The sequence below is a fragment of the Streptomyces sp. NPDC006529 genome (genome assembly GCF_040611795.1).
In the GTDB taxonomy this organism is placed as follows: domain Bacteria; phylum Actinomycetota; class Actinomycetes; order Streptomycetales; family Streptomycetaceae; genus Streptomyces.
Genome location: NZ_JBEXPB010000004.1, coordinates 112322 through 169786 on the forward strand (window position 1 = coordinate 112322; position 57465 = coordinate 169786).

Consider the following 57465-nt stretch of genomic DNA (forward strand, 5'->3'; position numbering starts at 1 on the left):
GTCGGAGTCGACGCCGACCCCGTCGAGGGGCTCCCAGGAGCGGGCGGGGCTCGGCCCCACGCCCGGCAGCCCGAACTGGTTCTCCGCGGGCAGGACGTCGGCGCCCGCGTCCGCCAGCAGGTCCACCACCCACAGACCGGCGGCCGGCAGCGCGACCAGCAGTCCGATGGTGGCGACGATCTGTGCGCTCTCACCGATCCGGGCCAGGCGCCGGAACATCAGCCGGTCGAGGCCCCAGCCGAGGCCGGGGGCGAGCACGAGCACGACGAGCAGGGCCGCGGGGACGGCCGGCCAGCCCAGGCCCGAGTGCAGCTCGTAGAAGGTGAGCGCGCACAGGTAGGCGGTGGCCCCGTGCGCGAAGTTGAAGAGTCCGGAGGCCGAGTACGACAGCACCAGCCCGGTGGCCAGCAGCGCGTAGAGGGCGCCGGAGACCAGACCGCTCAGTACGAAGACGAGCAGATCGACCATGCCGTCGCCCCTAGGTGAAGGGGACGGGCTCGAGGCAGGTGAACGGGACGGCGACCTCGTACGCCCCGTTCCGCAGCCGTACGAGCGCCCCGCAGCCGAAGCTGTTCTTCTGCCCCAGCGGCTCCGCCCGGTCACCGACCAGCGTCCCGGTGTCGGAGAAGCCCTGCGCGGCCGCCTGGAAGGACTCCGCGGTCAGCTCGCGGCCCGCCTTGCGGGCGATCGAGAGGAAGAGGTCCGCCGACATGTAGCCGGTCAACATGTGCATGTTGAGCGGGACTTCGCGACCGTCCGAGGCGGCCTTGATGTCCGCCTTGAACTGCGCCATCTTCGCGTCCGCCGACTCGAAGGGCTGGAACTGCAGCAGGACGTACACCCCGTCCAGGGCCTGCCTGGTCGCGTCCTTGGCGAGCAGCCCCGGGTCGTAGTCGGTCGGATCGGACAGCAGCCCCCGGTAACCGGCGCGCTTGAGGGCGGTGAACAGGCCGATGTTGTTGGGGGTCTGCATGACCGAGACGACGGCGTCGGGCGCTGCGCCGCCGTTCGAGGAGAGCAGGTCCTTCACGTACGCCGACCAGTCGCTCGGCACGGCGGTGGCGGGCACGCTCGCCTTGGCGTAGGAGACGGTGAACCCGGCGCTCGCGAAGCCCTGGGAGAAGGTCCGCACGCCGAACTTTCCCGCGTCGCTGTCGTTGGCGATGACGGCGACGGACTTGCCCTTCGCCCCGCCCAGCACCTGCCCGATGCCCTCGGGCCAGGTCTGGTTGAGGGTGCCGCCGGGGGTGGGGACCAGGCAGCCGTTGAAGCCGTAGATGTAGGTGGGTCCGCAGAAGGCGGGCGTGGTGCCCCAGCCGAAGGTGGGCACCCGCTGCTGCTGGAGGAAGTCGGCGCCGGAGAAGGTCACCGAACTCATCGGGGACACCGCGAAGACCTTGTCCTGCTGGACCAGCTTGCGGGCGGCCGCCAGGTTCTTGGCGGGGTCCTGGCCGTCGTCCTGCGCACCGGTGTAGTCGATCTTCCGGCCGTTGACCCCGCCTTCGGCGTTGGCGCGCAGGTAGCGGGCCTTCGCCCCGAGGTCGGTGTCCTTCTTGCTGTAGCCGCCGGCGCTGGTCATCGAGACGATGCCGCCGACCTTGATGGAGGTGCCGCTCACCCCGCGGACGCTCCCGCCGGTCGCGCCCGCGCCCGTACCGGAGGACGAACCGTTGGCGCCGGCCGCGGAGTTGCAGGCGGAGGCGAGGGCGAGGGCCGCCGCGGCGAGGGCGAGGGTGCGGATCGGACGCAGCATGAATGGAGTCCCCTCCGGTCGGAATCTCCGCATTCTGTGCGTGAGCTGACGAGGCGTCAATATCAATGACGAGTAAAGTGACGAACCGTCAGTTTGATGGACGGGTCGCGTCGCGGCCGGTCGTCAGCCCTGGTAGAGCGCGGAGACCTCCCGCTCGTACGCCGCCTCGATCGCCCGCCGCTTCAGCTTGAGCGAGGGCGTCAGCAGCCCCCGCTCCTCGGTGAACTGGTCGGGCAGCACCCGGAAGGCACGGATCGACTCGGCCTGCGACACACGGGTGTTGGCGGTCACCACCGCGCGCCGGACCTCCGCGGCGAGGTCCTCGTCCCGCGTCAGGTCCGCCGCGGGCAGCTGCGGGCGGCCGCGCATCGCCAGCCAGTGCGCCACCCCCTCCATGTCCAGGGTCAGCAACGCGGCGATGAACGGGCGGTCATTGCCCACCAGCACGCACTGCGACACCAGCGGGTGCGAGCGCACCCGCTCCTCCAGCGCGGTCGGCGACACCGACTTCCCGTTGGAGGTCACCAGGATCTCCTTCTTGCGCCCGGTGATCGTCAGGTAGCCGTCCGCGTCGAGCCGCCCCAGGTCCCCGGTCGCCAGCCAACCCCCGCGCAGCACCGCGCCGCTCGCCGGCGGGTCGTTGAGGTAGCCCGAGAAGACGTGCGCCCCGCTCAGCCACACCTCGCCGTCGTCCGCGATGTGCACCGAGGTCCCCGGGATCGGACGGCCCACCGTCCCGTACTTCGTCGCCCCCGGCGGATTCGCGGTCGCCGCCGCGCAGGACTCGGTCAGCCCGTACCCCTCGTACACCGTGACCCCGGCGCCGTCGAAGAACAGCCCGAGGCGCCGCGACATCGCCGAACCACCCGACATCGCGTACCGGATCCGGCCCCCGAGCGCCTCGCGCACCTTGCCGTAGACCAGCCTGTCGAAGAACTGGTGCTCCATCCGCAGCGCCGCCGACGGGCCGGGACCGGTGCCGAAGGCCTGCTGCTCGCGCGCCTCGGCGTACCGCACCGCCGTCTCCACCGCCCGGTCGAAGGGGCCCGTACGCCCCTCGGCCTCCGCCTTGCGCCGGGCCGCCGCGAACACCTTCTCGAAGACGTGCGGCACGCCCAGCACGAACGTCGGCCGGAACGCCGCCAGATCGGGCATCAGCTCCGCCGCCGCCAGCACCGGCTGGTGCCCGAGCTTGACCCGGGAGCGGATCGCCGCCACCTCGACCATCCGCCCGAAGACGTGCGCGAGCGGGAGGAAGAGGAGCGTGGAGGCCGACTCGCCCGACCCCGCCCGGAACACCGACTCCCACCGGGTCGCCAGCGTGTCCGCCTCGTACATGAAGTTGGCGTGGGTCAGTACGCAGCCCTTGGGGCGGCCGGTGGTGCCCGAGGTGTAGATGACCGTGGCCACCGCGTCGGGGGTCACCGCGCTCCGGTGGCGGTGCACGACGTCGTCCGACACGCTCCGGCCGTCCGCGACGAGCTGCTCCAAGGCGCCCGCGTCCAGCTGCCACAGCCGGCCCAGTTGCGGTAGCCCCTCGATCACCGAGCCGACGGTCATCGCCTGGTTCTCGTCCTCGACCACCACGGCCGTGCAGCCGGAGTCGAAGAGGATCCAGTACGCCTGGTCGGCGGCGGCCGTCGGGTAGACGGGCACCGGCTGCGCGCCGACCGCCCACAGCGCGAAGTCGAACAGCGTCCACTCGTACCGGGTCCGCGCCATGATGCCGACCCGGTCACCGAACCGGATCCCCTGCGCCAGCAGCCCCTTCGCCAGGGCGAGCACCTCGGCGCACAGCTGGGCCGAGGTGACGTCGTGCCAGACCCCGCGGATCTTGCGGCCGAGCACCATCCGGTCCGGGTCCTGGAGGGCGTACTGGAAGACGGTGTCGGCCAGGCCCCCGACGGGCGCTTCCGTCACGACGGGTGGGACGGTCATCTCGCGCACAGCCGGCTCCTCTCGGCACGACTCCGCTCCGTACAGCGCCGGTGACGGTACCCCACCCGGGGGTCCCGGCGGGAGGGGACCGGAAGATCAGTTCCGCCGCCATCATCACTGGTCAGCGCGGAGCACCGGGCCGCGAACGGTCCCGCGGGGGAGACCTCCGGCGAATCTCCACGAGACCTGCGCCGCCCGCGCACGCGAAGGGGGCGCGGCCCGGTGCGGGTGGCGCGGCCCGCGGAGCCGCGGCGCGGGCGGGGCGGGGGGCGGGGCGGTCGCGGATCCGGCGGCCCGGGCCGCGCGGATTTCGCGCTGCGGGACGCGCTGCGGGCCGCCCGCGGCAGCGCCCCGGGTCGGCCGCGGCCGCGCCTCCGCGGGCGGCCCGAGGCAGCGAGCCGCCTGTCCGGCCCGCCCGCGGCAGCGAGCCCGCCTGTCCGGCCCGCCCGCGGCAGCGAGCCCGCCTGTCCGGCCCGCGCGCCCGTGCAGTTGCTGGTGTGCGCGGTGCTCGCCCGCCGCCGCGCGGCCGACCCGGACCCCGAACTCCCCGCCGGGCGTGTGGTGGAGGTCTCGCACTCGGCCCAACACCCCGCGCCCGGCGCCCGGTAACGTGCGTCGGTGACCTGGATACGCCCCCACTCCGCCCATGCCGAACGCCCCTGCACCCTGGTGGTGTGCCGGGGCTGCTGCTGCGGCGACCCGCGCAAGAACCCCGGGACCGACCACGCCGGCCAACTGGCCCGGCTGCGCGCGGCCGCCGAGGAGTCGGGGGGCCGCCTGGCCGTCCGTACCGTCGACTGCCTCGGCCCCTGCGCCCAGGCCAACGTGATCGTCGTCCAGCCCGCGACCGCGGCCCGCCGCAAGGGGGCCCGCGCCGCCTGGTTCGGCTGGGTCATGGACGACACGGCCACCGACGACATCGTCGACTGGGCCCTGGCGGGCGGCCCCGGCGTGGCCCTCCCGCCGGACGCCCTCGACCTGCACCGCATCGAGCCCCCGGCCCCGAAGAAGACCCGCCGCGGCCGCAGGCTCTAAACGGTGTCCCGCGCGGGCAGCAGGATCCGCTCCTCGCCCGCGTAGACGTTCATGTTCGGGCCGCGCAGGAAGCCGACGAGGGTGAGCCCCGACTCGACCGCCAGGTCCACGGCCAGCGAGGACGGCGCGGAGACCGCGGCCAGCACCGGGATCCCCGCCATCACCGCCTTCTGCGCCAGCTCGAAGGACGCCCGCCCCGACACCAGCAGGACCGCCCCGGCCAGGGGCAGCCGCCCCGCGCGCAGGGCCCGCCCGACGATCTTGTCCACCGCGTTGTGGCGGCCCACGTCCTCCCGTACGTCCACCAGCTCGCCCTCCGCCGTGAACAGCCCGGCCGCGTGCAGCCCGCCGGTGCGGTCGAACACCTTCTGTGCGGCGCGCAGCCGGTCCGGCAGCTCCCCGAGCAGGCCGGCCGGTATGCGTACGGGGTCGGCGGCGATCCCGGGGAAGCGGCTCGCCGTGCGGACCGCGTCCAGGCTGGCCTTGCCGCAGAGGCCGCACGAGGACGTCGTGTAGACGTTCCGCTCCAGCGTGATGTCCGGGACCGGAACTCCGGCCGCGAGCTGCACGTTGACGATGTTGTAGGTGTTGCTGCCGTCCTCGGTCTGACCGTCACAGTAAGTGACCGCGCGGATGTCCTCGGCGTGGGCGAGTACCCCCTCGCTCACGAGGAATCCGGCCGCCAGCGCGAAGTCGTCGCCCGGGGTGCGCATGGTGATGGCCAGCGGCTTTCCGTTCAGCCGGATCTCCAGCGGCTCCTCGGCGACCAGCGTGTCCGGGCGCGTCCCGGCCACACCGTCCCGGATCCGGACGACGCGGCGACGCTCGGTGACCCGTCCCATGGCGATCAGCCCACCCGTTCTCTCGTCGTGCCGGTCCGCCGGCCCGTACGGACCCGCTCCGGGCCTGTCAGGTTCATTCTCGCGTATCGCTCCATACCGGTGCTCCGCAGGAAGATCCTCTGGAATCTCCAAATTCCACCGCAGGAATCCTGTCGGGTCACGCGCACCCGTACCGGTCAGTAGCAGGCAAAGCTGGGTCATCCTGACTGCCGTACGAGGGGGATCCTGCCCATGACCGGTTCACGCGTGGTGGCTCTGGGGCACTACCAGCCCGCGAAAGTGATCACCAACGAGGACCTCGCGGTCATGGTCGACACGAACGACGAGTGGATCCGCTCCCGGGTGGGGATCAAGACCCGCCGGATGGCGGGCCCCGACGAGCCCGTGGACGAGCTGGCCTTCCAGGCCGCGGGCAAGGCACTGGCGAGCGCGGGGCTGACCCCCGACGACATCGACCTCGTCCTCGTGGCCACCTCGACCGCGATCGACCGCTCGCCCAACATGGCGGCCCGCGTCGCCGCCAAGCTCGGCATGGGCGCCCATCCGGCCCTCATGGACATCAACGTCGTCTGCTCGGGCTTCACGCACGCCCTGGCCACCGCCGACCACGCGATCCGCGCAGGCTCCGCGACCCGCGCGCTCGTCATCGGCGCCGACAAGATGACCGAGATCACCGACTGGACCGACCGCACCACCTGCGTGCTGACCGGCGACGGCGCGGGCGCCGCGGTCGTCGAGGCCTGCGAGGAGCCCGGCATCGGGCCCGTCCTGTGGGGCTCGGTCCCGGAGATGGGCCACGCCGTCCGCATCGAGGGCACCCCGCCGGTCTTCGCCCAGGAGGGCCAGTCCGTCTACCGCTGGGCCACCACCCAGCTGCCGCCGCTCGCCCGCAAGGCGTGCGAGCGTGCCGGGATCACCCCCGAGGACCTCGCCGGGGTCGTCCTGCACCAGGCCAACCTGCGGATCATCGAACCCCTCGCCGCCAAGATCGGCGCCGTCAACGCGGTCGTCGCGCGCGATGTCGTCGACTCCGGCAACACCTCGGCCGGCAGCATCCCGATGGCCCTCTCCAAGCTGGTCGAGCGCGGCGAGATCCCCTCGGGCGCCCCCGTCCTGCTCTTCGGCTTCGGCGGCAACCTCTCGTACGCGGGCCAGGTCATCCGCTGCCCGTGAGCCGCGCCGCGGCCCCGCGCCCCGCCCTCACCACCCGCAGGCGCACGCCGACCGGCGGCGCGCCCGCCCGCACCCCGGGACCGCGCGCCGCCCCGGCAGGCTGCTGACCACCGTTTATGCGGGTGAGGAGCACTCCGAACCTTTGCTATTGTTGTCCATGTCGCCGCGGGAAACCGGGGCCGACCACCTGGTCCGGGTGGCGGAATGGCAGACGCGCTAGCTTGAGGTGCTAGTGCCCTTTATCGGGCGTGGGGGTTCAAGTCCCCCCTCGGACACCAGCTGAGACCCCACTTCACGTGGGGTTCTTTGCTTTTCTAGGCTGCGGTGTGACCAACCACGTGACCAACAGCCCAGAGAACCGCCAGGTCAGACCAGGGATGACAGGCCGTTGTCGTCACCATCCTTCGTGAGCCTGCGTACTGGTAGGCATTGCCCGGCTGCTGCAATCCACCACGATGATGTCAGGGCCGGGCCACCGACCAGCATTTCTTCCGCTGAGGCACTCCGTATGCAGACAGCGGCTGGGAAGATGAGATCTGCACGGGCCGGTCAGGCGCTGACCTCCGAGTGCACCGGGACCGGTGGCCGAACGCCCGTGAGTGATTTCGCGCGAGCGAGTAGGCGCGGGGCCAGGTCCGGGTACCAGCCACGGGCCACGGCTTGCAGCATCTCCGCCAGGGCCGCCAGCTCCCCGACTCGGCCGGCTGGGGAGTCCAGGACCGAAGCGAACTCCAGACGGATACGGTCCGCCACGTCGGGAACGAGCAGGCTGTTGGCATGGAGGAGGCCCGCGTCGTATCCGTAAGGCACCAGGCCCCATCGCTCCCAGTCCAGCAGGGTCAACGGCGTGGTCGTGACGTTGCCCCAGTGCAGGTCACCGTGACCGGTCACCCGCTCGACCCTGGCAGGGGCCGGGATGCCGAGGAACTGGGGGAAGGCGCGTTCGATCCATCCGTCCCGCACAGTGACCTTCACTCCCTCCACCCCAGCGAGCAGGGCCAGGGCTCGGCGCAGGTCTGCCCACCACTCGGCAGGCAAGCCAGGGTCGTGGTCCAGGTCGGCCCGATCCGGGGACACGACGGGGTGCGTCACGTAGTCGAGGACTTCGGCCTCGAAGGCCCACTCGCCGTCAGTCCAGTCGTGCACCTCGTACAGGTGTGGGCGCGGGACCGCGTCGGGCACCAGCAGGGAGGCCCCCACGATGCCCTCCCCCTGCTTCCTGCCCGCGTTTCTCTTGGCGGTCCGGCCTACCCGTAGCCACCGGTCCCCTGCCTGCCGTCCGAGGGTGGCACCTTGGAACCCGCAGGCCAGTGGACCAGTGCACGCGAGACCCAGCGCCTTCGCCGCCCTGTCGTGGGCAGCCTCCATCAGGGTCTGTACGTCCTCACTCGGCGGCGAGTTCATCGGTCACCCTCCTCAGTTCCTGGGCCGTCAGGGGCGCGGCCAGAGCCTTCGCCGCATCGTCCCAGTGTTCGCGGGTGCTCGCGGACGTCAGGACGACATCGAGGCCCGGGCACGATCCGGCAGCCAGCAGGGCAGCGGCTGCAGCCGATAGGCCGGGGCGGATGAAGTCCACCAATTCGGGTGTCATGGCATCCAGCAGTTCGCCGCCGTGCAGAGGGGCGGAGCCGAACGCGATCAGCCCCGCGTCCTTCGCCTGCACCAGCGATCCGCCGCCGTCGAGTGCCTGCCTGATCAGGTCGTCCATGATCAGACTGACGGGCATCTGCAACGCCGTGAAGTGGTGCTCAGCGGAACCCGCCGCCTGTCCGGCGAGCGCAAGCAACTCGGGCACCGTGAACGCTTCAGAGGTCAGGCCCGTCCAGGTGGCGACGCCGTACCCGCCGATCCTGCCCGCATGGGCGAACTCTTCCAACGCCGTGAAGGCTTCTCGTATACGCCAGTGCAGAGCGGCACGGTCAAGGCCGTTCCCGTGGTGCTCGGGGTTGTGCACGAACACCAGGTCCACGCGGCCGAGTGAGCCCAACGAACGCTCCGTCTGCCAGCGAACGAAGCCCGGTTCGAGGCTGTGTCGGCCGGCCGTCTCTTCCCGGGTGAGCGCGCTCTCAGCCAGGGCGGTGCGGCCTTGCTCTTCCGTGAAGAACCCCGTCTTCGTAGCTACCCGCGCGCTCGGGTACTCCCCGAGAACCGGGCGCAGCTCCTCATGCGCCCGACCGTGGGCGTAGTTGGGTGCTGTGTCTACCCAGGGGCTACCGGCAGCCAGGGCGGTGCGTGCCGCCTGACTGACGGCACGCACACGGTATGTCCCCAAGGAGAGAGCGGCGGTCACAGTGCGGTCCCCACGACCGCGACGGCATGGCCCTCGATGAGGGCGGAGACCAGGTCGGCCACGTCCTTGATCTCCAGTCCGGAGGAGTGGGCCATCTCGCCAAGCGTGGTCGGCTGACCGGCCAGCAGCGTGCCGAGGACGGTCGCGGCCGACTCGGCGAAGTCCCAGGCGGTACCGGCCGCCGAGAACGTGACCGTGCTGTGGGCGGGGTTCGCCGTCAGACGGCCCCGAGGGGCGGTCAGCCTGACCGTGATTTCCGGCCGTGCGGGCAGCCCGTCCACGTAGGGCAGCGAGGGAATCGCGTGCCCCAAATCGGTCGTGTCGATGGACTCCGCCCACCGCTTCACCAACCGGGGATCGGCCAGCTCGTTCAGCACCTCACCGCGTAGCGCGGCGATGAAGTCGGAGTGCTCACTCAGTGAGGCGAACCGCGGGATGTCCCTGCGCAGCGCGAGGGGCGACCGGAGCTGATCCACGACCCAGAGCATGAGGTCCGCGCCCGTGTGCGGGACCATGCCGAACGTCAGGTGCAGCGACTCCGTCCCCTGGTCGGCCGTGACTGCGTGCCACCAACCGCGCGGCAGGTAGAGCACATCACCAGGGGCGAGAACGATGTCCGCCACGGGGTCGCCCTCGGGCGTCTCTGGCGACTCCACGTCCCGGAAGGTCGGAGCCTCGCGTGTGGAGCCGAACAAGCGCCACCGCTTCGAGCCGTGAACCTGCACCACCACGACATCGTGGTCGTCCCAGTGCAGGCCGAAGCCCTCCCGATCGGTCCAGGACGCGTACGCGTTGGCCTGCACGGACGTACCGAGGAACCGTTCGAGACCTTCGGCAGCCGCACCCACCGCCGGGTGGATCTTCTCGACCGCATCGAGGACCAGCGACGCACCGTCCTTGAGCTGGGCATGGAAGTCGGCCGGCTGGATGCGGGACCAGGTGACCGCGCGGCGGTTCGTGGTCGGGATCGCGTAGCGGTGAAGGGGGACCATCTCGCCGTCGGCCGACAGGCGCAGCCGGGGCGGCTCCAGTCGCTGTGTGGCGATGATCCGGTTGAGGTCGTCCCAGGAGAACAGGCCCGCCGTGGCGGCGGTGCCGGGGAAGTGCGCGTAGGAGCGGTGGTACGTCTGGGCGAGGAACGTGTCCCCGCCCAGACGCCCCGCCCACGAGGCTGCATCAAGCATCGTGGGCAGCCCCGCTAGTCGTTGCCATCGGAACGGCCGCTACTGACGTCGGACTCCTGCTCGGCGCGGGTGCGCGCGGCGACGATCTTCCGCTTCGCGACGAGCAGGCCGCCCCCCTCGGGGGCCGCCGAACCGGTGTTCTCTTCCACCATCGGACTTACCTCTCTACTCGGGAACACCCGCCGGGAATCCGGCGGGAGGAATGGGAGGGCAGCAGCCTTCGAGGCAGCTACCGCGTCGCAAGGGCTCCGGCGAGGAACACGGCCGAGCCGCCGAGGACCACGGCCAGGTAGAGCGGGCCTGCGTACCGGCCGAAGCGGCGCAGCACCCAGTTCCGTAAGCCAGACCTCACGCCGTCCTCGGCTCGATGTCAGCCGGGCGGAGCGACGTGGCGGACAGTGACTGATGGCCCGTGCAGCGGGCGCACCCGCAGGGCGGGTATCGCCCTGGGTCGGACAGGATGACGAAGGCGTCACCCTCCTGGACGCTGGTGCTCTGCTGCCAGGTGCGACCCGAGTCGCGGGAAACCCGAAGGATCATGAGAACGCGGCGGTCAGCTCCGAGGCCCTGATACTGGGCGGAACCGAAACCATCGCGCGCCATGCCGTTCTCCGTTGCCATGTCCGCACCTTTCCGAAGGTTTGCCCCCGTGCCCGTTTGCGACAACACCAAGGAAAGCGCGGGGAGTCCGAGCCCTCCACGGCATCAATGCGGCACTCTTGATGCACATCCGTGCACGGGAATGCCGTGGGTTCAGGTCACGGGAAGAGGGGCGTCATGGGACTGGCGGAACGGCGCAAGACCCTGGGTTACAGTCAGGAGAAATTGGCCGAGTTACTTGGCGTGGACCGCACAACGGTCGGACGCTGGGAGAGCGGCAGGGTCGCACCGCAGCCGCCTCAGCGGCCAGGCTTGGCAGCCGCCCTCGAAGTGAGCCTTCAAGAGCTGGACGCCCTTCTGACACAGCCACGAGCCGTAAGCCGGACGACCAGATGCCAGCAGCCCAGTGACCACCCGAGTGCGGGAGACCCAGACGAAGTGATCCGCCGCGAATTCCTCCGCATCCTCACCGTCAGCGGGGCGCTGACCGCCTTGCCGCTGGACGAGGCGGAAGCCCTCTCCGACGGGGTCCTCAGGGGCGCACCGGGCGACTTCGCGCGGATGAACGGGCACCTGTGGCAGGTCTACCAACTGGCCCGCTCCAAGGGGTCCGTCTACCCCGTCGTCCGCGACCAACTGACCACCCTCAACGAAGCTCTCGCGGTCGACACCCGGGGCAACTCCCGCCCGCTCCTGAGCGCAGCAGCCGACCTCTTCCAACTGGCCGGGGAAGTTGCCTTCGACGCGAACCGGTACACGGACGCGGCCGCCTCCTACGCCCTTGCAGCATCCGTCAGCAGGGACGCCGGAGCCTACGACCTGTGGGCGTGCGCGCTCGTCCGGCACGCCTACGTGGACATGTCGGAGCAGCGCTACCGGCAGGCGGCACAGGTCCTGGGAGCCGCCGAGCGGCTGGCCGGGCGAGGTGACAGTAACCTCGCCACACGGCACTGGGTCGCCGCCGTCCAGGCAGAGGCGTACGCCGGCCTGGGCGACCTCACCGCATGCGAGCGCGCCTTGGACCAGGCGGAGCACGTCATGGGCCTGAGCGCGGGCAGCACCAACGGCGGGTGGCTGCGGTTCGACGGGACGCGGCTGGCCGAGGAACGGGGAGCCCGCTACGTCCAGCTCGGACGGCTCGACCTGGCGGAGGAAGCGTTGCAGTGGGCACTGGAGCAGACCGCCCTTGCATCCGGGCAGTCCTACCGGCGGCGCGGCGCCGTCCTGACCGATCTCGCCGCCATCGGCGCCAAGCGGCGCGACCCCGAACACGTCGTCGTGTACGGCCGGGAAGCCCTCCTCCTGGCCCAAGCCTCATCCTCCGGATACGTCGCCCGTAGACTCCAGGCCCTGTGCGACGAGTTCGGCCCCCTGAGCAGGGACCACCGCGTAGCGGAGCTGGGGGCGGAGATCGCCGCGCTCAGCACGCCATGACGAGAGGGGTTGGCATGTCGCAGACCGATGGTGCACGAGTGTTCCGGGAAGCCTGGATCGCGGGAGTGCACCAGCACTTCCCCGGGGAGCCGAAAGCCGGGTACGTGACGCCTTGGGACGACACCCCGCAGTGGGAGCGCGAGGCGGCAAGCTCGGTCTACGCCCAGGTCCGGCAGTTCATCGAGATCAGCGGCGGACACGCATCAAGGCTGTCCCGCCAGCAGAAGAGCCGGTTCGTCGCGACGTGCTGGATCGCCCAGATGTTCAAGCACTTCGAGGACCCCAAGCCGGGTTACGTGGCCGACTGGCCCGACCTGCCGAAGTGGCAGCAGGAGACCGACGCCGACATCTTCGAGGCCATTGAGAAGGCCTGATCGAGCGGGCGAGATCGCCCGCCCCTGGCCAGGTTGGGCACATGACCAACGGGTGACCAACAGCGTCCTGAGACGGCCTGAAACAGCAGGAAAAGACAGAAACAGCAGGACTGCCGAACCCCTGCCCCGACAGGTATTCACGCAGGTCAGAGCGCCTATAGGCTGGCGCCCGAGTGGTGAGTTCAAGTCCCCCCTCGGACACCAGCAGGAACCCCACTCCGGTGGGGTTCTTTTGCGTTCCCGGTGCCGCCCGCGCCCCTGCCGGCGGGCCGTCCGTGGCGGTGTCATCGGGATTTCATCGGGGCTCCTTAGCGTGGTCGAGTTCGGACAGGGCTCGCACGGCGGGGGAGGACGGTTCGATGGGGCTCAGGAGCATCAGGGCAATCAGGGCGCGGCTGCCCGTGGCGGTCGTGGTCGCGGTGGCGGTGATGGGCACGATGGCGGCCGTGGGGGCGCCGGCCGGCGGCGGCGGGGCGGCGGGGGCGGACAAGCCGACGATCCGCTACACCGAGTACGGCATCCCGCACATCATCGCCTCCGACTGGGCGGGGCTGGGCACGGGCTACGGGTACGCGGTGGCCAAGGACAACATCTGCACCCTCGCCGACACCTATCTCATGGTCAACGCCCAGCGGTCGCGCTATCTGGGGCCCGACGGCAGGACCAGCCCCGGCGAGCACCAGAACACCACCAACAACCTCAACAGCGACCTGTACTTCCAGCGGATGAACGACGACCGGGTCGTGGAGCGGCTGATCGGCCTGCCCGCCCCCGACGGGCCGGAACCCGAGGTCAAGGACGCCATCCGCGGCTACGTCCGGGGGTACAACAGGTACCTGGCCGAGACGGGCGTGAACAACATCTCCGACCCCGCCTGCCGCGGCGCGGCCTGGGTGCGGCCGATCACCGAGCTGGACGTCTACCGGCACGCGCACGCCGAGATCATCATGGGCACCGCCGACGCGCTGCTGGAGGGCGAGGTGAACGCGGCGCCCCCCGGCGCGTCGGCGGCGCCGGCCCAGGCGGCCCCCTCGCCCGAGGAGACCGCGAAGAGGATCCGCGACGCGATGGCCGCCGGCCGGCAGCAGGGCATGGGGAGCAACGCGCTCGCGGTCGGTTCGCAGGGCGTGTCCGGGGGCACCGGCATGCTCCTCGCCAATCCGCACTTCCCCTGGCAGGGCAAGAACCGGATGTGGCAGAGCCAGTTGACGATCCCCGGGAAGGCCAACGTCTCCGGGGCCAGCCTGCTCGGCTTCCCCGCCGTGAACATCGGGCACAACGACGACGTCGCCTGGACCCACACCGTCGCCACGGTCGCGCCGTTCGGCTTGTTCGACGTGCAGGTGGACCCGCTGAACCCGACCAGGTACCTCGTCGACGGCGCCTGGCAGCAGATGACCTCGCAGCAGGTCGGCGTCGACGTACGGAAGGCGGACGGCACCGTCGGCAGGGTCACCAGAACGCTGTGGGCCACCCGTTACGGCCCGATCACCACCTCCGTCCTCGGCACCCCGCTGCCCTGGGTGGTCAGCGCGCACGCGGTGCGCGACGTCAACATGGACAACCTGCGCGCGCTCAACACCTGGTTCCACCTCGACCAGGCCAAGGACGTCGACGACGTGGTGCACACCCTGGAGAGCACCCAGGGCGTCCCCTTCTTCAACACCATCGCGACCGACCGCAAGGGCAACGCCCTGTACGCGGACATCCAGGCCACCCCGAACATCACCGACGCGCACGCCCGGTCGTGCCTCACGCTGACCGGCCAACTGCTGTTCGACCAGACGCTGCGGCTGCCGAACGTACCGCCGGTCTCCGTCCTCGACGGCAAGCGCAGCGCGTGCGACTGGCCCGCCGACCCGAACGCCGTGGCGCCCGGGCTGCTGGACCCCCACAAACAGCCCCGCCTGATCCGGTCCGACTTCGTCGGGAACGCCAACGACAGTGCCTGGCTTGCCAATCCGGCCCAGCCGCTGTCCTTCCCCCGCGTGATGGGCGACACCACGGCGCCCCGGTCGCTGCGCACCCAGGAGCTGATCCTGACCGCGCAGAACCGGATCAACGGCAACGACGGCCTCCCGGGCAGGGGCTTCACACCGCAGAACATGCGGCAGTTGCTGTTCACCGACAACAGCCGGGCCGCCGACCTGGCCCTCAATGCCACCGTCGCGGCCTGCCAGGGCGCATCCTTCGGGCTCGTCCTGGTGGACGGCAACCTGGTCAACGTGAGCGAGGCCTGTCCGGTGCTGGCCGCCTGGCAGGACCACGACTTCACGGCGAACAGCAGGGGATCGTGGCTGTTCGAGAACTACTGGGTCCGCCTGCTCGGCGGTCAGGCGATCGAGAAACTTCCGTGGCGCGTCCCGTTCGACGCCAACGACCCCGTGCACACCCCGAATTCGCTGGATTCCGGCAACTCGGCGGTCCGCGACGCGCTCGCCCGCGCGGTGCTCTCGCTGCGCACCGCGGGCGTGCCGCTGAACGCCCGGCTGGCGGACGTCCAGAAGGTCACGCGCAACGGCGAGAAGATCCCGGTCCACGGCTCGATGAGCGAGCTGGGGGTTCTGAACGTGGTCACCCCGGGCCTGGTCGACGGCAAGTTCGACATCACCTTCGGGTCGAGCTTCGTCCAGCAGGTGCGGTTCACGGCCGACGGCCCGCCGCAGACCTCCTCGGTACTGGCCTACTCGCAGTCGGCGAACCCCAACTCGGCCCACTACGCCGACCAGACCAGGCTCTTCTCGGCGGGCCAGTGGGTGACCGAGCGCTACACCGAGAACGACATCGCGGCCTCTCCGGTTCTGGAGGTCAAGGTCCTGGACTGAAACCGCCCGGCCGCATGATTCACCGACATGTCCATTGATTGATCGAGACACCGAAGGAGCATGCTGTGACGAGGACTTCGAGCCGATGGCGCGCGGTGGTGGCCCTGATGGCCGCGATCGTGGCCCTGGCCGTGCCGGCGGGTGCGGCGCGGGCCGCCGACGGGACCGCGCCGCCGGTCATGACGGACGGCTTCGGCCTGACCCAGGTCGACGCGCCGGTGGGCGGCGCCACCAACTTCTACATCACCGTGACCACGCCCGAGGTGGCGGGCAAGCACCACATAAAGATCATCCTGCCGAGCGGTTACCACGACGATCCGGGCAGGCGCTACCCGGTGCTGTACTTCCTGCACGGTTCGCCCGACGACCCGATCCAGCAGAACTATCCGGCGCTCACCACCTCGAACCAGATGATCACCGTGATCCCGGACGGCGGGCCCCGGGGTTGGTACGCCAACTGGCTCAACCAGAAGACCGCGGCCGGAGCCCAGAACTGGGAGAACTTCCACCTCAAGCAGGTGATCCCGTTCATCGACGCCAACCTGCGCACCATCGCCGCCAAGAAGGCCAGGGCCGTCGCGGGCATCTCCATGGGCGGGTTCGGGGCGCTGCACTACGCCCAGGTCCGCCCCGACCTGTTCGCCCAGACGGCGTCCCTGTCCGGCGACGTCGACCTGTCGGTCAGGTCCATGGACCTGCGGATGGCCGTGGTCGGGTCCCTGGTCGCCTACCAGCCCAGCGTCGACAGCGACGCCGTGTTCGGCTCGCCCTACCCGGTGTTCAACGCCGACTGGCGGTTCAACGAGGTCGATCCGGCGGCCCACATGAACAAGCTCGCGGGCGTCGGAGTCTCCCTCTACGTCGGCAACGGGCGCGGTGACGTGACCGACCCGGAGTTCTGGGTGGAGAGCGCCTCCCAGCACGTCAAGGACAGCATGGACGCCCTGCACATGCCCTACTACTACGTCGACTACGGTGACGGCTCCGCTTGGGGCAGTCAGTGCAACGGCGGCCACAACGCGGGCTGTTGGGAGCAGGACCTGCGGGACCTGATCCCCCGGCTGGAAACGGCGTTCGCCGCCTGACCGCCGACCGGGCCGGCGCCCTCGCGCGCCGGCCCGGGACGTCGCCTCCGCCGCGTCAGGCGGTCTCCTCCGGCCGGGCGGTCAGGCGCGCCGCCGTGAGCCAGAGGCCGGGGGGCAGGGTCGGTTCCGCCTGGGTGTCCATCAGCATGCGGGCGCAGAACTCGGGCCCGTTCCCCTCCTCCGGGAACTGCTCCAGGTAGCACGCGCCGAGGAGCCGGTAGCGCGGGTTGCCGGTGTGTAGCCGCCGGTGCTGCTCCGCCTCCGACTCCAGGTCACCGCTGCCGCGGACGAAGTCCTCGGCGAGCAGGAAGTCCGCGAAGGGCTCGGCGTGGGCGGCCAGTTCGTGGACCAGGATCTCCACCAGGCAGCCGGGCCAGTCCAGTTCGGCGTCCGCCGTGACCTTGACCTTGATGGCGAAGCGTCCGGTGGGGTGCGTCTCGCGCCAGGCGCGCACCTCGTCGGCCGTGGCGTGGGTCAGGTCCTCTTCGGTGCCGGACGCCGTGAAGCCCGACAGGCAGGTGCCGCCGCCGGGCTTGCTGCCGAAGGATCCGTACACCACCACCTGCGTGTCCGGTACGTTCCCCAGCTTCATGAGAAGGGGCGTGGCGAGGCCGTCCTGGACGGACACCAGGGTGTCCCCGTCCGGTTCCTCCCACAGCTTCCACCGCGCGTCCTCCGGGACCGCCGCCCGGTCCACCGCGGTGAGCTGCGCGTGCGCGAGCATCCAGATCGCGTCGGACAAGAAGGTTCCCCCGAAGCTGATGGTCATGCTGCTGCCCCCTCGGCATCCGTACTGACGTCGCGGGAACACTATCCGCTGGTTTGCACAACAGGCCGGGGGAACAGGGCAATTGACACCGGCACGTGGGGCGCGGGCCGTTCAGGTGTGCAGGACGACCAGGCCGCCGCCGGTCCCGAGCGGGGGCAGCGGGGCGAAGGTGCGGGGGAGGGCGAGGACCGGGCGGCCCCGCTCCTCGGGTCCGGGCGCCGCGTCGAAGAGGTACGCCGCCTCGGCGGCCGGATCGCTGACCAGGTGCGGCCCCCGGGACGCCGCGGCGCCGGCGGCGCGGGTGTGCCGGGTACGGAAGGCGCCGCGCAGGTGGCGCAGGGTCTGTTCGGCGGTCGGCGGGCCGGCCGGAGGGGCCGCGTCGACCGGGGGGAGCGCGCCGGTCAGCAGCAGGGCGAGCAGGACCGGTACGGCTTTGCGGCGCAGGGTGTCGGTGGCGACGCCGAGGCGGTCGGCGTGCGCCACGGGCAGGGACAGCGCCAGGCTGCTCGCCGTACCGCCGGCTCCGAGCGGCACCGCCGAGCAGACCACGCCGGGGGAGTACTCGCGCAGGTCGAACACCGGCTCGCCCGGGGCCAGCGCGTCCAGGGTGTGGAAGAGGACCCGGCAGTCGGTGATGGTGCGCGCGGTGAGCCGGGCGGGCCGGTGCCGCGCCACGTGGTCGGCCCGGTCGTCCGGACCGAGCTGGGTGAGCAGGCATTTGCCGACCGCGCTGGCGTGGGCGGCCGCGCGGAAGTCGATCCATTCCTCGACGGGCGGGGTGCCGGGCCCGTCCGCCATCTGGGTGATCCGGACCTCGCCCCCGGCGTACCGGCTGAGGTAGAAGGCGGCGCCCGCGCTGTCCCGGGCCAGCGCCAGGGTGTGCTGGAGCTGGGCGGCGAGCCCGTGGCCGCCGGGGGCGCCGAGACGGTCCAGCGCGGGACCGCGCCCGAAGACCCCCGCCGCCGGGCGGTTCGCGTACTCCTCCTCGCACAGCATGGCCAGCACCGGGCGGAGTTCCGCCTCGGCCAGCCCCGTCTCCCGTCCGATCCGGGCGGCGCCGACCCCCAGGGGGTGCCGCTCGATGGCGCCCACGACGGCCAGCGCGCGCCGCGCCGCGGCCAGTGCCCCGGTGGTGTCGGCATCGGCCGCGCGGGGACGCGTACCCCGGCGCGGGGCGGAAGGGGCGGAGGTGACGGAAGGGGCGGCCCGGGCGGCTTCCGGCCGGCCCTCCGCGCGGCCCGTCCCCGGGGGGACCCGCCCCCCGGCATCCGGCCCCCGGCCCCCCCGGCCGGCCTCCGGGCCCGGGGGGCCGTCCGGCTCGCGGGCCGGGGCGGTGGGCAGGAACGCGGGGAGCACCTCGGCCAGCCCGGGCCGGGGCAGCGGCACCGGACCCAGATCGATGTCCTCCAGCTGGTCCACGTACCGCAGGACCCGGGCCTGTGCGCACAGCCGGATCTCGCGCAGGTCGCGCGGCCCCCCGGGGAGGTAGCCGAGGCGGGCGAGGTCGGCGGCCCAGAACCGCGCGTCCTCGTGTTCGCCGCGCCGGGAGTGGTCGAGGAAGAGGCAGTAGGCGGCGGCTTCGGTGTGCGCGGCGCCGGAACCGGCCGCGAACTGCCACCAGAACCGAGCGCCGTCGCGCAGCCCGGCGAGGTGCAGCAGACAGGCGAAGACCAGAGCGCCGGGCGGATCACCGCACCGGCCGGCGGCGAACGCGCGCAGCCGCGCGGCGGCTTCGGGCCCGCAGACCACGGCCAGGCTGACCGCTTTGAGGTCGCGGCGGGCCTGCTCGGCCTCCACGGGCCGGTCGCGGGCCGGATCGCTCCAGCCGGGCGGTCCCGGACGGGCGCGGGCGGCGGCGGCCCCGGCGGCGGCCGCGCGGGTGCGCAGCAGCAGCCGGGTCTCGGCCGCGCCCAGGTCGTAGTGCGGGTAGCGGTCCGGGACCCGGGCCCGGGCCAGGAAGTGGGCCAGGGTGCGGGCGGGACCGCCGTTCCCGCCGTCCCTCGGGCCCGCGTGCCCGGTGCGGCCCGGATGCTCGGCGCTGTCCGCGTGCTCGCCGTGGTGGGTCATGGCGCGGGCTCCCCGCCGAGGAGCCGGGCGAGCCTGCGGCGCGCCTGGCTGAGGTGGGAGCGCACGGTGGCTTCCTCGACGCCCATCACGTGGGCCGCCTCGCCGGTGGTGCAGTGCAGTCCGTAGCGCAGCAGGACCGCGTCGCGCTGGCGCTCGGCCAGCCGGGAGACCGCCGTGTAGAACCGGATGCTGTCCGTCAGCACCTCGTACGGATCGACGGCGGCGTCCTTGAGGGCGGCCTCGAAGGCGCTGATGTCCATCGGCCGCGGCCGCCGCTCGCGCGTGCGCTGCACGTCGACGATCCGGTGTTTGAGGACGGTCCAGGCGTACGCCTCCAGCCGGTCCATGTGGAGCATCCGGAGCCACTCGTTCATGATCGCGTCGAAGGCGGCGTCGACGGCGTCCTCCGCGTCCGCTTCGGAACCCAGCTGCAGGTACGCGAACCTCATGTACGCGGGCCGCCGGTCGGTGTGGAAGGCCCAGTACGACAGGCGCGCCCGCGTGTCCCACTGGCTCATGGGCGTAGCCGGCCGCTGCCGTCGGCTCGGCAGCCCCACCGCCCCACCGGATTCCTCCGGTCCGCCATCGCTCACCGCTCCACCTCTCCCCCTCGTGGCACTGGAGGTGCTCGCCCCCCACCCTGCCAGCGTTCGGGCGGGCGTGCGGGCGCCGCGGAGAAACGGGTGAACGCCCTGGCCGGTCCTGGTCGTTGGGTGATCGACTCCGATCGCGGGCGGTGCCGAACTGTCGATTCCCCAGCGATTGCGCATATGACGTACGGGCATTCCGACGATCGTCGCCGGTCAGTGGCGCACCGGCGGCGCCGGGGCGCTCCCGGGGGCGCTAGGGGGTGTCTGGTGGGTCTCCGTGGCGTCGCGACGCCCGGCACGCGCTCTCGCCGCACCGGCCGAAAGCCCGAGTACGTCCAGTACGCAGGCTTCCGGCCGGCACACCGAGAGCACGCACCGGACGCCGCTCCTTCCCCACGCAGACCCACCAGACACCCCCTAGGCGGTAGACCGCGGGGGAACGTCGGCCCCGCCGCGCCCCGGCCGGACGCGGCGCGACATGTGACCATCCCAGGATTCACTCGTTTGTCGGACCGTGGGCACATCACAGCGATTCGGCTCCACCGCCGTCGAACAAGCCGAGGCGGTCCTCGTCGAGCAGTACCCCCACCTGGTACGGCTCGCCTACCTGACGCTCCCGGACACCCTCGGGCGGCACGCCCGGGTGCTCCTCGCGCACCGGGCCGTCCAGCGGGCGCTGCCCCGGGCGGGCGGGGGTGGCGAGCCGCAGCGGCCGGGCGTCGCACCGCCCGGCCGGGCGGTGCCCGGAGCTCGGCGAGAATCCGGCGGTCCGGGGGCGCCGGGAGGAGGGTCCGCGACCGCGGCGGGCTCCGCCCCGCCCACCGGCCCCGGCGGTCCGCTCGGCGGGGTGCGGGCCCGGGTGCTGCGCGCCGCGCTGGCCCCCGGGCGCCGGCCCGGGTCGGCCCTCGCGCGGTTCGGGTGGCCGCCCGCGCCCCCCTTCGTCTGGGGGCTGCGGCTCTGGCCCCCGGCGGGCGGGATCGACGAGACCGCCCGGCTGCTCGGAGGGGTGGCCGCCGAGGTCCGTGCCGCCTTCGTACTGCACCGGCTGGACGGGCTGGCCGAGGAGGCGGTGGTCCGGGTGCTGGCCGCGGCCGGAGCCGCCGCCCCCGCCGACAGCGTCCGCGAGGCCCTCGCCCTGCCGGTCGGTGAAACGCTTTTGCGGTCCTCGGAGTTCGACGCCTGCGTCGTCAACACCCGGCCCACCGACCTCCTGCGCCGACGCCGCCGGGTGCGCGCGGGATGGGCCGCCGCGGCCGTACTGGCCCTGGTCGCCGGGGTGGCGGTGGCCGACGGGGCTCCGCCCGGGCCGGCCGCGCGGCCCGCCGCCGGGAGCGTGACCGCCGGAGCGCTGGATCCGGCCCGGCTGGTCCGCGTCCCCGCCGCCGCCTGGTCCGACACCGCCCGGGTCGACTTCACCGCCTGGCCCGCGCGGGGCGCCCGGGCGGGGGACCGGGCCCTGCTCGCGCGGGCGCTGGGGGCCTGGGCCGCCCGGTCCCCGCAGGTGCCGGTGACCGCGGCGCCCGGGACCCCGGTGGACCCGCCGGGGCGCCCGCCGCAGCTGCTGTACGCCGGGGACGTGGACGGGCGTGCGGTGGTGCTGCTGCTCGACGCGGACCGGGTGGTGCGCTACGGCGAAGCCGCCGGGGGACCGCGGGACCGGGAGCTGGAGTTCGCCCGTACCGACGAGGCCGGGGTCACCACCGCGGGCGCCCTCGCCGTGGGCCGGGCGGGCGGCCGGGCCCGCTACCTGCTGGCCCCCTGGATCGCCACGGCCGCCGTCCTGGACCTGGCGCGGCCGGGCGACGCCGGGCAGCCGCTGGCCGTGGCCGCCGACGGACTGACCGCCGCCGCGGCGGTGCCCGCGGCGGCCGGGCCCTGCGCCGGGTGGCCCGTGCTGGCCCTGACCTCGTCCCCCCGGATCGTGGAGAAGCACTCCTTCGTGCTCGCCGACCTCGGCGCGCTGACGCCCGTACACCTGACCTACACGCCCCTGCCGGACGGGCCGGGCGCCGTGCCCGCGCGCCAGCCGAGGGAGGCGACCGGGCCCGCGGCGCGCGCCGCCTGGGCGCCGGTCGCCTGCGGGCTGCGGGACCTGCGCGGGGGCGGGGTGCGGGCCGTCAACATCTGGGACTTCGCCGCCACCGAGCTGCCGGAGGGCGGCGGGCGGGCCGTCTGGTCCTGCACCCGGGCCTCCGGATGGGCGGGACCCGGCGACGTGCGCGTCCGGCTCCGGCCGCCGTCCGGCCCGCTCCAGGAGGTGGCCCGGGCGCGGTCCACCGCGGCTTGCGGCCGGTTCGGCCAGCACCTGCTGGTCGGGACCCGGTGGCGGACGGCCGCCGGACACTGGTTCCAACTGGCCGCCGGGAGTCGGGAGGTCACGTCCGTCACGGCCACCGGAGCCGTCCGCGCCGAGGCGAGCGGCCACAGCCTGAGCGTCCCCGCCGGACCCGAGGGAGCCCCCGTCACCCTGACCGGACGGCTCGCGAGCGGCGCCCGCGTCACGGCGCTCGACGGGGCGGCCGGAGGCCGCGACTGAGCGCCGCGCGAAGCCCCTCCGACGGCCGTTCCGACGGCCCTTCGAAGACTGCTCCGACGGCCGTCCGACGGCTCCGGGCAGCCGTCGGGCAGCCGTCGGCCGGGCCGGACATGATCGGCGCTCCTGTACCATGACCGGGAGCGCGAGGGCAGTGACGCACGAGGTCACAGCCCTCGCTTTCGTGTAAGGCCCACCCCTTGAAATGCGGCACGTGGTGTTTCGGCGGTTCGATACGATGAGCCCCTTCACGATCCTTCACACGCCGCACGTATGAAATGGAGCATCCGAGGATGTCTCGACACCTGATCACCAGCGCGCTTCCCTACATCAACGGGATCAAGCACCTGGGCAACATGGTCGGGTCGATGCTTCCGGCGGACGTGTACTCCCGGTACCTCCGCCAGCGCGGCCACGAGGTCCTCTACATCTGCGCCACCGACGAACACGGCACCCCCGCCGAGCTGGCCGCCAAGGCCGCCGGGCTCTCGGTCGCCGAGTTCTGCGCCCAGGCGCACGACGCGCAGAAGGCGGTCTACGACGGCTTCGAGCTGTCCTTCGACTACTTCGGCCGCAGCTCCTCGCAGCAGAACGCGGAGATCACCCAGCACTTCGCGCGGCGCCTCCAGGAGAACGGCTTCATCGAGGAGCGCGCGATCCGGCAGGTCTACTCGCCGGTCGACGGCCGCTTCCTGCCCGACCGCTACGTCGAGGGCACCTGCCCGCACTGCGGCTACGACAAGGCCCGCGGCGACCAGTGCGAGAACTGCACCCGCGTCCTGGACCCCACGGACCTGATCGAGCCCCGCTCGGCCATCTCCGGCTCCACCGAGCTGGAGGTCCGCGAGACCAAGCACCTCTTCCTGCTCCAGTCCGCGCTCCAGGGCGAGGTCGAGGCCTGGGTCGCCGAGCACGAGGAGGAGTGGCCGCAGCTCGCCTCCTCCATCGCCCGCAAGTGGCTGACCGAGGGCCTGCACGACCGCGCGATCACCCGCGACCTGGACTGGGGCGTGCCGGTGCCGGCCGACACCTGGCCGGAGCTGGCCGCCGACGGCAAGGTCTTCTACGTCTGGTTCGACGCGCCGATCGAGTACATCGCCGCGACGAAGGAGTGGGCGGACGCCGACCCGGCGAACCGCGACTACAAGGCGTGGTGGTACGAGGCCGAGGACGTGCGGTACACGCAGTTCATGGCCAAGGACAACGTCCCCTTCCACACCGTGATGTTCCCCGCCACCGAGCTGGGCACCCGTGAGCCGTGGAAGAAGGTCGACTACGTCAAAGCCTTCAACTGGCTGACGTACTACGGCGGCAAGTTCTCCACCTCGCAGAAGCGCGGCGTCTTCACCGACCACGCGCTGGAGATCCTCCCGGCCGACTTCTGGCGCTACTTCCTCATCGCCAACGCGCCCGAGTCCGACGACTCCTCCTTCACGTGGGAGCACTTCACCACCACGGTCAACAAGGACCTCGGCGGCACCCTCGGCAACTTCGTCAACCGCGTACTGACCTTCTCCCGCAAGAAGTTCGGCGACGAGGTCCCGGCGGGCAGCCCGGCCGGCGAGGCCGAGGCCAAGCTGGGCGAGCAGATCGCCGAACTGCTGGCCGAGTACGAAGGCCACATGGACGCGCTCCAGTACCGCAAGGCCGCGGCCGCGCTGCGCGCCCTGTGGTCGGCCGGGAACGCCTACCTCGACGAGAAGGCCCCCTGGCTGGAGGTCAAGACCGACGCCGAGGGCGCGGCGCTCACGCTGCGCACCGCGATGAACCTCATCCACCTCTACTCGGTGGTCTCCGAGCCGTTCATCCCGGCCTCGGCGCGCGCCATGCGCTCCGCGTTCGACCTGGCCGACGACACCGCGACCTGGGTGACCCCGGAGCGGGCGAAGGCGCTGGACGCGGTCCCCGCGGGCACCCCGTTCACCGTGCCGCCGGTGCTCTTCGCGAAGATCACCGAGGACGACCTGGAGTCCTACCGCGAGCGCTTCGGCTCCGCCGTCGTGGCGGTCTGACGCCGCGCTCCCACCGCACACGCGAAGGGGCGCGGACCACCACCCGGTGGTCCGCGCCCCTTTGACGTGCCCGGGCAGCGCTACATCGTCGCGCCCAGGGCCACGAACCCGCAGATCAGCACGAACAGAACGGCCAGCAGTGGCCACACGAACCGCAGGTACGTGTCGTAGCCGACCTTGGCCAGGGCCACCCCGCCGATCGTCACCGCGGTGGTGGGCACCCACAGGTTCATCCAGCCGCTGGCCGACTGCCAGGCCGTCACCACCACCGCGCGGGGCACCCCGGCGAAGTCCGCGAGCGGCGCCAGGATCGGCATGGCGAGGGTGGCGTGCCCGGAGGTGGACGGGATCAGGAAGGCCAGCGGCAGGTTCACCAGGAAGACGATCACCGCGAAGACACCGGACGAGGTCCCCTTCACCACGCCCTCGATCGAGTGCAGGACGGTGTCGGTGATCTTCGAGTTGTTCATGATGACCGTGACCCCGCGCGCCAGCATGATGACCAGGGCGGGCGAGATGAAGTCGGCCGCGCCCTGGATGATGGTGGAGCTGAGCTTCGCCTCGCCCATCCGCGCCACCAGGCCGACCAGCACGGCGGCGCACAGGAACAGCGCCGAGAGCTGCGGGAAGGACCAGTCCAGCTCCCAGCCGTACGGCATCGCGTCCGCCTTCCCGGTGAGCGCGCTCGACCACGGCACCACCGAGAAGATCATGAACGCGAAGACCAGGACCAGCAGCGCCAGCACCGTCTTGTGCAGCCGGGTCAGTTCCGGCTCGGCCACCTCGTCGCCGGTCGCCTTCTGTTCGCGGTCCCCGGGCAGGAACCCGCACAGCGACTTCGCCGGGTCCCTCTGGACCCGCTTCGCGTACCGGACGACGTAGAGGACCGTCACCGCCGTCAGCACGATCCACATCAGGAAGCGCAGCACGATCCCGTCGCCCAGCGAGATGTCGGCCGCCGAGGAGGCCACGCCCGTCGCGAACGGATTGACCGTGGAGCACAGGACGCCGACGCCCGCGCCCAGGATCGCGGCGCCCACGGCCACGAGCCGGTCGTAGCCGAGGGCCAGCATCATCGGCACGAGCAGACCGTAGAAGCCGAGGGTCTCCTCCGCGAAGCCCTCCACCGTGCCGAGGACGGAGAAGACCAGCATCACGGCGGCGATCAGCAGCGCGCCGCGCTCGCGCAGCCGGTGGGCGAGGCGGGCGATGCCCCGGTCCAGGGCTCCGGTCGCGAAGACGACCGTGATGAACGCGCCGATCGCCAGGACGAAGAGGAACACGCCCGCGCTGCCGTAGAGGGCGCCGGTCAGTCCGGGGCCGACCTGGCCGGTCGTGGGGTCCTGGAGTCCGTAGAGGCCGTTGACCGGGGCGAGGAACAGGTCGTTCAGGCGGTCGGTGAAGCTCTGGGTGCCCGCGACCCGGTGGTAGGTGCCCGCGACCGGCGTGCCGGTGTCGCCGCGGTCGTACTGCCCGGCGGGGATGAGGAAGGCCAGCAGCCAGATCGCCACCGTGACCAGGGCCAGGACGGTGAGGGCGCTGGGAAAGGCGAACTTCCGCGAGGGCGGCGGGGGCTCGCCGCCCGCTCCGGGTTCCGCCTCCGGTCCGGCCGGGGTGGGGGCCGGGCTCGCGGCGCTCACCGGGCGGCTCCCGGGCGGTGGTCCGCCGCGTACTCGCGGACGAAGGCGGCCATCGCGACGACCGTGTTGCGCAGCTCGGAGAACAGCACCCGTTCGTTGGGGGCGTGCAGGTTGCACATGCTGTCCTGGGCGCCGAAGAGGAGCACCTCGGCCCCGGGCGCCGCCTTGGCCAGGCCGTTGACCAGCGGGATCGAGCCGCCGGTGGCGACGTAGGAGGCCTCCGTGCCCCAGGCCTCCTTCAGCGCGGTCAGCGCCGCCCGGTAGGCGGGGCCCCCGGTCCGGGCCTCGAAGCCGGGGCCGGTGTCGCCGGGGGTGACGGTGAGAGGGATGCCGAAGGGACGCTGCGCGCGCAGGTGGGCGACCAGTGCGGCCCGGGCCTCCCGGGCGCTCTGGTGCGGGTGGAAGCGGAGGTTCAGCTTGGCCCGGGCGTACGGGACCACGGCGGAGGCCGCGTGGTCGACGGTCGGGGCGTCCAGCCCGATGACGGTGATCGCGGGCCCGCTCCAGAGCCGCTCGCCCAGCGAGCCGGTGCCGATCAGGGGCAGATCGCCCCGGACGGAGGCCAGGTCCCGGAACTCCTCATCGGTGTACGTCGTACCGTCCCACGGGTCCCGTCGCAGGCCCGGTACGGCCACGTCCCCCGCGTCGTCGTGCAGGGTGGCCAGCGCCCGGAGCAGGACCAGCAGCGCGTCGGGAGCGGCCCCGCCGAACTCCCCGCTGTGCCGGGGCTCGGCCAGGGTGCGCACCTCGACGGTGACCTCGCAGGCACCGCGCAGCCCGGTGGTCAGGGTGGGCGTGCCCGGGCGCAGGTTGCCGAGGTCCGCGATGACCATCGCGTCGCAGGCGAACCGGGCGGGATCGGTGGGCGGGTAGTCGTCGAAGGCGCTGCCGTACTCCTCCTGCCCCTCGATCACCAGTTTGATCCCGACGGGCGGGCGGCCGCCGTACACCCGCAGCATCCCCAGGTGCGCGATCACGTTCGCCTTGTCGTCGGCGACGCCGCGCGCCCGCAGCCCGCCCGGGACGGGGGTCGGTTCGAAGGGCGGGGACAGCCACAGCCCCGGAGCGCCGGCGGGCTGGACGTCGTAGTGCGCGTAGAGCAGCACGGTGGGGGCGTCCGGTTCCGGGGGCGGGATCTCGGCGTAGACCACCGGGGCGGTGTCCGGGAGGTCGATCCGCTGCACCTGCGTCACGCCCGCCTCGCGCAGCAGCGCGACGATCAGGTCGTGCGCCTCCTCGACCGGCTCCGGCGGGTAGCCGGGGAAGGAGATCGAGGGGATCGAGGTCAGCCGTTCCAGATCGGCCCGCAGACCGTCCATCAGCGCGTCGACCCGCGCTCCGAGATCGCCCTGACTGCTCGCGTCCACCCGGCACCGTCCCTGTGATCCCCGCTGAGCTGCGGCTGCGCTCCCTCGATGATGGGGCGGGCGCGGGGCGGGTGCCGTGGCGGGCTGGGCCGGGCGGGTGAACCGGGCCCGGCCGCGGTGGCCGGAAGTAATCCCCGCCCCGGCGATCTTGACTGATCCACGGCGTATCGAAGCCCCGCCGCAATCGTTTCTTCAGCCGGGAGCACGAACTGGACCGGGAGCGCCGCGAGCCGCGGGGCGCCGGGCGCGCGACAGGGAGGCAGTGCGGTGGCCGCTTGGCAGTACTTCGCCGGAGCCGGGCTGGTGGCCGTCTTCTGCCCGCTGCACGGAGCGGGACACGGAGGGGGGCACGGGCAGGTGGACGTGCGGCCCCCCGGCGCCCGCGTCGACCTGTGCGTGCCGGCCGGGCAGCCGCCCGTGGCGCTGCCTCCGGCCGTCGGCCGGCCGTCCGTGCGGCCCTCCGTCCCGGGCGCCCTGCCGGGGCCCGCGGGTCCGACCGTCCGGCACCCGGCTCGGCCCGTGCCCGCGCCCGCCCCCGCGCCGGCCCGGCCCCCGCTTCCGGCCGCCGGGCCCGCGGCCGCCGCGCAGGACGCGCCTCCCGTTCCGCCCGTTCCGCCGGTCCCGGTGGTTCCCGCGCCGTCACCGCGGCCCGCCGCCGCGCGGGCGGCGGTGCTTCCGGCGGCCGGGTTCCACGTGCGCCCGTACCGTTCCGCGGCCCTCCAACGACGGGGCCCGGCCGGGCTGTCCACCATGATGCTGCTCGTGGTCGTCACGACCCCGGCCGTGCTCGCGGCCGCGGCCCTGCGCCCGCGCGGGCGCAGCGGCCGCAGCCGCACCGCCTGAGCCGGACCGCCCGGAGCGACCGGCACCACACCACCGGCGCGGCCCCCGCGGCCCTGCGCGGCCCGCCCCCCGTTTCACCGACCGATCCACACCCACACCGGGAGATCCCGCATGTCCGAATGGCTGGTCCTGGCCATCGCCATGGCGCTCGTCTGCGCGCTCGTCCTCGCCTGCACCGCGCTGCGTCACCGCCGCGTCGCCGCCGACGAGGACACCAGCGAAACCCCCGACGTCATCGAGTACATGACGATGATGGTCGGGGTGGTCTACGCGATCGTGCTCGGTCTGGCGATCGCGGGCGTCTGGGAGGCGCGCGGCGCCGCCGAGGACACCGTCCGCCGCGAGGCGCAGTCCCTGTACGAGGTCACCCAGCGCGCCGACGTCTATCCGGCGCCGGTGCGCGACCGGATCCGCGGCGAGGTGGACGCGTACGTCACGCACACCGTCACGGTGGACTGGCCGCTGCTGACCTCCGGCGCGAACGCCTCCCCGAAGGGGGCCGCGCTGCTGGGCGCCCTGCGCAGCGACGTCACGCACCAGAGCCCGGCCACCGAACTGCAGGCCCAGGCCTACCAGCCGCTGCTGGACCAGATCGCGACGGCGGACGACGCCCGCCACTCGCGCACCCAGAGTTCGGGGGCGACGCTGCCGGGCGTGATCTGGTTCGGGCTGCTGACCGGCGGTCTGGTCACCATCGGGCTGATCTTCACCCTGCAGATCCGCCGGTCCGGTCGGGAGCTGCTGCTGGCCGGGCTCTTCAGCGGGCTGATCGTCTTCCTGCTGTTCATGGTGTGGAGCTTCGACGCCCCCTACGGGAGGGAAGGGATCGATTCCGCGGCCCCGTTCCAGGACCTGTTCCCATCGCTGGCGCTCGCCCTCGGGACGTAGCGCGTCAGGTGCCGGCGGGCTCCACGGGCCCGACGGGCTCAGCCGGTTCGGCGTGCCCCGCCGCGGTCCGGTCCGTACGCCGGGTGAAGCCCAGCTCCCGTTCCGTCAGCGGCGGCCCGGTGAGCTGGGGCATCCGCGGTCCGCGCAGCGCGTGCAGCAGGACCCGGGGGCGGACCAGCGTGGTGATCGGCGCCGACAGCGTCATCACCTCGGTGAGCGCGGTGGCCACCACGAAGTCCGCCGTGGCGGTGCGTACGAGGCGGCCGACGTAGCGCGAGAGCAGCTTGTCGGCCGCCCCCGGCCGTTTGCCGACGGCGTCCGGGGAGAAGATGTCCTGCCCGGTCGCCAGGTCCCAGGCCACCGACACCGGCGCGGCCACCGCCCGCTGGGTCCGCCGGGCCAGGCCCGCCGCGCGCAGGCCGCCGCCCTCCAGCAGGGAGCGGCGCAGCGCCCGCGCACCCTGGGCGGCCACCGACATGCCGTGCCCGTACACCGGGTTGTAGGAGGCCACGGCGTCGCCGAGCACCACGTAGCCCTCGGGCCAGATCCGCGACTTCTCGTAGTAGCGCCGCCGGTTGGCGGTGTTCGCGAAGGTGGTGACCTCGGACAGGGGCGTGGCGTACTGGAGCAGCTCCGCGACGACCGGATGGCGCGCCGAGCGGGCGAAGGACTCGAAGGCGGCGCTGTCGGCGCTGGGCTGGCCGCCCTTGGTGCCGGACAGGGTGACCAGCCAGCGGCCGCCCTCGACCGGCATGATGACGGCGCTCCTGCCGGGGCGCGGGTCGTGCGTCGCCGCCTGGACGTTGACCACGGGGAATCCGGTCTCGGCCCCGGGCGGTGCCTGGTAGAGGCGGCTCGCGTAGACGAGTCCGCAGTCGACCAGTTCCTCGCGGACCCGGGGCACGCCCAGTTCGCCCAGCCACTCGGGGGTGCGGGTGCCGCGCCCGCTCGCGTCCACGACGAGGGCCGCCGACAGGACCTCCTCGGCCCCGTCCGGCGCGGTGATCCGCAGACCGGTGACCCGACCGGCGTCGCCGGTCAGGCCCAGTACCCGGGTGTCCTCGACGACCCGGACGTTGGCGAGTCCGGCCATCTGCGCGCGCACGGCCCAGTCGATCAGGTCCCGGCCGGCGGTGAGCAGGTAGCGGGTGGGCCGCCAGCGGCGGTACCAGCCGCCGGGGGAGAGGGCCACCATGCCGGAGGTGAGCGGGATCCGGTGCGCGCCCGCCGCGAGCAGCCGTTCGCAGAACCCGGGGAGCAGGCCCTCGATGGCCTCTGCGCCGCCCGACCAGAGCATGTGCGCGTGCCGGGCCTGGGGGAGGAAGGCGCGCGGCTCGGCGGCCCGGGGGAGGGTGTCGCGTTCGATGACGGTGACCCGGTCGGCGTACGGGGCGAGGGCGGCGGCGGCGAGCATGCCGGTAAGTCCGCCGCCGATCACGACGGCCTCGCGCCGCGGGGACGGCGTACCGCTGCCGGCTGCCGCCGCGTCCGGGGCGGGGGCCGTCTCCCCCGCCGCGGGTCGCGGCGCCGGTACGCGTCTCGGCCCGGGCTGGGCGCGGCTCGTGGTCTCGCTCATGGGTGGCTGCTTTCCGTACTGGCCGCGTGCCGGCGGGTCCGTGCTGCTTCGGGGGAGCGGAGGGCGCGCGAGATGCGCACGAGGTCGCGCGGTCCCTGCACGCTCGCCGACGTATAGGCGTCCGCCGAGCCGATGACCTTCTCCTCCGGGTCGGCCGCGCGGGCCCGGACGGCGGCGGCCACCATCGCGGCCTCGGCCGTGGCATCGGCCTGGGCGGTCCCCGCGCCCGCCGCGAGCGCGGCGGCCCGGGTCCGGTCGCGCAGGGCGTGGTCGAAGTACGGGTCGAGGTGGAGGATGCCGTCGTGGATGTCCGCCACCCGCTGCGTGACCCGCAGGTCGGCCGGGGACCACCAGGAGATCCGGACCGCGCGCGAACCGTGCGGGACGACCGTGCGCAGCTCGCGCCACAGCGGTCCGAGCCGGTGGTACGTCGCCCAGGTCTGCCAGAAGGCCGACGCGCGCTGGACGACGAGCGGCAGCACGAAGCCCGTCCCGATCAGGAGGGCGGAGAAGGACGCGACGGGCGGGGCCACCGTGGTGCTCAGCACGTCCAGGTCCTGCCCGGCCCAGCGGGCCCCGACGGCCGCGAACTTGGCCGCGTCGAAGACCAGGTTGAGCATGAACCCGCACACCATGAGGATCAGCCCCGAGCGCAGCGAACCGCGCACGTGCAGGGACCAGCGCCGGCACAATACGGTCATCACGACCGCGGCGACGGTGTGCGCCACGAGGTAGATCAGGATCATCTCGCGGATGTAGGGCGTGTTCGCGTAGTACGTGTCGAAGTCCCGCAGCCGCTCCACCGGGGCGCCGCCCGTCGCGAACAGGGAGAACTGCGAGACGATCACGGCGCTGTACGAGCCCACGCACCAGCGGGACAGGGTGCGCGCGCGGTCGTCGGGGCCGCCCCGCCAGTTGATCAGCAGCAGCAGGCAGGACGCGCTGAAGGCGGTGAGGATGCAGTAGACCAGCGGCGCCGAGAAGTTGGGGACGCCGGTGATCCGGTTGACGGCGGCGATCGTGGGCGGGGCGGCGAAGAAGAACACCGAACTGGCCACGAGCAGCAGCACGCTGACCGCCCGTACCAGCGGATCGCGCCAGTGCCGGGTCAGCCCCGGGAGCTTGCAGGTGAAGGCGATCACCAGGACGCCGGCCGGAATGTAGAAGTCCAGGCCCTTCACTTCTTCAGCACGCCCTCGGGCCGGTGTTCGCCGTGGTCCCCGGCCTTGTGGTCAGCACGTTCTCAGCCTCGTGGTCCTCGGTAGCCGAGGGACGCCTCGATGCGTCCCGCGAGCTTGTCGCGTCGGGTGGGCTCCGGCCCCAGGGAAGCCGACAGCCAGGGGCGGCACTTGCTGCCGAGCAGCAGGCCGAAGGTCTCCGCCTCGGTCTCCTCCCGGACGTCGGCGCGGGTGCGTGCGGCGACCCGGCGGACCGTTTCGCTGAGGTCGGCCTCATCCGACAGCAGCCGGGCGGCCACCGCCGCGCCGTCCACGTGATGGCTGCAATGACCCGCCTTCATGTGCCACAGCTCGTGGCCGAGGATCACCAACTGGTGGTCGGGGGCCGTGCGCTCCTCCACGACGACCAGGTCGCGGTCGGCCATGTCGAGCCACAGGCCGCTTGCCGTCCCCGGGGGGAAAGAGGCCATGCGAAACTCCACCGGGCGCCCGCGGTGTCTGCTCATGCCCTCGCACAGGGTGGTGTAGAGGTCCACGGGTTCCACGGGGGCGGCCTGGCGGATGGCCGCCACCAGCTCTCCGCACAGCCGCCGCTGCTCTCTGCCTATGCTCACCGTTCTCCCCGTCGGCGCGGATCCGGATCAGGACTCAAGGGTCAGACCCAGGCTTTCGACTGGGTCATGATTCTGTCGGTTTGACGCTTTCGAGGAGCATGTCCAGCCATTCCGTCACTTTGTCCCGGTGTTTGTCACTGGGCAGTTGGGCGGCGCGCCAGGCGATGCCCCGGACGCCGTGGTTCTGGAGGAGTCTTGCCAGCGGATCGCCCGTTGAAGCCTGCGCGGCCGCGTTCTGCCGCTCGCGCCCCGCGAAATCCTGGAGCAGCTGCTGCTCGGTGCGCAGCAGGGCATCGGTGAGGGCGTCGGCGTCGTGGGCGGCGAGGAAGCCCGCGTGCACCCCGAAGAAGCGCTGGATGGCGTCACAGTGCTCCATGGTGGGCCGCCGGTCGCCGTTGATCAGGGCCCCGGCCTGCTGGCGCGACATGCCGGCGCCGTCCGCGATCTCCTGCTGCGTGTAGCGGCGGCCGTTGGGCTTGACGCGGGTGCGCCGGAGCAGGTCCAGGCGCTGCAGGAAGCGGGTCTGCAGATCGGGCTCGCCGGTGGGGCGGCCCTCCAGCAGGCTCTTGACCACGTCGGCCGGCACCCCGGAGGCCTCCGAGAGGCGGCGCAGATCGAAGACCTCGCTCTGGTCGCGGCCCAGCTTGCCCGCGAGTTCGGCGACGCGCGTTACGGTGGCTGCCAAGGGCACGTTGGCCACCGCGACGGGAGCCGGGAAGCCGTCTGTCACCAGTGGTTCTCCTAGATCGCGCGAGGGTCGGTTCGGGCACATGGTCGGCCCCTGGAGGCTAACCCTTCTCCCCTTGAAGGACTAGAACTTGCCACAGCTGTGGCGTGAATGAGCCGTCAAGGGGCTGGAATTGCCACAATAGTTGACACTCGAATGAAGTCGGTAGCAGGATCGCCACACGTAAATGAAGATCCAGACCGTGAGAAGGGGGAGCTCTCGGTGCCACATCTCGCAGCGGTGGGCCCGTCCGATGGCCTCGCCCGAGCCGGTGAGGGGCGCCTGACGGGTGAAGAGCCCGTCCGTGGCGCGGTGCGGTCGGAGCGACGCAAGGAGATTTTGCGCCAACGGCGCGAAGAGCTGAACCTCAGCCAGGAGGACCTGGCCGCACGCCTGCGCATCAGCGTCCGGGCGTACGGGAACTGGGAACGCGGCCTGGTCAAGGAGTGGACGGACCGCAAGCTGCTCGCCCTGGCCGAGGCGCTGGAGATGAGCGAGCGCCAGTGCTTCTGGCTCTTCCGCGTCATGGTGGACCGTGATCCGCCGCCGACCTGGCGCGCGGCCGAGGAGAACCGGCTGCCCGCCGACCCGGCGCAGCGCGACTACCTGCGCGACTACGCCGCGCTCATGGAGGCGGTGCCCTACCCGAGCTTCCTGGTCGACCGCCGGTGGGACGTAGCGCTCACGAATTCGGCCTTCGACCAGCTCTTCCAGACCGTCCGCCCGCACCCCACCGCGCTGCCCGACGACAACTTCCTGCGCTTCGTGCTGTTCCACCCGGACGCCGCGGCCGTGCTGGAGGACCACGAGCCGGCCTGGTGCGTGCCCCTGCTCGCGCAGTTCGCGACCACGCTGGCCGCCGATCCCGACGACGAGGGACTGCGCAGCATCCGCCAGGAGGTGGCCCGTGACCCGTTCATGGAAGCCGCCTACCGGTACGGCGTCCCGCACTGGCTCAGCACCCACGGGGCCGCGGCTGCCGAGCGCGACGGAGCGGTGCGCTCCGTGCGCCACCCCGACCCGCGCTGGGGCGCGGCCCGCTGCCGGATGGTGGCGGAATCCGGCCGGATGCTGGACCTGATGGGGCTGACCCGGGTCACCCTGATCCTGTCGGCGCCGCAGGGCGTACCGGTCGGGCCCGCGCCGCGCGGAGCGGCCCGCCCGCCGCAGGCCGCCGCCGCGCGGCTGCGCGCCGTGCCGTCGACGGCGGACTCGCCGGCCGGGTGACACTGGTGCCACGAAAGGTGGCACGGGCGGCCCGCCGGCAACGGCACCCGTCCGTGCCACGGAATGTGGCACGGACGGGTGGCATGTGACCAGCGGGACGGCACCGGTGGCACGGGCGCGCGGCACGTGACACGTGGCCGGAGTGCGGCGGACACCGCCGCGCGGGCGAAGGGCGGTAGGACGTGCGGCTGACGATCCTCGGCGGGGGCGGTTTCCGCGTACCCCTGGTCTACGGGGCCCTGCTCGGCGACCACGCCGACGGCCGGGTCACCCACGTGACGCTCCACGACACGGACCCCGGCCGCCTCACCGCCATGGCCCGGGTGCTCGCGGACCAGGCCGCGGCCGCCGGGGTGCCCGACGCCCCCGAGGTGAGCGCCACCAAGGACCTCGACGAGGCCCTGCGCGGCGCCGACTTCGTCTTCTCCGCGATCCGCGTCGGCGGCCTCGACGGGCGCGCCACGGACGAGCGGGTCGCCCTGGCCGAGGGAGTGCTGGGCCAGGAGACGGTCGGCGCGGGCGGGATCGCGTACGGCCTGCGCACCGTGCCGGTGGCGCGCGAGATCGCGCGCCGGATCGCCCGTACCGCCCCCGGGGCCTGGGTCATCAACTTCACCAACCCGGCCGGACTGGTCACCGAGGCGATGGCCGAGGAACTGGGCGAGCGGGTCATCGGGATCTGCGACTCCCCGGTCGGGCTCGGCCGGCGGATCGCCCGGCTGCTCGGCGCCCGCCCCGAGGAGGCCTGGATCGACTACGTCGGCCTCAACCACCTGGGCTGGATCCGCGGCCTGCGCGTCGGCGGCCGGGACGAACTGCCGCGGCTGCTGGCCGACACCGCCGCCCTGGAGTCCTTCGAGGAGGGCCGGCTCTTCGGCGCCGACTGGCTCCGCTCGCTCGGTGCGATCCCGAACGAGTACCTGCACTACTACTACTTCAACCGCGAGACGGTACGCGCCTACCAGCAGGCCGAGCGCACCCGCGGCGCCTTCCTGCGCGACCAGCAGCGCGCCTTCTACGCGCAGGCCGAAGGCTGGGAAGAGCGACCGGGGGACGCGCTCGCGGCGTGGGACCGCACGCGCGCCGAGCGCGAGGCCACCTACATGGCCGAGAACCGCGAGGCGGCGGGCGCCGGGGACCGCGAGGAGAGCGACCTGGAGTCCGGCGGGTACGAGCAGGTGGCGCTCGCGCTGATGCGGGCCATCGCCCGCGACGAGCGCACCACGCTGATCCTCAACGTCCCGAACCGCACCACCCTCTCGGTGCTCGACCCGCAGGCCGTCATCGAGGTGCCCTGCCTGGTCGACGCCAACGGCGCGCACCCCGTCGCCGTGGACCCGCTGCCCCTGCACGCGGTGGGGCTGGTCACCTCGGTGAAGGCGGTCGAGCGGGCGGTCCTGGCGGCCGCAGCCGGCGGTTCGCGCCGGGACGCGGTCAAGGCCTTCGCACTGCACCCGCTGGTGGACTCTGTGGCGGTGGCCCGGCGGCTGCTGGACGGGTACGTACAGGAGCACCCGGGCCTCGCCTACCTGCGCTGATCCCGCGCGCGGGTGACCCGTACGGCCCAGCGCCGCATGCGGGCGGGCGGCGGCGCTGTGAGAGTGCGAGATGTGACCACAGCCTCCGCGGCCCCCGCGGCCGACCCCGCGATAGCCGCCGCGCCGCCCGTGCTCGACCGGCGGCGGCGCAACATCGTCTTCGGCACGATCATGCTGGGCGTGCTGCTGGCCGCGCTCGACCAGACCATCGTGGGCACCGCCCTGCCCACCATCGTGGCGGACCTGGGGGGAGCTGCCCACATGTCCTGGGTGGTCACCTCGTACCTGCTCGCGGAGACCGTCGCCACGGTGCTGGTGGGCAAGTTCGGCGACCTCTTCGGGCGCAAGGTCGTCTTCCAGATCTCCGCGGTCGTCTTCATCACCGGCTCGTTCCTCTGCGGCCTCGCGGGCAACATGACCCTGCTGATCCTGTGGCGGGGCGTACAGGGCATCGGCGCGGGCGGCCTGATGGTCACCTCCATGGCACTGATCGCCGATGTGGTGCCGTTGCGCGAACGCGGCAAGTACCAGGGCGCGATCGGCGCCGTGTTCGGCGTCGCGACCGTCATCGGACCGCTGCTGGGCGGGCTGTTCACCGACCACCTGAGCTGGCGCTGGGCGTTCTACGTCAACGTGCCGATCGCGGTCCTGGTGGTGGTCGCGGCCGCCCGTACGATCCCCTCGGTACGGTCGGCCGCGCACCCGGCCATCGACTACCTCGGCATCGCGCTGGTCGCCGTCGGCTCCAGCGCGCTGATCCTGGGCACCAGTTGGGGCGGCAACGAGTACGCCTGGACCTCCCCCGTCATCCTCGGGCTCTTCGCGGGCGGGGCGGCCGCGCTCGCGCTGTTCTGCGTGGCCGAGACCCGGGCGGCCGAACCGATGCTGCCCATGCGGCTGTTCCTGAACCCGGTCTTCACGGTGTGCTCCGTGCTGAGCTTCGTCGTCGGTTTCGCGATGCTCGGCGCGATGACCTTTCTGCCGACCTACCTCCAGTACGTGGACGGGGATTCGGCCACGGTCTCGGGCGTCCGGACCCTGCCGCTGGTCATCGGCCTGCTGATCGCCTCGATCTTCAGCGGCAACGTCACCGGCAAGACCGGGCGCTACCGGATCTTCCCCATCGCGGGTTCCCTGGTGATGGGCGTCGGGCTCTACCTGCTGTCCCGGATGGGGCCGGGGACGGGGGCCGTACTCGAATCGCTGTACATGTTCGTGCTCGGCGTCGGGATCGGCCTGTGCATGCAGGTGCTGACCATCGCCGTGCAGAACACCGTCGACTACGCGGACCTCGGCACCGCTACCTCCGGCGTCACCTTCTTCCGGACCCTGGGCAGCGCCTTCGGGGCCGCGGTCTTCGGCACGATCTACGCCAACAGCATGAAGCCCGCCCTGACCTCGGGCGTGGCCGAGGCGGCCCGGATCACCGGCGGGGACCCGGCGGCGATCGGCGCGCGGGCCCAGAGCCCGCAAGGGGTGCACGCCCTGGACCCGGCCGCGGCCGCCCCGGTGATCGCGGCCTACGCGGACGCGCTGCACACGGTCTTCCTGTGGACGGTGCCGGTCGCGGGCGCCGGTTTCGTCGTCGCGCTCTTCCTCAAGCAGGTGAAGCTGCGCGACAGCGCCCGGGCGGCTTCGACCGACATGGGCGACGGCTTCGCCTCCCCGGCCACGGCCTCCGGGGATTCGGCCAAACTGCTCGAACTGGCGGTGGGCAAGCTGGTCCGGAGCATGGGGCCGGAGCAGGCGCGGAGCATCGTCGCCGGATCCGACACCCGGCTCGACATGGCGGGCGCCTGGGCGGTGATGCAGGTCGACCTGCTGACCCGCACGGTCGGGTACGCGAGCCTCGGAATGATCGCCTCCCGCCGCTCGCTGCCCCCCGAGGTGCTGGTGCCCGTCTTCGACCGGATGGTGGAGGAGGGCTACCTGACGCACGAGGGCACCTTCTTCTCGCTCACCCGGGCGGGGGAGCGGGAGGCCGCGGTCATCTCCGGCGCCTGGGCCACCTGGCTCGGCGACCGGCTCGAACGCGACCGGGGCCGCCCGCGCAGCGCGGAGCTGCGGGCGGCGGCCGACGCCATCGCGAAGCGGCTGCTGGCGGAGGACCTGGGCGAGGGGAACTTCGCCCCGCGGGTGGTGGCGCGGGCCTGAGAGGTGCGGTGCGGCGGGGGTCAGCGGGCTCAGGTGGTCGGGGGGCCGAGGACCTCGGCCAGGTCGTAGCCGACGACCTCCTCCAGCTGGGCGTACGTACAGCTCTCCGGCACCCGGTCGGGCCGCCAGCGGCGGAACTGGGCGGTGTGCCGGAAGCGGTCGCCCTCCATGTGGTCGTAGGCCACTTCCACCACGCGTTCGGGGCGCAGCGGCACCCAGGAGAGGTCCTTCTTGCCCGTCCAGCGGCTCTGCGCGCCGGGCAGCCGGGCGCTCTCGTGGGCGGCCTCCTCGGCCCAGGCCGCCCAGGGGTGGCCCGCGGGGTCCGGCATGCGCAGGGGTTCGAGCTCCTCCACCAGTTCGGCGCGGCGCTTCATGGGGAAGGCGGCGCAGACGCCGACGTGCTGGAGCACGCCGTGCTCGTCGTGCAGGCCGAGGAGGAGCGATCCGACGATCGGACCGCTCTTGTGGAAACGGAAACCCGCGACGACGGTGTCCGCCGTACGCTCGTGCTTGATCTTGAACATGAGGCGGGCATCGGGCCGGTAGGGCAGATCGAGCGGTTTGGCGATCACCCCGTCGAGCCCGGCGCCCTCGAACCGCTCGAACCACTCCTGCGCGAGCGCGGGGTCGGTGGTGGCGGGCGCGAGATGGACGGGGGGACGGGCCGTGGACAGGACTGCGGTGAGCGCGGTGCGCCGGTCGGCGAGCGGGGTGTCGAGGAAGGCCTCGTCGCCGAGCGCGAGCAGGTCGAAGACGATGAAGCTGGCCGGGGTCCGATCGGCCAGGAGGGTGACGCGGGACTGGGCGGGATGGATGCGTTCGCTCAGACGGTCGAAGTCCAGCCGCCCGCCATGAACGATCACGATCTCCCCGTCCACCACGCAGCGCGGAGGCAGATTGTCCTTGAGCGCCGTGACCAGCTCGGGAAAGTAGCGGGTCAGCGACTTGCCGGTGCGGCTGCCGATCTCGATCTCGTCGCCGTCCCGGTGGACGATGGCGCGGAAGCCGTCCCACTTCGCCTCGTACTGCATGCCTGCGGGGATGCGGGACACGGACTTCGCCAGCATCGGCTTCACCGGGGGCATCACGGGCAGATCCATGTCAGCTCCACCTCGGTCTGTCGTCCATGTCTCCGATTCTGCGGTGGTACGTCCATGCCCGCCCGGTATGCGAGGTGAGCCGGGCGCGCCTACCGTGGCGCACATGGGTGCTGCGGGCAATGCGATCGAGCTGGAAGCGGGCGGGCGGACGGTACGGCTGTCGAGCCCGGACAAGATCTACTTTCCGGAGCGCGGCCTGACCAAGCTGGACGTCGCGCGCTACTACCTGGCCGTGGCGGAGGGCATCACGCGCGCCCTGCGGGACCGGCCGACCACCCTGGAGCGCTACCCGGACGGGGTGGAAGGGGAGTCCTTCTTCCAGAAGCGCGCGCCGAAGAACCTGCCCGAATGGATTCCGACCGCCCACATCGCCTTCCCCAGCGGGCGGACGGCGGACGAGATCTGCCCGACCGAACCGGCGGCCGTGCTGTGGGCCGCGAACCTCGGCTGCCTCACCTTCCACCCGTGGCCGGTGCGCCGCGGTGACACCGACCGCCCCGACGAGCTGCGCATCGACCTCGACCCGCAGCCGGGGACCGACTACCACCACGCGGTGGCGGCGGCGCACGAGCTGCGCGCGCTGCTGGAGGAACTGGGCCTGCGCGGCTGGCCCAAGACCTCGGGCGGCCGGGGCCTGCACGTCTTCGTGCCCATCGAGCCGCGCTGGACGTTCACCGAGGTCCGCCGCTGCGCGATCGCCCTCGGCCGGGAGCTGGAGCGCCGGATGCCGGGGAAGGTCACCACGGCCTGGTGGAAGGAGGAGCGGGGCGAGCGGATCTTCGTCGACTACAACCAGACCGCGCGCGACCGCACCATCGCCTCGGCCTATTCCGTCCGCCCCCGCCCGCACGCCCCGGTCTCGGCACCGCTGCGCTGGGACGAGGTCGACGCGGCCGAGCCGCGGGACTTCGACATCGTGACGATGCCCAAGCGCTTCGCCGAACTGGGCGACCTCCATGCGGACATGGACGACCACGCCTTCAGCCTCGACGCCGTCCTGGAGCTGGCGGAACACGACGAACACCACCGCGGCATGGGCGACATGCCCTACCCCCCCGACTACCCGAAGATGCCGGGCGAACCGAAGCGCGTCCAGCCGAGCCGGGCCAGACCGGCGGAGTAAGCGCGCCCCGGCGCGTCCCCGCCGGCGCACGACGGCGCGGGCCGATGAACGGTGTTGATCGGTCGTTGATCGGACGTACAGCGGGCGCGGTGAGGATCACCGCATGTCGATGAACACGAGCGAACGCACGACGACGGCGGCGACGGACGTCTCTTGGTACGAACTGGCCCTCTGCGCGCAGACCGGTCCCGGCTTCTTCTTCCCCGAGCCGGGGTCCTCCCTGCGCGACGCGAAGCGGCTGTGCGGTGCGTGCGAGGGGCGGGTGGCCTGCCTGGAGTACGCCCTGGCCAACGACGAGCGCTTCGGTGTCTGGGGCGGCCTCTCGGAAGGCGAACGCCACGCACTGCGCTCCCGGGGCTGACGCGCCGGCCGCCGCGCGCACGGCCGCCCCGGGAGCTTCTGCCCGGGGGTCGGCCGGCACCCGGCCCGGCGTGCCGCGTAGACCCGGCCCCCTGGGCCCGGCCCCCTGGGCCGGTCGCGACGATGCCCCGGCGGCGCGGGGCTCTGCCGGGGCATCGTCGTCGTTCCCGAAGCGGGATCAGGCCGTGCGGGTCATCAGGCCTTGCGGGCCGCGATGCGCGCCGCGCGCGCGGCGAGGCGCTCGTCGAACTTCTTGGCTTCGGCGTCCAGGCCGTCCATGTACATGCCCAGCTCTTCCTGAGCCTTCCGGCCGTCGGCGCCCAGGCCGTCGATCTCCATGACCTTGAGGTAGCGGAGCACCGGGCTCAGCACGTCGTCGTGGTGGATGCGCATGTTGTAAATGCCGCCGATGGCCATCTGCGCGGCGGCCCGCTCGAAGCCCGGCATGCCGTGCCCCGGCATCCGGAAGTCGACGACCACGTCGCGCACGGCCTGCATCGTCAGGTCCGGGGCCAGCTCGAAGGCGGCGCCGAGCAGGTTGCGGTAGAAGATCATGTGCAGGTTCTCGTCGGCCGCGATGCGGGCGAGCATCCGGTCGCAGACCGGGTCGCCGGACTGGTGGCCGGTGTTGCGGTGCGAGATCCGGGTGGCCAGCTCCTGGAAGGCGACGTACGCCACCGAGTGCAGCATCGAGTGCCGGTTGTCGGACTCGAAGCCCTCCGACATGTGCATCATCCGGAACTCTTCGAGCTTGTCCGGGTCCACGGCGCGCGACGCGAGCAGGTAGTCGCGCATCACGATGCCGTGGCGCCCCTCCTCCGCGGTCCAGCGGTGCACCCAGGTGCCCCAGGCGCCGTTGCGGCCGAAGAGGGAAGCGATCTCGTGGTGGTAGCTGGGGAGGTTGTCCTCGGTCAGCAGGTTGACCACCAGGGCCGTGCGGCCGATGTCGGTGACCTTGGACTGGCCGACCCGCCACTCCTCGCCGTCCTCGAAGAAGCCCGGGAAATTGCGGGCGTCGCTCCACGGGACGTACTCGTGGGGCATCCAGTCCCTGGTCACCTTCAGGTGGCGGTTCAGCTCTTTCTCCACCACCTCTTCCAGCGCGAACAGCAGCTTGGCGTCGGTCCACGCCTCCGAGCTGCCGAGGTGGGGAGAGGTGATCGTCACGGGTGCTCCTGGGGACAAAGCGAATACCTACGGTTCCGTAGCCTACGAACCCGTAGGTTAAGCGCGCCGTGAAGAGGAACCAAGCCCCACCCCGGGGGGTGGTTGGTTACGTCCGGTTATGTATGCAGTTGAAGGGGGTGCCAGGGCGTGGAAAGTCCACCGGAAGGTGGTCCCCCGTCGCCGCTCAGTCCTGCCACATCGACGCGCGGACCTCCTCCGCCGTGGTCGGGCGCAGCTCGCCGTCCAGCAGCAGCCACCGGGTGATGCCGATCGACTCCAGGAACGGCACGTCGTGACTGGCGACGACCAGGGCCCCCTCGTACGACTCCAGCGCCTGCGTCAGCTGCGCCACGCTCGCCAGGTCCAGGTTGTTCGTCGGCTCGTCCAGCATCAGCAGCTGCGGCGCCGGCTCCGCCAGCAGCAGCGCCGCGAGCGCCGCCCGGAACCGCTCGCCCCCCGACAGGGTGCCGGCCGCCCGGTCCGCCCGTCCGCCCCGGAAGAGGAAGTGCGCGAGCCGCGCGCGGATCCGGTTGTTCGTGGCCTCCGGAGCGAAGCGCGCCACGTTCTCCACCACCGACCGCGTGTCGTCCAGGACGTCGAGCCGCTGCGGCAGGAAGCGGGCCGGTACGTGCGCCACCGCCTCCCCGGCCACGGGCGGCAGGTGCCCGGCCACCGTGCGCAGCAGGGTGGTCTTGCCCGAGCCGTTGCGCCCGACCAGGGCGATCCGCTCCGGCCCGCGCAGCTCCCATTCGCCCGGAACCGCCACCGCGCTCGCATGCGCGAGGCGCAGTCCGCGCAGGGTCAGCACGCCGCGCCCGGCCGGAACCCGCGTGGCGGGCAGCTCGATCCGGATCTCGTCGTCGTCGCGCACGGCCTCCACCGCCTGGTCGAGCCGCTCGCGCGCCTGCGCGAGCTTCTCGGTGTGCATGATCCGGTGCTTGCCGGCCGACACCTCGGCCGCCCGTTTGCGCTGGCCCATCACGATCTTGGGCTCGCGCTTGGTGTCGTTCATCTTCTGGCCGTACCGCTTGCGCCGGGCCAGTTTGAGGTGCGCCTCGGACAGTTCGCGCTTCTGGCGCTGTACGTCGGCCTCCGCGACCCGGACCAGGCGCTCGGCGGCGTCCTGCTCGGCGGCCACGATCTCCTCGTACGCGCTGAAGTTCCCGCCGTACCAGCGGACTTCGCCCTCGCGCAGTTCGGCGATCTGGTCGACCCGGTCCAGCAGTTCGCGGTCGTGGCTGACCAGGACCAGGACGCCGGTCCACGACTCGACGGCGGCGTAGAGCCGCCGGCGGGCCCGCAGGTCCAGGTTGTTGGTGGGTTCGTCGAGAAGTAGGACGTCCGGCCGGGCGAGGAGAAGGGCGGCCAGCCGCAGCAGGACCGACTCGCCGCCGGACAGTTCGCCGACCGTGCGGTCGAGGCCGATCCGGCCCAGGCCCAGCTGGTCGAGGGTGGCGGTCGCCCGCTCCTCGACGTCCCAGTCGTCGCCGACCGCAGTGAAGTTGGCCTCGGTGGCCTCGCCCGCCTCGATGGCGTGCAGGGCGGCGCGGGCGGTGGCGATCCCGAGGGCCTCGTCCACGCGCAGGGCGGTGTCGAGGGTGACCCCCTGGGGGAGGTGGCCGACCGTACCCGCCGCGGAGATCTGGCCGTCGCCGGCGGCCAGTTCGCCCGCGATCAGTTTCAAGAGGGTGGACTTGCCCGAGCCGTTGAGGCCGATCAGGCCGGTGCGGCCGGGGCCGACGGCGAGCTGGAGCCCGTCGAAGACCGGGGTCCCGTCGGGCCAGTCGAAGGAGAGGTCGGAGCAGGTGACGAACGTAGGGGAATGGCTCATGGAGGCCTCCAGGTTGCGTGAATGGTGCGGTGCAACGCGGGGAGACAGCCGGCGCGAGCGCTCCTGGCGGAGGGCTTGCGGGATCGGTGTCTCGGACCTCAGAAGAGCAACGTCCTACTCCGTTTCGACGGCGATGGGGCGTCTACGAAGCTACGGGGGGCCGTGGCCGCCCGCAAACGATTTTGTCGCCGGGCGTGGAGCCCCCGGGCCTCAGCAGGAGTCGCGCATCAGCTCGGCCAGGCTGTGGTCCACGTCCAGGTACAGGTGCTCCAGGCCGGGCGGAACCACGGCCGCGGCCCGCTCCAGGAAGCGGTGCAGCTCCGAGGACGCCATCAGGACGATCGCCACGCCTTCCGGAGCGTGGAACTCCACCACGGTCCGGCCCGATCCGTACGGCCGCACGCGTACGTCCCCGTGCCCGCAGGGGCGCTCCAGCCCCGCTTCCAGCAGCTCTCGGGCAAAGGTCCACGACACCTCGACGCCCTCCAGGGTCGCCGGGGCGGGGAAGGCCATGCGGACGGCGAAGGGATCCGAGCGGTCGTAGTGGAAGGTGACGGGGACGGTCTCGACCTTCGGGGCTGTGGCGACCAGACGGGCCTGCACGGCCTGCTCGATGATGGTGATCAAGGCTCGCTCCCTTGCGGCGGATCGGTTGCCGGGCTCTGGCTGGGGCCCGGCAACCGGATAGACGCGGGAAAACGCCAATCCGTGCATGCGGGGAAGGCGTGAGCTGTGTCACCGAATGGCCGGAACACGGTGGTGTGATCACACAGCCGGTCCGTGGCGACCGTGGCACGCATAGGGAGCGGTGTGCTGCCGTGACGCGCTGGAGGGGTCAACTAAGGCCGGTTTCCGCTCACTCCACCGGCCCAGGGGATCACCCGTGTGCCCGAACGGGCACCCTGCGTGCTCATCGGTCGAGGCACCCTGGACGGCCGTTGCCGGGTGCGTTAGCTTCCGGCGCCATGAGACTTCTGGCAGTTGGCATGTGCGCGGCAGCCCTGGTCGGGGTACTGGCCGCCCCCGCCGCGGCGGAGCCCGGTGGCCTGGCGGCCTTCGGAGCGGCTCCCGGCTGGGCCCTCAAGGACACCGGTACGGACGCCCGCTTCCGGGGGCTCGCGGCGGTGAACCGCTCGACGGCCTGGGTGTCCGGGTCCCAGGGCAAGGTGCTGCGCACGGTGGACGGCGGCCGCACCTGGGGCGACGTCTCGCCGCCCGGCGCCGCGGGACTGGAGCTGCGCGACATCGAAGCCTTCGACGCGCGCCGGGCCGTGGCCCTGTCCATCGGCGAGGGCGAGGACTCTCGGGTCTGGCGGACCGAGGACGGCGGGGCCGGCTGGACCGAGGCCTTCCGCAACCCCGACCCCAAGGCCTTCTACGACTGCCTGACCTTCTTCGACCCCGCCCACGGACTGGCCGTGAGCGACCCGGTCGACGGCAAGTTCCGGATCCTGTCCACGGCGGACGGCGGCCGCAGCTGGCGGGTGCTGCCCAGCGCCGGGATGCCGGACGCCCTGCCCGGTGAGGCAGGGTTCGCCGCGAGCGGGCAGTGCCTGGTCAGCGCGGGCCCGGCCGACGTCTGGCTGGCCACCGGCGGCGGGGCGAGCGCCCGGGTGCTGCACTCGGCGGACCGCGGGCTGACGTGGAGCGCGGCCGACTCCGCCGTTCCGGCGGGCGATCCGGCGAAGGGGGTGTTCGGGCTCGCCTTCCGCGACCGCGCGCACGGTCTGGCGGTGGGCGGCGACTACCGGACCGGCCAGGCGTCCCCGCGGGCCGGGGCGGTCTCCGCCGACGCGGGCCGCACCTGGCGCCCGTCGGACGCGCCGCCGCCCGGCTACCGCTCCGGGGTGGCCTGGGTCCCGTACACGCGGACGGTCGCCCTGGCGGTCGGGCCGACCGGCACGGACGTCACGCTCGACGCCGGCCGCAGCTGGCGGCCGCTGGCCCCGGGCTCCTTCGACACGGTCGACTGCACCGCCGACCTGGCGTGCTGGGCTGCGGGCGAGAAGGGCCGCGTGGCCCGCCTGGAACCGGGCGGCCGGGGGTAGCGGCCCCGGTCACGGCACAGACAGCCAGGGCAGCGCCCCGCGGCAGCCGCTACGCCCGGGGCGCTTCGCGGACCGCGGCCAGGTCCGCCGAGGTCTTCGTGGCGATGAACTCCGTGATCCGGTAGGCGCAGACGCCCGCCACGGTGAAGGGGTCCTCGGCGGCGATCCGCTCGGCCTCGGCGCGGGAGACGCCGCCCGCCAGGATCACGCCGCCTTCGCGCGGGACCTTGCGGCCCGACGCGAGGAAGACGCCCGAGGCGTAGTAGCCGTCCAGCCACGCGAGGTGCGCGTCCATGACGTCCTCGACGGCTTCGATGGGCGCGGTGTAGGACAACTCCATGACGAACATGATCGCCAGGCTACCCTCGCACCTCATGACGAGTGTGCAGACCCCCGCGGACGAGACCGAGGCCCGGGCGATACAGGACGAACTCCGCCACGGGGTGGTGCTCGACGAGGCCGGCCCCCCGGTCGGCCGCGGGCGGGTGACCGGGGTCGACGTGGCGTACGACGACGCGCGCGACCTGGTCGCCGCGGCGGCCGTCGTCCTCGACGCCCGCACCCTGGAGGTCGTCGAAGAGGCGACCGCCGTGGGGCGCGTGAGCTTCCCGTACGTCCCGGGCCTGCTCGCCTTCCGCGAACTGCCCACCGTGCTGGCCGCCCTGGACGCGCTGGCCGCGGACCCCGGGCTCGTCGTCTGCGACGGCTACGGACTCGCGCACCCCCGCGGCTTCGGCCTCGCCTGCCACCTCGGGGTGGTCACCGGGCTGGCCACCATCGGCGTCGCGAAGAACCCGTTCACCTTCACCTGTGAGGAACCGGGCGCCAGGAGGGGGGACGCCTCCCCCCTGCGCGCAGCCGACGGGACCGAGGTCGGCCGGGCGCTGCGCACCCAGGACGGGATCAAGCCCGTGTACGTGTCCGTGGGGCACCGGGTCTCCCTCGACAACGCCGCGGCGCACACCCTGGCCCTGAGCCCGCGCTTCCGGATCCCCGAGACCACCCGGCACGCGGACGCCCTCTGCCGCCGGGCCCTGCGCGAGGCGGGCTGACCGGCGCGTCAGGGCTCGGAGTGCGCGCCGGGGGCCTGCGGCCTCAGAGCGCGCGCTCGTCCACCACCCGGAAGCGGATCCCCGCCTTCTGGAGCCGTTCCAGCAGCGCGTCGCCCATCGCCACCGCCGTGGTCACCTGGCCGGAGGTGGCCGGGAGCCGGTCGTACGCGAGGCACAGGGCCGACTCCGCGAGCATCTTGGCCGTCTCCCCGTAGCCCGGGTCACCGCCCGCGACCTCGGTGAACACCCGCCGCCCGCCTCCCGCGCCCACGAAGCGGACCGTGAACCAGCTGCGGGCCCTGCGCTCGGCGTCCGGACCCCGCCCCGGCTCCCAGAGCCCCGAGAGCCAGTTCCGCACGGCCGGGATCTGGGCCAGGGCGACCGTCGCGCCGACCACCCCCGCACCCGCCACCGCGACCGGCAGGTGCCGTACGGATGCGTAGTGCCGGTAGCGGAAGTCTGGACCGTAGCGCTCCAGCGCCGCCGCGGAGCGCGCCACCACCCGCGGATCCAGGGTCGGCAGCGGCAGCGCCCACGTCCCGGTCTCCCGGCTGTAGCGGGGCGCGCCGACCGGGCCCCGCGTCCGGCGGGCCGACTGCCGGGGCTCGTGCAGCCCGCGCGCCCGCGCGGCGGCCAGGGTCTGCGGTCCGCGCCCGAAGGCGCCGAGCGCGGAGGCCAGGGTGCCGCCGGAGAAGGCGGCCTGCGTGCGCAGGAACCCGTCCACGGTCAGCGGTACGCCCTCGGGCAGCTGCCGGACGGTGAAGTACGCGCCGAGGTCGGCCGGGACGGAGTCGAAGCCGCAGGCGTGCACGATCCGCGCGCCGCTCTCCCGCGCCCGCGCGTCGTGCTCGACGTACATCCGGTCCACGAACTCCGGTTCGCCGGTGAGGTCGAGGTAGTCGGTGCCGCTCTCGGCGCAGGCGGCGACCAGTTCGGCGCCGTAGCGGATGTACGGCCCCACGGTCGTGGCCAGTACCCGTGTGGAGGCGGCGAGTTCGCGCACCTGCCCGGGATCTGCGGCGTCGGCGCGCAGCAGCGGAAGGTCCGCGCAGCGGGGGTCGAGGGCGGTGAGCCGCTCACGCAGCCGTTCGAGTTTGGCGAGGTCCCGTCCCGCGAGGGCCCACCGGCATCCGGCGGGCGCGTGCGCGGCGAGGTAGGCGGCGGTGAGGGCTCCGACGAAGCCGGTCGCCCCGAAGAGCACGACGTCGTGGTCCCGTTCGGCGCGTCGCCGGGGCTGCTCGGGCTGCTGGTCCGGCTGCTGGTGCGGCTGCGGGTCCGGCTGCTGATCCGGCTGCTGATCCGGCTGGTCCTCCGGCGGTTCTGGCGCGATCTGGCTGCTGTTCCGGCTGTTCATCACCGCTCCTCCCGACTGCTGTCGGTCGCTGAGGCTAGCGTGAGGAACGGCTGTCCGTACGAGCAGGTGCGACCTGCGGTGAGTGGGAGGCGACGATGAAGGCTGCGGTGCGCACGTGGGAGGCGGTCCGGGAGTTCGCCCTCGGGCTGCCCGAGGCGGTCGAGGAGCACCCGTGGGGCCCGGAGGACTCCGTGGTGAAGGTCAACAAGAAGATCTTCGTCTTTCTCGGCAACGCGGACGGCCCCGAGCCGCCCGGTCTTTCGGTCAAGCTCAAGGACGAGGCGCTGCACGGCCACGCGATGACCGCGCCGGGCGCCGCGCCCACCGGGTACGGACTGGGCCGCTCGGGCTGGGTCACCGTACCGCTGGGGGAGAAGGGGTCGCCGGGCGCCGAGGTGGTGTGCGAGTGGGTGGAGGAGAGCTACCGGACCGTGGCCCTCAAGCGGCACGTGAAGGCGCTCGACGAACGCTCCGGAGCCGGGGAGTAGAACCTTCCTAAGCGCTTGCTCGGCAGACCGCCCCCAGGGGCTTGTGTTCGGCGGGGCCCCTTCCTAGCATCACTGGTGTTACATCAGTTGTGTCACACAGGGGTACCACGGATGCTGGGGGCTCGATGGCAGTGACCGCGATGACCGGGACGGCGATGACAGGGACGCCCACCGGCCCGCTGGCCGGCGTGCGCGTCGTCGAGCTGGCGGGCATCGGCCCCGGGCCGTTCGCCGCCATGCTCCTCGCCGACCTCGGCGCGGACGTCGTCCGCGTGGACCGGCCCGGCGGGGGCGGCCTGGCCGTCGACCCGGCCTACGACATCACCAACCGCAACAAGCGCTCCGTGCTCCTGGACCTCAAGTCCGCCCGGGGACCCGCCCGCGTCCTGGACCTGGTCGAGCGGGCCGACGTACTCATCGAGGGGTTCCGCCCCGGGGTGGCCGAGCGGCTCGGCGTCGGCCCGGCCGAGTGCCACGCCCGCAACCCCCGGCTGGTCTACGGCCGGATGACCGGCTGGGGCCAGGAGGGCCCGCTCGCCCACAGCGCCGGGCACGACATCGCCTACATCGCGGTCACCGGCGCCCTCGGCATGATCGGCAACCCGGACGAGCCGCCCGCCGTCCCCGCCAACCTCGTCGGCGACTACGCGGGCGGCTCCCTCTACCTCGTCATCGGGGTCCTCGCCGCCCTCCAGCACGCCCGCGCCACCGGGACCGGCCAGGTCGTCGACGCGGCGATCGTCGACGGCACCGCGCACCTCACCTCGATGATCCACGGCATGATGGCGGCCGGCGGCTGGCAGGACCGGCGCGGGGCCAACCTGCTCGACGGCGGCTGCCCCTTCTACGGGACCTACGAGACCTCCGACGGCGGGTACATGGCGGTCGGAGCGCTGGAGCAGCAGTTCTACGACACCTTCACCGACCTGCTCGGCATCAAGGATCAGGCACCCGCCCGCAAGGACCTGGCCCGCTGGGGCGAACTGCGCGAGGCCGTCGCCGCCCGCTTCAGGACGCGCACCCGCGCGGAGTGGACCGAGGTCTTCGACGGTACGGACGCCTGCGTGGCCCCCGTGCTCTCGCTGCGGGAGGCACCGGCCCACCCGCACCTCGCCGCCCGCGGCACCTTCACCGATGTCGGCGGGATCACCCAGCCCGCCCCCGCCCCCCGCTTCTCCGCGACCCCGGCCGCCGTGCACAGCGGCCCCGCCCTGCCGGGCGCGCACACCGCATCCGTGGCCCGCGACTGGGACGTCCCGGCCCTGACCGAGCAGGAGGACTGAGACCCGTGGAGCGACGGATCTTCGAGCCCGAACACGAGACGTTCCGCGAGAGCGTGCGCACCTTCCTTGCCAAGGAGGTGCTGCCGCACTACGAGCAGTGGGAGAAGGAGGGCGTCGTCAGCCGCGATGCCTGGCGGGCCGCGGGGCGCCAGGGCCTGCTGGGGCTCGCGGTGCCCGAGGAGTACGGCGGCGGCGGGAACCCCGACTTCCGCTACTCCGCCGTCATCGCCGAGGAGTTCACCCGGGCGGGCGCCCCCGGGCTGGCCATCGGCCTGCACAACGACATCATCGGGCCGTACCTCACCTCGCTGACCACCGACGAGCAGAAGCGCCGCTGGCTGCCCGGCTTCTGCTCGGGCGAGACGATCACGGCCATCGCGATGACCGAACCGGGCGCGGGCTCCGACCTCCAGGCCATCCGGACCAGCGCCGAGGACCGCGGCGACCACTGGGTGCTGAACGGCTCCAAGACCTTCATCTCCAACGGGATCCTGGCCGACCTGGTGATCGTCGTCGCGAAGACCACCCCCGAGGGCGGGGCGCACGGCCTGTCCCTGCTGGTGGTGGAGCGGGGCGCCGAGGGCTTCGAGCGCGGCCGCAACCTCGACAAGATCGGCCAGAAGGCGCAGGACACCGCCGAGCTGTTCTTCCACGACGTCCGCGTGCCCAAGGAGAACCTGCTCGGCGAGCTGAACGGCGCCTTCGTCCACCTGATGACCAACCTCGCGCAGGAGCGGATGGGCATCGCGATGGCGGGCATCGCCGCCGCCGAACACCTACTGGAGATCACCACCGCGTACGTCAAGGAGCGCGAGGCCTTCGGGCGGCCGCTCGCCAAGCTCCAGCACGTCCGCTTCGAGATCGCGGAGATGGCCACCGAGTGCGCCGTCACCCGCACCTTCCTCGACCGGTGCATCGTCGACCACGCGAACGGCGAGCTGGACGCCGTCCACGCCTCGATGGCCAAGTGGTGGGCGACCGAACTGCAGAAGCGGGTGGCCGACCGCTGCCTCCAACTGCACGGCGGATACGGCTACATGAGTGAGTACCGGGTGGCGCGGGCGTTCGTCGACGGCCGCATCCAGACCATCTACGGCGGCACGACCGAGATCATGAAGGAGATCATCGGCCGTTCCCTGCTCGGCTGACCGGCACCTCCCCTCCCCGCCCGACCATCGAACCCTCGAAAGGCCTGACCAGTGAGCACCGAAGCGTACGTGTACGACGCGATCCGCACCCCGCGCGGCCGCGGCAAGGCCAGCGGATCCCTGCACGGCACCAAGCCGATCGACCTCGTCGTCGGCCTCATCCACGCCCTGCGCGAGCGCAACCCCGGCCTGGACCCGGCCACCATCGACGACATCGTGCTCGGCGTCGTGGGCCCCGTCGGCGACCAGGGCTCGGACATCGCGCGGATCGCGGCGATCGCCGCCGGACTGCCGGACACCGTGGCCGGCGTACAGGAGAACCGCTTCTGCGCCTCGGGCCTGGAAGCCGTCAACCTGGCCGCCGCCAAGGTCCGTTCCGGCTGGGAGGACCTGGTCCTCGCGGGCGGGGTCGAGTCCATGTCCCGCGTGCCGATGGCCTCGGACGGCGGCGCCTGGTTCAACGACCCGATGACGAACTGGGACGTCAACTTCGTTCCCCAGGGCATCGGCGCCGACCTGATCGCCACCATCGGGGGGTTCTCCCGGCGCGACGTGGACGAGTACGCCGCCCTGTCCCAGGAGCGCGCCGCCGCCGCCATCAAGGACGGCCGCTTCGCCAAGTCCGTCGTCCCGGTCACCGACCGCAACGGCCTGGTCGTCCTGGACCACGACGAGTTCGTCCGCCCGGGCACCACGGCCGACAGCCTGGCCCGGCTCAAGCCCTCCTTCGCGGACATCGGCGACCTCGGCGGCTTCGACGCCGTCGCGCTGCAGAAGTACCACTGGATCGAGAAGATCGACCACGTCCACCACGCGGGCAACTCCTCCGGCATCGTCGACGGCGCCTCGCTCGTCGCGATCGGCTCCCGCGAGGCGGGGGAGCGCAACGGCCTCGCGCCGCGCGCCCGGATCGTGTCGGCCGCCGTCTCAGGCTCCGAGCCCACCATCATGCTCACCGGCCCCGCCCCGGCCACCCGCAAGGCCCTTGCCAAGGCCGGACTGACCATCGACGACATCGACCTCATCGAGATCAACGAGGCCTTCGCGGGCGTCGTCCTGCGCTTCGTCCAGGACATGGGCGTCTCCCTCGACAAGGTCAACGTCAACGGCGGCGCCATCGCGCTCGGCCACCCCCTCGGCGCCACCGGCGCGATGATCCTCGGCACCGTCATCGACGAGCTGGAGCGCCAGGACAAGCGCTACGGCCTCGTCACCCTCTGCGTCGGCGGCGGCATGGGCGTCGCCACCGTCGTCGAGCGCCTCTGACCGTCCCTGTCCCCGGCACACCCCTTTCTCACACGGAAGTAGCGAACATGAGCGAGTCCACCACGATCCGCTGGGAACAGGACGAGACCGGCGTCGTCACCCTGGTCCTCGACGACCCGAACCAGTCCGCCAACACGATGAACCAGGCCTTCAAGGACTCCATCGCGGCGATCGCCGACCGCGCCGAGGCCGAGAAGGACTCCATCCGGGGCATCGTCTTCACCTCCGCCAAGAAGACCTTTTTCGCGGGCGGCGACCTCAAGGAGATGATCCGCCTCCGTCCCGAGGACGCGCAGCTCGCCTTCGACACCGGCACCGCCATCAAGGCCTCCCTGCGCCGGATCGAAACCCTCGGCAAGCCCGTCGTCGCCGCCATCAACGGCGCTGCCCTCGGCGGGGGTTACGAGATCGCGCTCGCCTGCCACCACCGCGTGGCGCTCGACGCCCCCGGCTCCAAGATCGGCCTGCCCGAGGTCACCCTCGGCCTGCTCCCGGCCGGTGGCGGCGTGACCCGCACCGTGCGCCTCATGGGCATCGCCGACGCCCTCCTCAAGGTGCTGCTCCAGGGCACCCAGTACAACCCGAAGCGCGCCCTGGACAACGGCCTCGTCCACGAACTGGCCGCCACCCCCGAGGAGATGCTCGCCAAGGCGCGCGCCTTCATCGACGCCAACCCGGCCTCGCAGCAGCCCTGGGACGTCCCCGGTTACCGGATCCCGGGCGGTACGCCGGCCCACCCCAAGTTCGCCGCCAACCTCCCGGCGTTCCCGGCCAACCTGAAGAAGCAGCTGAACGGCGCCCCGTACCCGGCCCCGCGCAACATCCTGGCCTGCGCCGTCGAGGGTTCCCAGGTCGACTTCGAGACCGCGCTGACCATCGAGGCCCGCTACTTCACCGAGCTGGTCACCGGACAGACCGCGAAGAACATGATCCAAGCGTTCTTCTTCGACCTCCAGGCCGTCAACTCCGGCGCCAGCCGCCCGCAGGGCATCGCCCCCCGAAAGGTCCGCAAGGTCGCCGTCCTCGGCGCGGGCATGATGGGCGCGGGCATCGCGTACTCCTGCGCCCGCGCGGGCATCGAGGTCGTCCTCAAGGACGTCAGTGCCGAGGCGGCCGCCAAGGGCAAGGCCTACTCCGAGAAGCTGCTCGACAAGGCGCTCTCCCGCGGCCGCACCACCGAGGCCGAGCGGGCCGCACTCCTCGCCCGGATCACCCCCACGGCCGACCCCGCCGACCTCGCGGGCTGCGACGCCGTCATCGAGGCCGTCTTCGAGGACACCTCGCTGAAGCACAAGGTGTTCCAGGAGATCCAGGACGTCATCGAACCCGACGCGCTGCTCTGCTCCAACACCTCCACCCTGCCCATCACGGGACTCGCCGAGGGCGTCTCGCGCCCCGTGGACTTCATCGGCCTGCACTTCTTCTCGCCCGTCGACAAGATGCCGCTGGTGGAGATCATCAAGGGCGAGCGCACCGGTGACGAGGCGCTCGCCCGCGCCTTCGACCTGGTCCGCCAGATCAACAAGACCCCGATCGTGGTCAACGACTCGCGCGGGTTCTTCACCTCACGGGTGATCGGCCAGTTCATCAACGAGGGCGTCGCGATGGTCGGCGAGGGCATCGAGCCCGCCTCGGTCGAGCAGGCGGCCGCCCAGGCCGGATACCCGGCGAAGGTGCTCTCCCTGATGGACGAGCTGACCCTGACGCTGCCCCGCAAGATCCGCAACGAGACCCGCAAGGCCTTCGAGGACGCCGGACGCGACTGGGCGGAGCACCCGGCGGACACCGTCATCGACCGGATGGTGGACGAGTTCGGCCGCCCCGGCCGCAGCGGTGGCGCGGGCTTCTACGACTACGACGAGACGGGCAAGCGGGCCGGGATCTGGCCGGGCCTGCGCGAGCACTTCACCAAGCCGGGCACGGAGATCCCGTTCACCGACATGAAGGAGCGGATGCTCTTCTCCGAGGCCCTGGACACCGTCCGCCTCTTCGAGGAGGGCGTGCTGACCTCGGTCGCCGACGCCAACATCGGTTCCATCATGGGCATCGGCTTCCCGGCCTGGACCGGCGGCGTGATCCAGTACATCAACGGCTACGAGGGCGGCCTGCCCGGGTTCGTGGCCCGCGCGCGCGAGCTGGCCGCGGCCTACGGCGAGCGGTTCGCCCCGCCCGCCCTCCTGGTGGAGAAGGCCGGGCGCGGCGAGACCTTCACGGACTGACGCTCAGCGCTCGATGCGGGCGTCGGGCGCCGGGGGGCCGAAGGACAACGAGGCGAAGACCCCCCGGTGCGCGGCGCCGTCCGGCGCGCTCCAGCCCGCGAGGAGCCCTTCGGGGCCCGCGTCGGAGCCCGGAGCGGCGTCGGCCGGCCGCAGCACGCGCGTCACCTCCAGCCGTGCGCCGCCGGGCAGCAGGACCTCCGTCCCGCCCGGCCCGTCGGCCACCAGCGGCAGCTCGTCGGCGGGGAACTCGGCGACCTCCGGACCGGCGTACACCGCGGTCACGGAGGGTTCGGGGGTGTTGCTGACGCTCTGGTGCTGGGCCTGCGCGCGGCCCTGGATCAGGGCGAGCAGCCGGTCCACGCAGACCGGGTCGTGCGCGCCGTCGTACACCCAGCGGCGCCCGAGCACCCCGTGCTCCGAGGTCCCGATCAGCCCCGCGTCGGCGCCCTCCAGCGGCGCCCCGCGATAGGTGACCGGCAGGTGGTAGGTGACCGGCCGCTCGCCCGCGGTGTCGGTGAGCACCATGAACTCGATGCCCACCTCGCCCTGCGGATCATCGAGCCGGAAGCCGCCGGCCCTGGCCGGTTCCGGGGGCCGCCCGGCCGCGAGGTACCAGGGCCGCCCGGGCAGCCACGCGGCGAGAAGCTCCAGCTTCCCGGGGTTCATCGAGGTCTTGTGGATGATCGCCATGGCAAAAAACTACCCCCGTCTTCTACTCCGAGACGAAGGCCGCCCGCAGCTCTTCCTTCAGGGACCGCTGAAACGCCGTCACCAGGGCCTGCACGACCATCGGTTGCATGTGGGCGGACAGCGACTTCATCGCCTCCACCCGCTCCGGATCGCTCTCGCCCTCGGTGAACGGCCCCCACACCTCGTCCCGGAACAGGGCGGTCAGCTCGTGCGCCGCCGTCCGCGCGTGCTCCAGCAGCACGGTGCGCGCCGAGAGGATCGTCTCGTGCGCGATCGGTACGTCGAGCAGCGCGACCCCGAGCCGCAGCAGCCCCACGTCCACCCGGAAGGCGCCCGGGTCCGGCGTCGGCGCCAGCACGTTCATCGCGCTCAGCCGCCGCAGGTCGGAGTCCGACAGGGGCCGCCCGGCGCGCTTCTCCAGCTCCTCCCGCGAGGACTCCAGCGCCGCGTCCGGGGCCCAGGTCGCCACCAGCGCCCGGTGGATCGCCAGATCGTGCGCGCTCAGGTCGTCGGGCAGCGCGTCGAGGTAGCGCTCGATCGCCGACAGGGTCATCCCCTGGTGCTGCAACTCCTCGATCAGGGCCAGCCGGGAGAGGTGCTCCGGCCCGTAGTGGCCGACCCGACGGGGTCCGATCACGGGAGGGGGCAAAAGGCCGCGGGTGCTGTAGAAACGTACGGTGCGGACGGTCACGCCCGCCCGGGACGCCAGCTCGTCGACGGTGAGCGTGGGCTCGGGCGCCTGGGTGGTCATGGTCTCCGCCTCGCTCTCTGCACAGCACGTCAGCACGTCGGCACGTCAGTACCCGGCACCTCAGCACTTCAGCACCTCAGTACGCCGGCACCTCAGCACGTCTCTGATGCGCGCCACCGTTCGTGTTCAACAGTATTGCTGTCGCACCAACGATGTGAAACGGCCAGGAGCTGCCCATGACCACGAACCTGCGACTGCCCGGACCGCCCGACGGGATCACCCTGCCCGCCCTGCTCGCCCGCAACGCCACCGACCACCCGGGCCTCCCCGCCCTCTCCTGGCGCGAGGGGCCCGGCTGGACCACCCTCAGCTGGTCCGAGGCGCGCCGCAAGGTCGGCGTCCTCGCCGCCGGATACGCGGCCCTCGGCGTCGGGCGCGGCGACCACGTCCTGATGATGATGGGCAACCGCCCCGAGCACTGGCTCAGCGACCTCGCCCTCGTCCACCTCGGCGCCGTCCCCGTGACCGTCTACGGGACCTCCGCGCCCGAGCAGGTGGCGCACATCGCCCGGCACAGCCGGGCCCGCGTCGCCGTCATCGAGGGCGCCCGCGAACTCGGCCGCTGGGAGCCCCTGCTGGGCGACCCGGACGTCCCCCTGGAACGCCTGGTGGTGGCCGAGGCCGCCGACGCGGGCGCGCACGGCACGTACGGCTCCCTGTACGCGAGCGGCGCCCGGACCTTCCGCTCCGACGCCTTCGAGAAGGCCTGGCGGGAGGCCCGCCCCGAGGACCCGCTGACCGTCGTCTACACCTCCGGGACCACCGGCGACCCCAAGGGCGTGCGGCTGAGCCACCGCAACCTCATGCTCCAGACCGTCCGCCTCGACCGGCACACCGAACTGCCCGAACACGCCGAGCACCTCTGCTACCTGCCCTTCGCCCACATCGCCGAGCGGGTCCTCGGGATCTACCTGCCGCTGCTGCGGGCCGCCCACGTCCGGCTGTGCGCCGACCCGACGGCCGTCGCGGGCGCGGTCCGCGAACTGCATCCGGTGCAGTTCTTCGGGGTGCCCCGGGTCTGGGAGAAGCTCGCGGCGTCCGTACGGGCCGTGCTGGCCCGGCTGCCCGCGGAGCAGCAGAGCGCCATAGCGGCCGCCAACGACCTGGCCCGGACCCGCGCCGCACACCGCGAGCGCGGCGAGGAGGTGCCGGCCGCCGTCGAGGCGGCCTACGGCCGGGCCAAGGAGCGGGTACTGGATCCGCTGCTGGTCCTGGCCGGGCTGGACCGGCTCGTCTGGACGGCAAGCGCCACTGCGCCGATGCCGCTGGACGTGGTCCGCTTCTGGGCGGGCTGGGGGATCACCATCATGGACGCCTGGGGACTGACCG

48 protein-coding genes, 1 tRNA gene and 1 pseudogene (2 of these 50 only partly in view) are annotated in these 57465 nt (G+C 72.6%); 24 read left to right on the plus strand and 26 right to left on the minus strand.

Annotated elements, in window-relative coordinates:
* From ABZY31_RS05400 to ABZY31_RS05410, 3 genes are all read right to left on the minus strand, one after another.
* Nucleotides 1-468, minus strand: partial view of an ATP-binding cassette domain-containing protein gene (locus tag ABZY31_RS05400; protein ID WP_356405060.1) — the 5' end (the start) only. The gene continues 2244 nt to the left of window position 1, outside the view; the window shows 468 of its 2712 coding nt (coding positions 1-468); its start codon is at nt 466-468; its stop codon lies beyond the left edge, outside the window.
* 10 nt (nt 469-478) lie between these two features.
* Nucleotides 479-1753, minus strand: a complete 1275-nt coding sequence (locus tag ABZY31_RS05405; RefSeq protein ID WP_356405062.1) for an ABC transporter substrate-binding protein — start codon at nt 1751-1753, stop codon at nt 479-481.
* Nucleotides 1754-1876: 123 nt separating this feature from the next.
* Nucleotides 1877-3691 (minus strand): AMP-binding protein, encoded by a 1815-nt coding sequence (locus ABZY31_RS05410; protein ID WP_356405295.1) that lies wholly within the window; start codon nt 3689-3691, stop codon nt 1877-1879.
* 618 nt (nt 3692-4309) lie between these two features.
* Here ABZY31_RS05410 and ABZY31_RS05415 point away from each other — a divergent pair.
* Complete coding sequence (locus ABZY31_RS05415) at nt 4310-4726, plus strand: (2Fe-2S) ferredoxin domain-containing protein (RefSeq protein ID WP_356405064.1); 417 nt, start codon at nt 4310-4312, stop codon at nt 4724-4726.
* On the opposite strand, the gene fdhD is transcribed toward ABZY31_RS05415, so the two are convergent.
* Nucleotides 4723-5568: a formate dehydrogenase accessory sulfurtransferase FdhD gene (gene fdhD / locus ABZY31_RS05420; RefSeq protein ID WP_356405066.1), complete on the minus strand. Its 846-nt coding sequence runs from the start codon at nt 5566-5568 to the stop codon at nt 4723-4725. The two genes, ABZY31_RS05415 and fdhD, sit on opposite strands and share 4 nt — an antisense overlap.
* A gap of 231 nt (nt 5569-5799) precedes the next feature.
* On the opposite strand from fdhD, the gene ABZY31_RS05425 reads away from it, so the two are divergent.
* Entirely contained in the window at nt 5800-6741 is a 942-nt protein-coding gene (locus ABZY31_RS05425) for a beta-ketoacyl-ACP synthase III (RefSeq protein ID WP_356405068.1), read from the plus strand.
* Nucleotides 6742-6931: 190 nt separating this feature from the next.
* Nucleotides 6932-7019: transfer RNA gene (locus tag ABZY31_RS05430), tRNA-Leu, on the plus strand.
* 271 nt (nt 7020-7290) lie between these two features.
* On the opposite strand, the gene ABZY31_RS05435 is transcribed toward ABZY31_RS05430, so the two are convergent.
* From ABZY31_RS05435 to ABZY31_RS05455, 5 genes are all read right to left on the minus strand, one after another.
* Complete coding sequence (locus ABZY31_RS05435; protein ID WP_356405070.1) at nt 7291-7941, minus strand: hypothetical protein; 651 nt, start codon at nt 7939-7941, stop codon at nt 7291-7293.
* Nucleotides 7942-8125: 184 nt separating this feature from the next.
* Nucleotides 8126-9031, minus strand: a complete 906-nt coding sequence (locus tag ABZY31_RS05440; protein ID WP_356405071.1) for an aldo/keto reductase — start codon at nt 9029-9031, stop codon at nt 8126-8128.
* Nucleotides 9028-10215, minus strand: coding sequence for a cupin domain-containing protein (locus ABZY31_RS05445; protein ID WP_356405073.1), 1188 nt, complete (start codon nt 10213-10215; stop codon nt 9028-9030). Before ABZY31_RS05445 ends, ABZY31_RS05440 begins: the two co-directional genes overlap by 4 nt.
* A gap of 14 nt (nt 10216-10229) precedes the next feature.
* Complete coding sequence (locus tag ABZY31_RS05450) at nt 10230-10367, minus strand: hypothetical protein (RefSeq protein WP_165289379.1); 138 nt, start codon at nt 10365-10367, stop codon at nt 10230-10232.
* 77 nt (nt 10368-10444) lie between these two features.
* Nucleotides 10445-10567 (minus strand): hypothetical protein, encoded by a 123-nt coding sequence (locus tag ABZY31_RS05455; protein ID WP_356405075.1) that lies wholly within the window; start codon nt 10565-10567, stop codon nt 10445-10447.
* Nucleotides 10568-10992: 425 nt separating this feature from the next.
* On the opposite strand from ABZY31_RS05455, the gene ABZY31_RS05460 reads away from it, so the two are divergent.
* From ABZY31_RS05460 to ABZY31_RS05475, 4 genes are all read left to right on the plus strand, one after another.
* Entirely contained in the window at nt 10993-12249 is a 1257-nt protein-coding gene (locus tag ABZY31_RS05460) for a helix-turn-helix domain-containing protein (RefSeq protein ID WP_356405077.1), read from the plus strand.
* Nucleotides 12250-12263: 14 nt separating this feature from the next.
* A complete protein-coding gene (locus ABZY31_RS05465) occupies nt 12264-12623 on the plus strand; it encodes a hypothetical protein (protein WP_356405079.1) in 360 nt (119 codons plus the stop codon).
* Nucleotides 12624-12982: 359 nt separating this feature from the next.
* Nucleotides 12983-15448 carry a penicillin acylase family protein gene (locus ABZY31_RS05470; RefSeq protein ID WP_356405081.1) on the plus strand — a complete coding sequence of 822 codons (2466 nt, stop codon included), beginning with the start codon at nt 12983-12985 and terminating at the stop codon, nt 15446-15448.
* Nucleotides 15449-15513: 65 nt separating this feature from the next.
* Entirely contained in the window at nt 15514-16533 is a 1020-nt protein-coding gene (locus tag ABZY31_RS05475; RefSeq protein WP_356405083.1) for an alpha/beta hydrolase-fold protein, read from the plus strand.
* 55 nt (nt 16534-16588) lie between these two features.
* Here the strand turns inward: ABZY31_RS05475 and ABZY31_RS05480 are convergent, their stop codons facing one another.
* The 3 genes and pseudogenes from ABZY31_RS05480 to ABZY31_RS05490 all read right to left on the minus strand — a co-directional run bounded on the left by ABZY31_RS05480 (nt 16589) and on the right by ABZY31_RS05490 (nt 19887).
* Complete coding sequence (locus ABZY31_RS05480; protein ID WP_356405085.1) at nt 16589-17302, minus strand: hypothetical protein; 714 nt, start codon at nt 17300-17302, stop codon at nt 16589-16591.
* Between the two features lie 402 nt (nt 17303-17704).
* Nucleotides 17705-18424 (minus strand): annotated as a pseudogene (locus ABZY31_RS05485) (IclR family transcriptional regulator C-terminal domain-containing protein); the annotation flags it as partial.
* A gap of 941 nt (nt 18425-19365) precedes the next feature.
* Nucleotides 19366-19887 (minus strand): sigma-70 family RNA polymerase sigma factor, encoded by a 522-nt coding sequence (locus tag ABZY31_RS05490; RefSeq protein WP_356405087.1) that lies wholly within the window; start codon nt 19885-19887, stop codon nt 19366-19368.
* A 586-nt stretch (nt 19888-20473) separates the two neighbouring features.
* Between ABZY31_RS05490 and ABZY31_RS05495 the strand changes: the two genes are divergently transcribed.
* A complete protein-coding gene (locus tag ABZY31_RS05495; protein WP_356405088.1) occupies nt 20474-22495 on the plus strand; it encodes a hypothetical protein in 2022 nt (673 codons plus the stop codon).
* A gap of 290 nt (nt 22496-22785) precedes the next feature.
* Nucleotides 22786-24504, plus strand: coding sequence for a methionine--tRNA ligase (gene metG, locus ABZY31_RS05500; RefSeq protein ID WP_356405090.1), 1719 nt, complete (start codon nt 22786-22788; stop codon nt 24502-24504).
* A gap of 80 nt (nt 24505-24584) precedes the next feature.
* Here the strand turns inward: metG and ABZY31_RS05505 are convergent, their stop codons facing one another.
* Nucleotides 24585-26030 carry a YfcC family protein gene (locus ABZY31_RS05505; RefSeq protein WP_356405297.1) on the minus strand — a complete coding sequence of 482 codons (1446 nt, stop codon included), beginning with the start codon at nt 26028-26030 and terminating at the stop codon, nt 24585-24587.
* Between the two features lie 110 nt (nt 26031-26140).
* On the minus strand, nt 26141-27511 hold the full coding sequence (locus ABZY31_RS05510; protein WP_356405092.1) for a M20/M25/M40 family metallo-hydrolase: 1371 nt from the start codon (nt 27509-27511) through the stop codon (nt 26141-26143).
* A 267-nt stretch (nt 27512-27778) separates the two neighbouring features.
* On the opposite strand from ABZY31_RS05510, the gene ABZY31_RS05515 reads away from it, so the two are divergent.
* Together ABZY31_RS05515 and ABZY31_RS05520 are read left to right on the plus strand one after the other, a co-directional pair.
* Nucleotides 27779-28354: a hypothetical protein gene (locus ABZY31_RS05515; RefSeq protein ID WP_356405094.1), complete on the plus strand. Its 576-nt coding sequence runs from the start codon at nt 27779-27781 to the stop codon at nt 28352-28354.
* A 111-nt stretch (nt 28355-28465) separates the two neighbouring features.
* Nucleotides 28466-29242, plus strand: a complete 777-nt coding sequence (locus ABZY31_RS05520; RefSeq protein WP_356405096.1) for a hypothetical protein — start codon at nt 28466-28468, stop codon at nt 29240-29242.
* Between the two features lie 4 nt (nt 29243-29246).
* Here the strand turns inward: ABZY31_RS05520 and ABZY31_RS05525 are convergent, their stop codons facing one another.
* The 4 genes from ABZY31_RS05525 to ABZY31_RS05540 form a co-directional block, all read right to left on the minus strand.
* Nucleotides 29247-30818, minus strand: coding sequence for an FAD-dependent monooxygenase (locus tag ABZY31_RS05525; protein ID WP_356405098.1), 1572 nt, complete (start codon nt 30816-30818; stop codon nt 29247-29249).
* Nucleotides 30815-31999 (minus strand): MAB_1171c family putative transporter, encoded by a 1185-nt coding sequence (locus ABZY31_RS05530; RefSeq protein WP_356405099.1) that lies wholly within the window; start codon nt 31997-31999, stop codon nt 30815-30817. Before ABZY31_RS05530 ends, ABZY31_RS05525 begins: the two co-directional genes overlap by 4 nt.
* Before the next feature lie 62 nt (nt 32000-32061).
* The gene (locus ABZY31_RS05535; protein ID WP_356405101.1) at nt 32062-32610 is read right to left on the minus strand and encodes a toxin-antitoxin system, toxin component; all 549 of its coding nucleotides are present in this window, start codon (nt 32608-32610) and stop codon (nt 32062-32064) included.
* A 64-nt stretch (nt 32611-32674) separates the two neighbouring features.
* A complete protein-coding gene (locus tag ABZY31_RS05540; protein ID WP_356405103.1) occupies nt 32675-33340 on the minus strand; it encodes a helix-turn-helix transcriptional regulator in 666 nt (221 codons plus the stop codon).
* Between the two features lie 336 nt (nt 33341-33676).
* Between ABZY31_RS05540 and ABZY31_RS05545 the strand changes: the two genes are divergently transcribed.
* From ABZY31_RS05545 to ABZY31_RS05555, 3 genes are all read left to right on the plus strand, one after another.
* Entirely contained in the window at nt 33677-34564 is an 888-nt protein-coding gene (locus ABZY31_RS05545; RefSeq protein WP_356405104.1) for a helix-turn-helix domain-containing protein, read from the plus strand.
* A 182-nt stretch (nt 34565-34746) separates the two neighbouring features.
* The gene (locus tag ABZY31_RS05550; protein WP_356405106.1) at nt 34747-36102 is read left to right on the plus strand and encodes a 6-phospho-beta-glucosidase; all 1356 of its coding nucleotides are present in this window, start codon (nt 34747-34749) and stop codon (nt 36100-36102) included.
* Between the two features lie 72 nt (nt 36103-36174).
* Nucleotides 36175-38256, plus strand: a complete 2082-nt coding sequence (locus tag ABZY31_RS05555; RefSeq protein ID WP_356405108.1) for an MDR family MFS transporter — start codon at nt 36175-36177, stop codon at nt 38254-38256.
* A 29-nt stretch (nt 38257-38285) separates the two neighbouring features.
* On the opposite strand, the gene ABZY31_RS05560 is transcribed toward ABZY31_RS05555, so the two are convergent.
* Nucleotides 38286-39356: an ATP-dependent DNA ligase gene (locus tag ABZY31_RS05560; protein ID WP_356405110.1), complete on the minus strand. Its 1071-nt coding sequence runs from the start codon at nt 39354-39356 to the stop codon at nt 38286-38288.
* Between the two features lie 103 nt (nt 39357-39459).
* On the opposite strand from ABZY31_RS05560, the gene ligD reads away from it, so the two are divergent.
* Together ligD and ABZY31_RS05570 are read left to right on the plus strand one after the other, a co-directional pair.
* On the plus strand, nt 39460-40479 hold the full coding sequence (gene ligD, locus ABZY31_RS05565) for a non-homologous end-joining DNA ligase (protein ID WP_356405111.1): 1020 nt from the start codon (nt 39460-39462) through the stop codon (nt 40477-40479).
* Nucleotides 40480-40588: 109 nt separating this feature from the next.
* A complete protein-coding gene (locus tag ABZY31_RS05570) occupies nt 40589-40840 on the plus strand; it encodes a WhiB family transcriptional regulator (RefSeq protein ID WP_356405299.1) in 252 nt (83 codons plus the stop codon).
* Nucleotides 40841-41034: 194 nt separating this feature from the next.
* Here ABZY31_RS05570 and ABZY31_RS05575 read toward each other — a convergent pair whose 3' ends face one another.
* The 3 genes from ABZY31_RS05575 to ABZY31_RS05585 all read right to left on the minus strand — a co-directional run bounded on the left by ABZY31_RS05575 (nt 41035) and on the right by ABZY31_RS05585 (nt 44464).
* Nucleotides 41035-42006 carry an acyl-ACP desaturase gene (locus tag ABZY31_RS05575; protein WP_356405112.1) on the minus strand — a complete coding sequence of 324 codons (972 nt, stop codon included), beginning with the start codon at nt 42004-42006 and terminating at the stop codon, nt 41035-41037.
* Between the two features lie 184 nt (nt 42007-42190).
* Nucleotides 42191-43837, minus strand: coding sequence for an ATP-binding cassette domain-containing protein (locus ABZY31_RS05580; protein ID WP_356405114.1), 1647 nt, complete (start codon nt 43835-43837; stop codon nt 42191-42193).
* A 210-nt stretch (nt 43838-44047) separates the two neighbouring features.
* The gene (locus ABZY31_RS05585) at nt 44048-44464 is read right to left on the minus strand and encodes an SsgA family sporulation/cell division regulator (protein ID WP_356405116.1); all 417 of its coding nucleotides are present in this window, start codon (nt 44462-44464) and stop codon (nt 44048-44050) included.
* Nucleotides 44465-44802: 338 nt separating this feature from the next.
* Between ABZY31_RS05585 and ABZY31_RS05590 the strand changes: the two genes are divergently transcribed.
* Nucleotides 44803-45885: an oxidoreductase gene (locus tag ABZY31_RS05590; RefSeq protein ID WP_356405118.1), complete on the plus strand. Its 1083-nt coding sequence runs from the start codon at nt 44803-44805 to the stop codon at nt 45883-45885.
* 49 nt (nt 45886-45934) lie between these two features.
* Here the strand turns inward: ABZY31_RS05590 and ABZY31_RS05595 are convergent, their stop codons facing one another.
* Nucleotides 45935-46234, minus strand: coding sequence for a YciI family protein (locus ABZY31_RS05595; protein ID WP_356405120.1), 300 nt, complete (start codon nt 46232-46234; stop codon nt 45935-45937).
* A 25-nt stretch (nt 46235-46259) separates the two neighbouring features.
* Here ABZY31_RS05595 and ABZY31_RS05600 point away from each other — a divergent pair, with 25 nt between their 5' ends.
* Complete coding sequence (locus ABZY31_RS05600; RefSeq protein ID WP_356405122.1) at nt 46260-46937, plus strand: endonuclease V; 678 nt, start codon at nt 46260-46262, stop codon at nt 46935-46937.
* Between the two features lie 43 nt (nt 46938-46980).
* On the opposite strand, the gene ABZY31_RS05605 is transcribed toward ABZY31_RS05600, so the two are convergent.
* Nucleotides 46981-48291: a saccharopine dehydrogenase NADP-binding domain-containing protein gene (locus ABZY31_RS05605; protein WP_356405124.1), complete on the minus strand. Its 1311-nt coding sequence runs from the start codon at nt 48289-48291 to the stop codon at nt 46981-46983.
* Between the two features lie 95 nt (nt 48292-48386).
* On the opposite strand from ABZY31_RS05605, the gene ABZY31_RS05610 reads away from it, so the two are divergent.
* From ABZY31_RS05610 to ABZY31_RS05630, 5 genes are all read left to right on the plus strand, one after another.
* Nucleotides 48387-48779, plus strand: coding sequence for an MmcQ/YjbR family DNA-binding protein (locus ABZY31_RS05610; protein WP_356405126.1), 393 nt, complete (start codon nt 48387-48389; stop codon nt 48777-48779).
* Between the two features lie 125 nt (nt 48780-48904).
* A complete protein-coding gene (locus ABZY31_RS05615; RefSeq protein ID WP_356405128.1) occupies nt 48905-50062 on the plus strand; it encodes a CaiB/BaiF CoA-transferase family protein in 1158 nt (385 codons plus the stop codon).
* Nucleotides 50063-50067: 5 nt separating this feature from the next.
* Nucleotides 50068-51210: an acyl-CoA dehydrogenase family protein gene (locus ABZY31_RS05620; protein ID WP_356405130.1), complete on the plus strand. Its 1143-nt coding sequence runs from the start codon at nt 50068-50070 to the stop codon at nt 51208-51210.
* 51 nt (nt 51211-51261) lie between these two features.
* Nucleotides 51262-52476, plus strand: coding sequence for an acetyl-CoA C-acetyltransferase (locus ABZY31_RS05625; protein WP_356405132.1), 1215 nt, complete (start codon nt 51262-51264; stop codon nt 52474-52476).
* Nucleotides 52477-52523: 47 nt separating this feature from the next.
* Complete coding sequence (locus ABZY31_RS05630; RefSeq protein WP_356405134.1) at nt 52524-54695, plus strand: 3-hydroxyacyl-CoA dehydrogenase NAD-binding domain-containing protein; 2172 nt, start codon at nt 52524-52526, stop codon at nt 54693-54695.
* Nucleotides 54696-54698: 3 nt separating this feature from the next.
* On the opposite strand, the gene ABZY31_RS05635 is transcribed toward ABZY31_RS05630, so the two are convergent.
* Together ABZY31_RS05635 and ABZY31_RS05640 are read right to left on the minus strand one after the other, a co-directional pair.
* On the minus strand, nt 54699-55385 hold the full coding sequence (locus ABZY31_RS05635; RefSeq protein WP_356405136.1) for a 1,4-alpha-glucan branching protein: 687 nt from the start codon (nt 55383-55385) through the stop codon (nt 54699-54701).
* Between the two features lie 22 nt (nt 55386-55407).
* A complete protein-coding gene (locus ABZY31_RS05640) occupies nt 55408-56136 on the minus strand; it encodes a MerR family transcriptional regulator (protein WP_356405138.1) in 729 nt (242 codons plus the stop codon).
* Nucleotides 56137-56312: 176 nt separating this feature from the next.
* Between ABZY31_RS05640 and ABZY31_RS05645 the strand changes: the two genes are divergently transcribed.
* Nucleotides 56313-57465, plus strand: the 5' portion of a protein-coding gene (locus ABZY31_RS05645; protein WP_356405140.1) for a long-chain fatty acid--CoA ligase. The gene runs 680 nt beyond the window's last position; only the first 1153 of its 1833 coding nucleotides appear in the window; the start codon lies at nt 56313-56315; its stop codon lies beyond the right edge, outside the window.

Excerpts from the sequence above, each read along its gene's own strand:
- ABZY31_RS05405 (WP_356405062.1), bottom strand. The coding sequence starts at position 1,753 with ATGCTGCGTCCGATCCGCACCCTCGCCCTCGCCGCGGCGGCCCTCGCC.
- ABZY31_RS05410 (WP_356405295.1), bottom strand. The coding sequence starts at position 3,691 with ATGACCGTCCCACCCGTCGTGACGGAAGCGCCCGTCGGGGGCCTGGCC.
- fdhD (WP_356405066.1), bottom strand. The coding sequence starts at position 5,568 with ATGGGACGGGTCACCGAGCGTCGCCGCGTCGTCCGGATCCGGGACGGT.
- ABZY31_RS05425 (WP_356405068.1), top strand. The coding sequence starts at position 5,800 with ATGACCGGTTCACGCGTGGTGGCTCTGGGGCACTACCAGCCCGCGAAA.
- ABZY31_RS05445 (WP_356405073.1), bottom strand. The coding sequence starts at position 10,215 with ATGCTTGATGCAGCCTCGTGGGCGGGGCGTCTGGGCGGGGACACGTTC.
- ABZY31_RS05450 (WP_165289379.1), bottom strand. The coding sequence starts at position 10,367 with ATGGTGGAAGAGAACACCGGTTCGGCGGCCCCCGAGGGGGGCGGCCTG.
- ABZY31_RS05460 (WP_356405077.1), top strand. The coding sequence starts at position 10,993 with ATGGGACTGGCGGAACGGCGCAAGACCCTGGGTTACAGTCAGGAGAAA.
- ABZY31_RS05465 (WP_356405079.1), top strand. The coding sequence starts at position 12,264 with ATGTCGCAGACCGATGGTGCACGAGTGTTCCGGGAAGCCTGGATCGCG.
- ABZY31_RS05470 (WP_356405081.1), top strand. The coding sequence starts at position 12,983 with ATGGGGCTCAGGAGCATCAGGGCAATCAGGGCGCGGCTGCCCGTGGCG.
- ABZY31_RS05480 (WP_356405085.1), bottom strand. The coding sequence starts at position 17,302 with ATGACCATCAGCTTCGGGGGAACCTTCTTGTCCGACGCGATCTGGATG.
- ABZY31_RS05490 (WP_356405087.1), bottom strand. The coding sequence starts at position 19,887 with ATGAGCCAGTGGGACACGCGGGCGCGCCTGTCGTACTGGGCCTTCCAC.
- metG (WP_356405090.1), top strand. The coding sequence starts at position 22,786 with ATGTCTCGACACCTGATCACCAGCGCGCTTCCCTACATCAACGGGATC.
- ABZY31_RS05520 (WP_356405096.1), top strand. The coding sequence starts at position 28,466 with ATGTCCGAATGGCTGGTCCTGGCCATCGCCATGGCGCTCGTCTGCGCG.
- ABZY31_RS05525 (WP_356405098.1), bottom strand. The coding sequence starts at position 30,818 with ATGAGCGAGACCACGAGCCGCGCCCAGCCCGGGCCGAGACGCGTACCG.
- ABZY31_RS05560 (WP_356405110.1), bottom strand. The coding sequence starts at position 39,356 with ATGGATCTGCCCGTGATGCCCCCGGTGAAGCCGATGCTGGCGAAGTCC.
- ligD (WP_356405111.1), top strand. The coding sequence starts at position 39,460 with ATGGGTGCTGCGGGCAATGCGATCGAGCTGGAAGCGGGCGGGCGGACG.
- ABZY31_RS05570 (WP_356405299.1), top strand. The coding sequence starts at position 40,589 with ATGAACACGAGCGAACGCACGACGACGGCGGCGACGGACGTCTCTTGG.
- ABZY31_RS05580 (WP_356405114.1), bottom strand. The coding sequence starts at position 43,837 with ATGAGCCATTCCCCTACGTTCGTCACCTGCTCCGACCTCTCCTTCGAC.
- ABZY31_RS05590 (WP_356405118.1), top strand. The coding sequence starts at position 44,803 with ATGAGACTTCTGGCAGTTGGCATGTGCGCGGCAGCCCTGGTCGGGGTA.
- ABZY31_RS05595 (WP_356405120.1), bottom strand. The coding sequence starts at position 46,234 with ATGTTCGTCATGGAGTTGTCCTACACCGCGCCCATCGAAGCCGTCGAG.
- ABZY31_RS05600 (WP_356405122.1), top strand. The coding sequence starts at position 46,260 with ATGACGAGTGTGCAGACCCCCGCGGACGAGACCGAGGCCCGGGCGATA.
- ABZY31_RS05605 (WP_356405124.1), bottom strand. The coding sequence starts at position 48,291 with ATGAACAGCCGGAACAGCAGCCAGATCGCGCCAGAACCGCCGGAGGAC.
- ABZY31_RS05610 (WP_356405126.1), top strand. The coding sequence starts at position 48,387 with ATGAAGGCTGCGGTGCGCACGTGGGAGGCGGTCCGGGAGTTCGCCCTC.
- ABZY31_RS05615 (WP_356405128.1), top strand. The coding sequence starts at position 48,905 with ATGGCAGTGACCGCGATGACCGGGACGGCGATGACAGGGACGCCCACC.
- ABZY31_RS05630 (WP_356405134.1), top strand. The coding sequence starts at position 52,524 with ATGAGCGAGTCCACCACGATCCGCTGGGAACAGGACGAGACCGGCGTC.
- ABZY31_RS05635 (WP_356405136.1), bottom strand. The coding sequence starts at position 55,385 with ATGGCGATCATCCACAAGACCTCGATGAACCCCGGGAAGCTGGAGCTT.
- ABZY31_RS05640 (WP_356405138.1), bottom strand. The coding sequence starts at position 56,136 with ATGACCACCCAGGCGCCCGAGCCCACGCTCACCGTCGACGAGCTGGCG.